Source organism: Gemmatimonadota bacterium (assembly GCA_026702745.1).
In the GTDB taxonomy this organism is placed as follows: domain Bacteria; phylum JAAXHH01; class JAAXHH01; order JAAXHH01; family JAAXHH01; genus JAAXHH01.
Genome location: JAPPBT010000078.1, coordinates 1 through 57671, shown reverse-complemented (window position 1 = coordinate 57671; position 57671 = coordinate 1). Strand labels below are relative to the sequence as shown.

43 protein-coding genes, 1 pseudogene and 1 riboswitch (1 of these 45 running past the window's edge) are annotated in these 57671 nt (G+C 63.6%); of the genes and pseudogenes, 14 read left to right on the top strand and 30 right to left on the bottom strand.

Going from position 1 to position 57671, the window contains the following annotated elements; all coding sequences use genetic code 11:
- The 9 genes from OXH56_13250 to OXH56_13210 form a co-directional block, all read right to left on the bottom strand.
- On the bottom strand, window positions 1-35 hold the beginning of the coding sequence (locus tag OXH56_13250; protein MCY3556274.1) for an ABC transporter substrate-binding protein. 565 nt of this gene lie to the left of the window's left edge; only the first 35 of its 600 coding nucleotides appear in the window; it begins with the start codon at window positions 33-35; its stop codon lies beyond the left edge, outside the window.
- Window positions 36-186: 151 nt separating this feature from the next.
- A complete protein-coding gene (locus tag OXH56_13245; GenBank protein ID MCY3556273.1) occupies window positions 187-1167 on the bottom strand; it encodes a DUF3047 domain-containing protein in 981 nt (326 codons plus the stop codon).
- 39 nt (window positions 1168-1206) lie between these two features.
- The gene (locus OXH56_13240) at window positions 1207-2652 is read right to left on the bottom strand and encodes a TolC family protein (GenBank protein ID MCY3556272.1); all 1446 of its coding nucleotides are present in this window, start codon (window positions 2650-2652) and stop codon (window positions 1207-1209) included.
- A gap of 216 nt (window positions 2653-2868) precedes the next feature.
- Window positions 2869-4203: a CDP-alcohol phosphatidyltransferase family protein gene (locus OXH56_13235; GenBank protein ID MCY3556271.1), complete on the bottom strand. Its 1335-nt coding sequence runs from the start codon at window positions 4201-4203 to the stop codon at window positions 2869-2871.
- Window positions 4200-5726 (bottom strand): polysaccharide biosynthesis C-terminal domain-containing protein, encoded by a 1527-nt coding sequence (locus OXH56_13230; protein MCY3556270.1) that lies wholly within the window; start codon window positions 5724-5726, stop codon window positions 4200-4202. Before OXH56_13230 ends, OXH56_13235 begins: the two co-directional genes overlap by 4 nt.
- Window positions 5727-5739: 13 nt before the next feature.
- Window positions 5740-6525 carry a methyltransferase domain-containing protein gene (locus OXH56_13225; GenBank protein ID MCY3556269.1) on the bottom strand — a complete coding sequence of 262 codons (786 nt, stop codon included), beginning with the start codon at window positions 6523-6525 and terminating at the stop codon, window positions 5740-5742.
- The gene (locus OXH56_13220; GenBank protein MCY3556268.1) at window positions 6522-7973 is read right to left on the bottom strand and encodes an NTP transferase domain-containing protein; all 1452 of its coding nucleotides are present in this window, start codon (window positions 7971-7973) and stop codon (window positions 6522-6524) included. The genes OXH56_13225 and OXH56_13220 overlap by 4 nt, the downstream gene beginning before the upstream one ends.
- A gap of 40 nt (window positions 7974-8013) precedes the next feature.
- Complete coding sequence (locus OXH56_13215) at window positions 8014-9900, bottom strand: M56 family metallopeptidase (GenBank protein ID MCY3556267.1); 1887 nt, start codon at window positions 9898-9900, stop codon at window positions 8014-8016.
- Window positions 9893-10363 carry a BlaI/MecI/CopY family transcriptional regulator gene (locus OXH56_13210; protein MCY3556266.1) on the bottom strand — a complete coding sequence of 157 codons (471 nt, stop codon included), beginning with the start codon at window positions 10361-10363 and terminating at the stop codon, window positions 9893-9895. The genes OXH56_13215 and OXH56_13210 overlap by 8 nt, the downstream gene beginning before the upstream one ends.
- A gap of 219 nt (window positions 10364-10582) precedes the next feature.
- Between OXH56_13210 and OXH56_13205 the strand changes: the two genes are divergently transcribed.
- Window positions 10583-11323, top strand: a complete 741-nt coding sequence (locus OXH56_13205; GenBank protein MCY3556265.1) for a UDP-2,3-diacylglucosamine diphosphatase — start codon at window positions 10583-10585, stop codon at window positions 11321-11323.
- Window positions 11324-11643: 320 nt separating this feature from the next.
- Here OXH56_13205 and OXH56_13200 read toward each other — a convergent pair whose 3' ends face one another.
- Window positions 11644-12645 carry a hypothetical protein gene (locus OXH56_13200; protein ID MCY3556264.1) on the bottom strand — a complete coding sequence of 334 codons (1002 nt, stop codon included), beginning with the start codon at window positions 12643-12645 and terminating at the stop codon, window positions 11644-11646.
- Window positions 12646-12657: 12 nt separating this feature from the next.
- Between OXH56_13200 and OXH56_13195 the strand changes: the two genes are divergently transcribed.
- Window positions 12658-12969, top strand: coding sequence for a hypothetical protein (locus OXH56_13195; protein ID MCY3556263.1), 312 nt, complete (start codon window positions 12658-12660; stop codon window positions 12967-12969).
- A 557-nt stretch (window positions 12970-13526) separates the two neighbouring features.
- On the opposite strand, the gene OXH56_13190 is transcribed toward OXH56_13195, so the two are convergent.
- From OXH56_13190 to OXH56_13175, 4 genes are all read right to left on the bottom strand, one after another.
- The gene (locus OXH56_13190) at window positions 13527-14540 is read right to left on the bottom strand and encodes a dipeptide epimerase (protein ID MCY3556262.1); all 1014 of its coding nucleotides are present in this window, start codon (window positions 14538-14540) and stop codon (window positions 13527-13529) included.
- A 10-nt stretch (window positions 14541-14550) separates the two neighbouring features.
- Window positions 14551-15198 carry a site-2 protease family protein gene (locus OXH56_13185; GenBank protein ID MCY3556261.1) on the bottom strand — a complete coding sequence of 216 codons (648 nt, stop codon included), beginning with the start codon at window positions 15196-15198 and terminating at the stop codon, window positions 14551-14553.
- 31 nt (window positions 15199-15229) lie between these two features.
- Window positions 15230-16513, bottom strand: coding sequence for a hypothetical protein (locus tag OXH56_13180; GenBank protein ID MCY3556260.1), 1284 nt, complete (start codon window positions 16511-16513; stop codon window positions 15230-15232).
- 107 nt (window positions 16514-16620) lie between these two features.
- On the bottom strand, window positions 16621-17304 hold the full coding sequence (locus OXH56_13175) for a methyltransferase domain-containing protein (protein ID MCY3556259.1): 684 nt from the start codon (window positions 17302-17304) through the stop codon (window positions 16621-16623).
- Window positions 17305-17504: 200 nt separating this feature from the next.
- Here OXH56_13175 and OXH56_13170 point away from each other — a divergent pair.
- Window positions 17505-17744 (top strand): annotated as a pseudogene (locus OXH56_13170) (ferredoxin family protein).
- Window positions 17745-17976: 232 nt separating this feature from the next.
- Window positions 17977-18834, top strand: a complete 858-nt coding sequence (purU, locus tag OXH56_13165; protein ID MCY3556258.1) for a formyltetrahydrofolate deformylase — start codon at window positions 17977-17979, stop codon at window positions 18832-18834.
- A gap of 110 nt (window positions 18835-18944) precedes the next feature.
- Here the strand turns inward: purU and OXH56_13160 are convergent, their stop codons facing one another.
- The 3 genes from OXH56_13160 to OXH56_13150 all read right to left on the bottom strand — a co-directional run bounded on the left by OXH56_13160 (window position 18945) and on the right by OXH56_13150 (window position 23836).
- Complete coding sequence (locus OXH56_13160) at window positions 18945-19919, bottom strand: 2-oxoacid:ferredoxin oxidoreductase subunit beta (protein ID MCY3556257.1); 975 nt, start codon at window positions 19917-19919, stop codon at window positions 18945-18947.
- Complete coding sequence (locus tag OXH56_13155) at window positions 19912-21648, bottom strand: 2-oxoacid:acceptor oxidoreductase subunit alpha (GenBank protein ID MCY3556256.1); 1737 nt, start codon at window positions 21646-21648, stop codon at window positions 19912-19914. Before OXH56_13155 ends, OXH56_13160 begins: the two co-directional genes overlap by 8 nt.
- A 247-nt stretch (window positions 21649-21895) precedes the next feature.
- Window positions 21896-23836, bottom strand: coding sequence for a hypothetical protein (locus OXH56_13150; GenBank protein MCY3556255.1), 1941 nt, complete (start codon window positions 23834-23836; stop codon window positions 21896-21898).
- Between the two features lie 195 nt (window positions 23837-24031).
- On the opposite strand from OXH56_13150, the gene OXH56_13145 reads away from it, so the two are divergent.
- From OXH56_13145 to OXH56_13130, 4 genes are all read left to right on the top strand, one after another.
- Window positions 24032-25174 carry a DUF6051 family protein gene (locus OXH56_13145; GenBank protein ID MCY3556254.1) on the top strand — a complete coding sequence of 381 codons (1143 nt, stop codon included), beginning with the start codon at window positions 24032-24034 and terminating at the stop codon, window positions 25172-25174.
- 176 nt (window positions 25175-25350) lie between these two features.
- Window positions 25351-27606: a bifunctional (p)ppGpp synthetase/guanosine-3',5'-bis(diphosphate) 3'-pyrophosphohydrolase gene (locus tag OXH56_13140; protein ID MCY3556253.1), complete on the top strand. Its 2256-nt coding sequence runs from the start codon at window positions 25351-25353 to the stop codon at window positions 27604-27606.
- Window positions 27603-28868 carry a histidinol-phosphate transaminase gene (locus OXH56_13135; protein ID MCY3556252.1) on the top strand — a complete coding sequence of 422 codons (1266 nt, stop codon included), beginning with the start codon at window positions 27603-27605 and terminating at the stop codon, window positions 28866-28868. Before OXH56_13140 ends, OXH56_13135 begins: the two co-directional genes overlap by 4 nt.
- Entirely contained in the window at window positions 28828-29748 is a 921-nt protein-coding gene (locus OXH56_13130; protein MCY3556251.1) for a TIGR04283 family arsenosugar biosynthesis glycosyltransferase, read from the top strand. Before OXH56_13135 ends, OXH56_13130 begins: the two co-directional genes overlap by 41 nt.
- 20 nt (window positions 29749-29768) lie before the next feature.
- Here OXH56_13130 and OXH56_13125 read toward each other — a convergent pair whose 3' ends face one another.
- Both OXH56_13125 and OXH56_13120 read right to left on the bottom strand, forming a co-directional pair.
- Window positions 29769-29957: a hypothetical protein gene (locus tag OXH56_13125; GenBank protein ID MCY3556250.1), complete on the bottom strand. Its 189-nt coding sequence runs from the start codon at window positions 29955-29957 to the stop codon at window positions 29769-29771.
- A 160-nt stretch (window positions 29958-30117) separates the two neighbouring features.
- Window positions 30118-30564: an Hsp20/alpha crystallin family protein gene (locus OXH56_13120; GenBank protein ID MCY3556249.1), complete on the bottom strand. Its 447-nt coding sequence runs from the start codon at window positions 30562-30564 to the stop codon at window positions 30118-30120.
- 271 nt (window positions 30565-30835) lie between these two features.
- On the opposite strand from OXH56_13120, the gene OXH56_13115 reads away from it, so the two are divergent.
- Window positions 30836-31828 carry a mechanosensitive ion channel family protein gene (locus OXH56_13115; protein ID MCY3556248.1) on the top strand — a complete coding sequence of 331 codons (993 nt, stop codon included), beginning with the start codon at window positions 30836-30838 and terminating at the stop codon, window positions 31826-31828.
- Window positions 31829-31858: 30 nt separating this feature from the next.
- Here the strand turns inward: OXH56_13115 and mgtE are convergent, their stop codons facing one another.
- The 10 genes from mgtE to OXH56_13065 form a co-directional block, all read right to left on the bottom strand.
- Window positions 31859-33181, bottom strand: coding sequence for a magnesium transporter (gene mgtE, locus OXH56_13110; protein MCY3556247.1), 1323 nt, complete (start codon window positions 33179-33181; stop codon window positions 31859-31861).
- Window positions 33174-34049 (bottom strand): hypothetical protein, encoded by an 876-nt coding sequence (locus tag OXH56_13105; GenBank protein ID MCY3556246.1) that lies wholly within the window; start codon window positions 34047-34049, stop codon window positions 33174-33176. The genes mgtE and OXH56_13105 overlap by 8 nt, the downstream gene beginning before the upstream one ends.
- Window positions 34042-34878 (bottom strand): mechanosensitive ion channel, encoded by an 837-nt coding sequence (locus tag OXH56_13100; GenBank protein MCY3556245.1) that lies wholly within the window; start codon window positions 34876-34878, stop codon window positions 34042-34044. The genes OXH56_13105 and OXH56_13100 overlap by 8 nt, the downstream gene beginning before the upstream one ends.
- A 282-nt stretch (window positions 34879-35160) precedes the next feature.
- Window positions 35161-36126 (bottom strand): adenosylcobinamide-phosphate synthase CbiB, encoded by a 966-nt coding sequence (gene cbiB, locus OXH56_13095; GenBank protein ID MCY3556244.1) that lies wholly within the window; start codon window positions 36124-36126, stop codon window positions 35161-35163.
- Entirely contained in the window at window positions 36117-37256 is a 1140-nt protein-coding gene (locus OXH56_13090; protein MCY3556243.1) for an adenosylcobinamide amidohydrolase, read from the bottom strand. Before OXH56_13090 ends, cbiB begins: the two co-directional genes overlap by 10 nt.
- A 1-nt stretch (window position 37257) precedes the next feature.
- Window positions 37258-37821, bottom strand: coding sequence for a cob(I)yrinic acid a,c-diamide adenosyltransferase (locus OXH56_13085; GenBank protein MCY3556242.1), 564 nt, complete (start codon window positions 37819-37821; stop codon window positions 37258-37260).
- Window positions 37822-37892: 71 nt separating this feature from the next.
- Complete coding sequence (locus tag OXH56_13080; GenBank protein MCY3556241.1) at window positions 37893-38909, bottom strand: iron chelate uptake ABC transporter family permease subunit; 1017 nt, start codon at window positions 38907-38909, stop codon at window positions 37893-37895.
- Between the two features lie 11 nt (window positions 38910-38920).
- Window positions 38921-39706 (bottom strand): heme ABC transporter ATP-binding protein, encoded by a 786-nt coding sequence (locus tag OXH56_13075; GenBank protein ID MCY3556240.1) that lies wholly within the window; start codon window positions 39704-39706, stop codon window positions 38921-38923.
- A gap of 108 nt (window positions 39707-39814) precedes the next feature.
- Window positions 39815-40018, bottom strand: a riboswitch (cobalamin riboswitch).
- Between the two features lie 198 nt (window positions 40019-40216).
- Window positions 40217-41059, bottom strand: a complete 843-nt coding sequence (locus OXH56_13070) for a hypothetical protein (protein MCY3556239.1) — start codon at window positions 41057-41059, stop codon at window positions 40217-40219.
- Window positions 41060-41108: 49 nt separating this feature from the next.
- On the bottom strand, window positions 41109-41894 hold the full coding sequence (locus OXH56_13065) for a phytanoyl-CoA dioxygenase family protein (GenBank protein ID MCY3556238.1): 786 nt from the start codon (window positions 41892-41894) through the stop codon (window positions 41109-41111).
- A gap of 141 nt (window positions 41895-42035) precedes the next feature.
- On the opposite strand from OXH56_13065, the gene OXH56_13060 reads away from it, so the two are divergent.
- From OXH56_13060 to OXH56_13045, 4 genes are read left to right on the top strand one after another with little or no spacing between them, the layout of a single operon-like run.
- On the top strand, window positions 42036-43022 hold the full coding sequence (locus OXH56_13060) for a thiamine pyrophosphate-dependent dehydrogenase E1 component subunit alpha (GenBank protein MCY3556237.1): 987 nt from the start codon (window positions 42036-42038) through the stop codon (window positions 43020-43022).
- Window positions 43019-43996 carry an alpha-ketoacid dehydrogenase subunit beta gene (locus OXH56_13055; GenBank protein MCY3556236.1) on the top strand — a complete coding sequence of 326 codons (978 nt, stop codon included), beginning with the start codon at window positions 43019-43021 and terminating at the stop codon, window positions 43994-43996. The genes OXH56_13060 and OXH56_13055 overlap by 4 nt, the downstream gene beginning before the upstream one ends.
- A gap of 9 nt (window positions 43997-44005) precedes the next feature.
- Entirely contained in the window at window positions 44006-45340 is a 1335-nt protein-coding gene (locus OXH56_13050) for a dihydrolipoamide acetyltransferase family protein (GenBank protein MCY3556235.1), read from the top strand.
- 50 nt (window positions 45341-45390) lie between these two features.
- Window positions 45391-56262 carry an SDR family NAD(P)-dependent oxidoreductase gene (locus tag OXH56_13045; protein MCY3556234.1) on the top strand — a complete coding sequence of 3624 codons (10872 nt, stop codon included), beginning with the start codon at window positions 45391-45393 and terminating at the stop codon, window positions 56260-56262.
- Between the two features lie 144 nt (window positions 56263-56406).
- Here the strand turns inward: OXH56_13045 and OXH56_13040 are convergent, their stop codons facing one another.
- Complete coding sequence (locus OXH56_13040; GenBank protein ID MCY3556233.1) at window positions 56407-56649, bottom strand: acyl carrier protein; 243 nt, start codon at window positions 56647-56649, stop codon at window positions 56407-56409.
- 144 nt (window positions 56650-56793) lie between these two features.
- Between OXH56_13040 and OXH56_13035 the strand changes: the two genes are divergently transcribed.
- The coding region (locus tag OXH56_13035) for a hypothetical protein (protein MCY3556232.1) at window positions 56794-57671 on the top strand (878 nt) is incomplete at its 3' end.

The window sequence follows — 57671 nt, the reverse complement described above, 5'->3', positions numbered from 1 at the left end:
CCCAGGCGGCGGACCGCACGGCGATTCACTTGCATTCCCCACCTCCATCCTTTCATGCTGCAGGACCGATTGCACGAATTGGCAGGGTCACACGACCCCACGGGATCGCCCGAACCGTCTCGATCACCCGGTCTGGCCCGATCACCCGGTCTGGCCCGATCACCCGGATTGGCCGGATTGGCCGGGTCAGGATCCGGTGTCCCGTCGATGAACCACGAAATCGTCGTAATCTCCCCTGGAGTCCGATCCCGTCGCGTTGCCATCCGTCAGAATGCCGATCCCTACGGCTTTCCGGGGCGGCTTCTTCCCAAAGATACGGACATAGTCCGCATGCACGTCGACCGACTCCTCGACCCACTGTCCGAGCTTCTCCTTCCCGCTCTCGAGCACGATCACGTGGGGGCGGCCGATGCCTTCGCGGCGGTAGTGGGTGCCGACCGGCGCGGTGGTGCTCCAGACATATTTCAGGGTCTTGGGCACGCCGATGAAGTTCTGGTCCAGGACCACGTATACGGCCACGGAACTGTCGTTTTTGGTACGGATGCGTTCATCGCCGCCTTCGGGCAGGACCGTCGCCCTCCACCGCCAGGACAGCACCGGGTATTTATTTGCATCCCATTCGCTGACTGGCTTGAGAATGATGATGGAGGTGCCGTCGTCGGCCGCGTGGAGATACCGGTTGCCCTTCTCCTCCCGGATCGTGTACAGACTGCGGGCCTGGTCGTCGTTGCCCCGCCAGGCTTTCCAGGTCAGGGGGAAGCCGCCCGGGGCCGAATCGTCGAAGGCTTCGATCGTGATGGACTTTCCTTGGTCATCGCCCCGCTGGGGAGGGAACGCATAGTCCGCATGGTCCGCCCACGCGACGCCCGGAACGAACGCGGCGGTCCGCGGCCAGGCCGTCCAGGCCGTCCAGGATGCCCCGACCATCCCGAACTCCCGGGGCGACAGCACCTGTGTTTCCGTGTCCGTGCGATAGACTGAAGGTGGATCGATGAACGCGGCGCAGATCAGCAGGACGGCGCCCGCCAGCAAACCGAAGGTCCGGCCGGCCGGCCAGCCCCGCGCTTTGCCCGCTGGAATTCCACCCTCCATGACCGTCAACGTTCCCCGCGCCCTGTCCGTCGGTAAACCACGCTCCATGCCCGTCCCCGCACGTCTATGGTTCATGCCCGTCCTCCGTTCCGTGCTTCATAGCCGTTCTGTACTTTAACGCCGTCCATTGTAAACCTCGTTGCCGGTCACATGATCGAGTTCGGCCAGCGAAACCCGGTACTGGTACAGCGACTGCCTGTGCGCATGTTGCATCTTCGCATGCGCGGTGAAAGCGTCCAGCAGTTCCGAACTGTCTCCGGTAACGTCGAAACCCAGTTGAGCCGATGTCAGCCATGCCCTGGCGGAGCGGAGCGCCCGGTCGCTGTTGACCACGTTGGTACGGGCCTCGATCACGTCGCGGTAGGTCTGCTCCACCTGCAGCGCGACCGCGCTCATCGCCTGGGATTCCTTGCTCTCCAGCGCTTCCAGTTCCACTTTCCGGGCAATATATTTGGCGCGTGTCAGGCCGAAATTGAAGTTCTGGCGCAAGGTAATCACGGCGCCGCCGCGAAGGAAATTGAACTCGTCCCGGAGAAAAGGATTGTCGAGCTCCGGCCTGTGCGGCGCGATACCCCACTGAAGTGATCCCGCCAGGGCAATCTGGGGGTAGAAGTCGCTCCTGGCCACCTTCAGCAGCGCCCGGCGGGCCAGCACTCCGGCCCTCAGTTGCCGGATGTCGTACCGCCGGTTCTTCGCCCTTTCTACATAAACGTCCAGTTCATCGAGGTCCGCCGTTTCGGTATCCGCGGCCGTATGGACGATATCGAAATCGATGGACCGATCTATTTCGAGCAAGGCCTTCAGCGCCGCCCTCCCCAGTTCGATCGACTTCTCGGCCCGCGCCCGGCTCTGCTGCACTTCGAATTCAAAGACATCGATTTTCAACAGGTCGTTCTGGCCGACGTCTTCCGAGTCTTCCTCGATCATCTCGTTTACGCGGTCCCGGGCCTCCTGTACCTTTTCTACGCTATCCAGGATGATGTCACTGAGTTCCCTGGCCAGTACGAGACCGTAGAATAACTTCCTCACCTGGAACGCCACGTCGAATTTCCGGGATTCCACGGCCGCCTCCCCCGCTTCGAGACCGTACCCGGCCGCCTTCTTCGCATTACTGAGCTTCCCGAAGGTGTACAGCGGCTGGACCAGCTCGATCTGCGTGCGTGAGAAAACGCCTAGGTCGCCCAGGTCACTCCGGATGGTCTCGATCTCTTCCGTATCGCCTTCTATACCCGGCGCGGGACCGAAGATATTGGTCCACTCCAACCGGGGTGTGATGCCCGCGAATCTCGCTTCGCTCAACCTGGCTTCAAGACCCTCGACGGTAAGGACCGCCTGTTCGATGTCCGGACTGACCCGCAACGCCCGGTCCACGCATTGATCCAGCGTCATCCGGACAGCCTGGACAGCCTGGACAGCCTGGACAGCCTGGACAGCCTGGTCATCAACCTGGTCGTCAGCCTGGTCAGCCCGGTCGGCCTGAACGAGTCCGCCCGGTCCCTGCGCCAATACAGGCCCCGAGATCAGCGATGCCGCCAGGATGTAGACCAGAATACGAATCACGTCACCTCCGCTAAACACAGGAACATTCTCACCGTTCAAATCGACCCACCGTAATCGGAAATGCACGCTTTCTCAAGTATATTAGACGCACCCGACCGCCTATTGATCCAACTAATAGCAAAGGCCGGTCCATGCTCGGCAGCGACAAACCGGGCGAGCTCACCCGGTTCTTCTCGTTCTCTAGACCGGTGGTACCCGTCCTGTCGACAGGCGGTATCAAGACCCATCGGCAGGCGACGGTTGCGACAGCAGCCAGATCGCCCGCGTCCAATGGAACGCCGCCGTGATCACCGTCCAGATCGCCACGCATGTGAACGCTTCCTCCAGCATGCCGACCGCCAAACCCGCGAGCAACACCAGGACATTCGTATTGCGCCGGGCGCCGATACGGCGAAAGAAGCGGTCCACGGGCGCGTAGTCAAACAGTTCGATACCCTGTCTGGACTTGAACATCCCCGTAGCCGCCTTGTCAAGCAGATAAAAGAACGTGATCACCGTGGCGAGCACAAAGGGACCGGCCGCCTCGCCGCCGCCGCTGAGCATCCACCCAAGGGCCCAGTACCAGGTCAGCTCCCAGACCACGTCCAGGATGTGTTCGAAACGGTCCCCGAACCGGGTGCATCGCACTGTCACACGGGCCAATTTGCCGTCGACACCGTCCAGCACCCCGACGATGAAAGCGATCACCAGTCCCGCGGCCAGGTACTCCGTACCCATCTGCCCCACGGCCAGAAGACCGGTAGTCAGAAAGGCGAGCAGTATTGAAAGGGTGGTCACCTGGTTCGGCGTCACGGTACTGGCCGAAATCCACTTCGTAAGCAGGTTTTCCAGGGGCGGATGGATAAACTCCGCGGGAAAATCCAGCGTACCCTTCTGTGCGGCGTCGATCAACAGGGCCTCCGCCCGGCGGATCTTCAGGTCCGAATCGACGACCAGCCACCAGGGGGGCAGGCTTCGGCGCAGATCCACGATATAGGGATCCAGTTCGCGCAGGTCGAAGACCGGGCAGGTCGATTCCTGCACCGAGTCCAGCGCGGACCACAGCGATTCGGAGCCGGTCCAGGACGCCGTAAGTTCTGTGAGGAGGTCCGCGTCCGCCACCAGCAGCCTGCAGGATTCCCTGACCGACGAGTCCACGGCGCTCCGGTTACGGCCGTCGTCGATCATGGCCCGTAGAACCCGATGGTCGTACAGGTGGCCGGCGTCCATGACCAGGGCCGTTTCGTCCTGTCCGGGCAGCCAGCGGGCCGGATTTTCGTCCGAACATACGCATTCGACGGCCCCCAGTTCCCGGTACCAGCGATCGTCGAATCCGTCGACCCGGACGTTCGATCCCCTGACGTCCGATCCCCTGACGTCCGATCCCCTGACGTCCGATCCCCTGACGTCCGATCCCGGCCCGGGTGATGGTCCGACAACCGTGACCCGCCGGGCCCCCAGTGAAGCGAAGACCCGGAGGTGCCGCTCCAGCAGTGAAATACCGTAAATCGACCGGCCGGCACCGGCCGCTGAGACTTCGGTATCCGCGAACAGGACTACGCTGAATTTCATGGTCCGCTCCGTCCGCGCAAGCGCCGGAGGGCGATCCGGTCCTCCTCTTCCAACCCCAGGAGACCCAGTACGCCCACGTAGCAGCCCAGGAAGATCGCGGGCAGCGCGGCCATGCGCAGCCACGGTATGTCCGGTGCGTAGACGCCCGCCACGTATGCGCACGCGAAGGCGGGCACTGCCGCGGCGCATGGCTTCAGAATGCGCCAGGACAGTGGAAGGATCCGGAACAGATGATACACTTCGGCCAGGCGGATCAGCGTCAACAGTCCGAAGGCCGCCAACGTTCCCAGGGCCGCGCCAAGAATGCCCAGGGCCGGTATCAACCACAGGTTCAGGACGAAATTGACCACCACGACCACGACCGTATTCACGAGATTCAGCCAGGGCCGGCCCGACATGATGAGCACCGTATCGCCCGATCCCATGGCGGCGTAGACGACCTGGCTCATGGCCAGGACGACCATCGCCATGAATCCCGCGACGAATTCGGGGCCGAAAAGTCCAAGCAGTTCATTACCGACCAGCGACACCACGCAGAGGAACGCCAGGCCGATGGTCAGCACCCACCGGGTGACCAGCTGCAGATTGAGCTCCAGCCGCCGCAGGTCGTTGCGGTGACTCAGTTCGGCGACGATGGGACTGAAAACGGGGTCGAACCACTGGCGGACCTTCTTGGTCGCCAGGGCGATTTCGACCGCGATCACGTAAACGCCCACCTGTGCGGCCGGCAGAAAGTAGCCGACCATGAGCACGTCCAGCCGGATCATGAACATGTAGACCAGCTCATAGCCCATGACCGGCAGCGAGAAGCGGGTCAGCGGAGTGACGACCCGCAGTGCCCGCAGGTGGACGAGACAGGACCGCCAGGAATAGAACCGGGTGAACACGTAAACGGCGTATAGCAGTCCGCAGGCCAGCGCGGCCAGGTGGGCCGCGGCGATGCCGTAGGTACGCCAGCCCGCGTAGAACAGGACACAGGCCGCCCCGAACAGCACCAGGGGCTCGACGGCGCCCCGGACCATGGCGTCGTGTTTCATGACCTTGTGCGCCCGGGTGACGCCCAGTATGATCTGGGTCAGGGCGATGAGCGGCAGGCCGACCGCCAGCAGCCGCAGCATGCCGGTGAGCCGGGGCTTGTCGAGCAGGCCATCCGCCAGTGGAGCCGCAGCGGCATAGAGCGCGGAGCCGATTCCCGCGCTCAGCAGGAGCCCCACGCCCAGGGCCTGCGCGATGGTCCGGTGGATGGCCTCCGTCTCCCCATCCTCTCGCAGGCGCGGGATGAAATTGACCAGCCCCTTGTCCAGCGAGAACTGGCCGACCTTGGATACGAGATCCACGATGGTCCATCCGAGCATGTACAGCCCGAAGATCTCAGCGCCGAACAGCCGCGTAAGGACGATGAACGACACGGACTTGATCAGCCGCGCTACCGTTCCGATGAAATTGACGGCGGCGCCCCGGGCGATCGTCGATGCGTCGGATCGGGACCGGACCAAAGCCGGTTGCTCCTGGGTATGCGTCATGATGGGAGATTCGCTAATTCGGGTCCGGGGCCGGGTTCGGGCTCGAGTCCGGGGGCACTCTGTCCGCTTCGATCAACAGGGTCCATCCCCGCTGGTTCCCGGTGAACAGGTTGATTACCGCGGATACCGCCCTGCCGGCCGAAACTAGTCCCAACCGGATCGCCGCTGCCGGGACCGCGTGCATGCGCTCCGTGGCGTAACTCAACCGGATCAACGCCAGGTCCAGCCGGGAACGGAGCAGGTACCGGTGTCTTGTCAGTCTGAATCCACAGGCTTCCAGCAACGAGCCGATCGACGAGTGGGTGTAGAACTGCAGGACGCTGTGACGCTTCCGGTGCTCGTCGCGCCATGACTCGCCGATCTCCTCGAGACTCAGGCTGTCCAGCGTCAGCAGGATGCGACCCCCGGGCCGCAACACGCGCCACATCTCACGTAGCGTCTGCCGGTCGTCCGGCAGGTGCTCGAAGACACACAGGCTCATGACCGTGTCGAACTGCTCGGAACGAAGGGGAAACGCGTCCGCATGGGCGCAGACGAATCCCGTGAAGGGCGTCTTGTGGTAGGCCTGGGCACGGCGCAACTGTTTCCGGTCCAGGTCGAAACCGAACACCCTGGCGCCTCGCAAGGCGATCCGGTAATCGTAGGTCCCTTCTCCGCAACCGATATCGAGAATACGCTCGTCCTTACGCGGCTTCAGCCAGCGTAACGCGGGGACCGTTTCCTGGGACCGGCGGAAGTTGAAATCCTTCCTGAGCCGGAGGGCGAAGAGTCCCCTTGCACGGTCCCGCAACCCGCTCATGAGCGCATTTCCCCGGCCACCGCCCGATCCCGCGACAGCAGCCTCCCCGTTGAAATGAATATGGCCAGTCCCATGGCCAGGCCGCCGGCCGTAACGGTCCAGAACATCCAGTTCAGCAGGTCGAGCGCGGCGAAACCCAGCAGCAGCATGGTAAAGAAATCTCTTTTGGCCATCATCCTGAACAGGTTGAGCAGCCTTGCGGCGAGGTGTCGCCGCCGCCCGACGGCGTGCTCTTCGAAGGCCCGGTTGAACCGGACCAGGCTGCCGCTCCCCCCGGTCTGCAGCAGATAGTAATACATCACGAGTATCGACGCGGCCACTACGACGACGGATCCCAGGCCGAGGGACCGGACGACCGAATCTCCGGAGCCGCCCGCGTAGGCCCAGACCACGGCCGCGAAGAACGCCAGGTAGGTCAGGTTGTCCGTGATCGTGTCGAGCCACGAGCCGTATTTCGATTCGCGAAAGGTAAGCACCGCCACTTCCCCGTCGCAGCCGTCGAGGATGGACGAAGCCTGGAACAGCAATGCGCCCAGCAGCACCGACCAGTAGGTGCTGTCCAGCACGAACCACGCCCCGGCCAGGCCGGTCAGAAACGTGATCAGGGTCACCATGTTCGGGGTGACCGGCGTCCGGACCAGCCACCGGCTGAGCCGGGTCGAAATCGGCCGGTTGATATGCCGGGACACCCAGCCGTCGGTGGGTTTTACGAGGCGTCCCACCAGCGTCCTTTCGCCATAAGCCAGCATCTCGGGCGTATCCACGTCCTGCCAGTAACCATCGCCCACGTCGAAGGCGCGCATCCGCCCTTCCGCGGCAAGCGACCGGACGCCGTCGCTCAACGCGCAACCCTCCGGTCCGTTCACGGTATCGAGGGCGTTGAACAGGGCCGGCGTACAAAGGAACATGCCGGTGTCCACCGCGTTGAAAGCCTTCAGTTCCTTGTCGATGCGCACCACTTTATCCCCTCGCACTTCGACCTTGGTCGCGTCGTCCACGTCGTACACGCGGTCGATTTTCCGGTCGACGGCGAGCAGGCACTCCCCATCGGCCACCGGTTCCTCGAGCAGACGCTCCAGGGTCTGTTGCTCGAAGAGGTGATCGGCCATGAGCAGTACGAACGGTTCCGTCATTCGGGTACGGGCGGCCAGGGCGGAAACCCCGTTGGGCAGATGCCACCGTTCGTTATGCACCCACTCGATTTCGAGAGCGTCCAGGCCGGGATCGTTGGAAAGGACCTCGTGAAACCGGTCCGCCTCGTACCCCGTTACGATAACGAAGCGTGATACCCCGGCCCGCGCCGCCGTCAATATGATCCGCTTGATCAACGGTACGCCGCATAACTTCAACAGGGGTTTGGGCACCGGGCCGGTGACCGGCTGAAGGCGCACGCCCGCGCCGCCGGCGATGATGAGCGCCGGGGCCGCTCTTCGGGGATGATGATCCATTTGCTAGAGATTCAGATGGCCATGTGGACGAAGGAAGAAGCTAGAAGATTGCGGAAAAGCCCAGCGTCATCTCCGGGTAAGGACGAGAGATGACATCCAGTTCCTTCCGGTAGGATGCCTGTACGACGACGGCGACATGCCGTTCCCAGAAGTAACGCAGTCCGACCCCGGCGTCGATCATAGTCATGTTCCGGTGCTGCGGCCTGATCTCCAGACCCGCGCCCCATCCGAAGAAAGGCGTGAAGGAATCGCCCGGAACGAGCAGATTGTACCGGTAGAATGCGCCGATCCGGGTGATCCGTTCGGCCTGCACTTCCTCTGAGGATTCAAGCGCCGTCTTCTGCGCCGACGAGGTCCCGAAACCGGCCAGTCTCCGGGCTCGTATGAGGGAACCGCCGTACGGTGCTCCGGAAGGCCGCCGGGAATCGTCAAAGGCTTCCGTATCGTTGGGCCGCCGAATGGAAAACACGCCGCCGAACTGGTGGGTCGGTGTAATGAAATAACCGGCGCTCAGGGAGACCGTGCCGGGATCGAACAGCTCGTTGCCGGTCCGGCCCACGCCCTGCACCTCGATACGTCCCTGCCTGGCCTGGTTACCCGTCGACAGGGTCTGAGCCGGGATGACCGGGGCGGCGGTCTGTCCGAGCACGGCGGGGTTGATCCGTTCGCGCTCCGTGGATTCGAGTATTACGTCTCGGGGATGGACGGACGGTTTTACCATCATGGCGGCCATGGACCCGCGCGGCACGGGCCGGCCGTCTACCATGATCCGACGATCGACTACCCGGACTGGCGGCAGGGGCGCGTCCGCCACCCGCGCGACCTGCGTCTCATGATCCGGTGCTTCGGGATGCTGCGTAACGGGCGCCGCACCGATCCGGACGGGAACCGCCGGTTCGCCGGGCATGCTCGTCCGCGACGATACGGGCGCGTCTCCGGGGGCCTCGACCGCTGGCCGCAACAGGGGCATGACCGCGATCAGCGAGCAGATACCGGCGGCCAGCAACGGGAAGAAGGCGCGGTCCTTCCCGTTCACCGTCGAACCAAGCACGTCCCGGATACGCTGGGCGGCCATGGAGGCCGACCGCGCCATTTCGAGGGCAGCCTGCCAGTGTGTCCGGATCCTGCCCGTGGCTACCTTCAACAGGGTGGACGCATAGCTTTCCGGCTGCATGGAAACACGAACGACGTCCGCGTCGCAGGCCCGTTCTGCCTCGATCCCGGCCCGGTACGCGGCGTACCATACCGCCGGGTGAAAGAAGAAGAAGAACCTGCTGAACTGGACCAGGAAGACCGTAAGGTGGTCCCGGCGGGCATAATGGGCCAGTTCATGAAGCAGGACCTGCCTGAGTTCCACGCTGGAAAGCTCCAGAATGCACCAGGAGGGGATCACGACGGTGGGGCGCCCGGCGGCGATCAGGGCAGGCACCTCGAACTCGTCGGAGACCCGCAGGGCCACGTTGCGTTTCAAGCCCGATTCGGCCAGGCACCGGTCGAATAGCGCGCTTACACGGGGGACGGCGACCGGGACGGACCGCCGCCTTCTTCGGGTCATGGTGATGACCGATGAACCGATGCGGTAGAGGCCGTAACCGGCGAAACCCATCCAGACCAGACCCGCGATGGCGAAGACTCCGGATGCCAGTGCGTTGTGACCGCCCGCGGCGGGCACGCCATGGCTTGCCATCGACGCCCACGGGATTTCGAACGGTCCATGCCAGGGCAGCACGAGGGTCAGCAGCGGTTTGGCCAGAACCAGCAACCAGAGGAAGTGCCGTATCCTGGCCGGGCATCCCGGGTTCACGAACAGCAGCACCCAGACCAGGACGCCCAGAAGCAACGCTTCAAGGCTCGGAAGCCACAACAGGTCCACGACCTGCCGGCCGAACCGTTCGAAGAGGCCTATGGCTTGGACGGAATCAATCATCCGAGGCCTCCGAGGCCTCCGAGGCCTCCGAATTCGACGCGTCCGACGCGTCCGACGCGTCCGGATTCGAGGCGTCCGACGACTCCGAGGCCATCCGGTCCAGCAGTTTGCGCAGACTTTCGGCTTCTTCCGCGGTCAAGGCGTCCGATTCGATCAGGTGCAGCACCAGGGACTGCGGAGATCCGGCGAACAGCTTGTCCACGACGGCACGGACGGTTTCCCGGCGCACGCCCTCGGGTTTCAGGATGGAGGTGTAGACATAGGCCCGGCCTTCGCGGGTATACCGGACGACACCCTTCTGCGTGAGTATGGACAGTACCGTCTGCACGGTGGTATACGCCAGGGGACGCTGGTTTCGAAGCGAATCGACGATCTGGCGCACCGTTGCCCGTCCCAACCGCCAGACGACGTTCATGATATCGATTTCCAGGTCCGTCAACGACGACAGCTTCTTTCTCGGCATCCGTTTCCTTCTCCGCGTTCACCACACCGACGCGTCCGGGCCGGAGTGTTCGCGCACTGCGATTGCGCACTGCGATTGCGACCAAAGATTTCGTTAGTTAAATATATGTCCTATTGTATTTTAATTAACGCGCACGCGGCGAAATGTCAATCCAAAGTTGTCCCCCTGGATCCCCGGGAAACCGGCGTATGCCGGCCTGTTTCGGTCCTGGTGCCTGATATGAGTATTAAACCCGTCTACTTCATTTCCGACGCCCACTTCGGAATCGACGATTACGGGGCGGAGGAAGAGAGAAAAGGCCGTTTGCTTGACTTCCTGCGAAGTCTCAGGGCCCGGGCCGGCCATCTGTATATCGTGGGCGATCTATTCGATTTCTGGTTCGAATATCGCACCGTAGTACCGCGCCAGCACTACACGGTGCTGCACGCGCTGAGCTCGCTGGTCGAGAGCGGCGTCCCGGTCACCTACCTCGCCGGAAACCACGACTTCTGGCTGGGGACCTTCCTGGACGAGCAGGTCGGGGTGGAAACGGCCGAAGGACCACTGACCGTTACCCATCACGGCCGGAAGATCTATATCGCCCACGGTCACGGGCTCATATCCAGGGATCTTGGATACCGCCTGCTCTCGAAGATCATGCACAGCGCCGTCAGCATCCGCCTGTTTCAACTGATTCACCCGGACTGCGGCTTCAGGATCGGCCGCCTGGCATCACGGCTGAGCAGGCGCCACGGCACACCCACGGCGTGGGACCCGCGGGAAGCTTACCGGGACCTGGCCTTTTCACTACTCGACCAGGGTTATGATGCGGTGGTCTTCGGGCACATCCACTGTCCGACACTGCAACATAAGGAGGACAAGGTCTACATCAACCTGGGCGACTGGCTGCAGCACGACACCTATGGCCTGCTGTGCGACGGAGTGATGACCCTGGAACGGTACGGGTCCCATGGGGAATAAGCGCGGAATATAGAACATCCTTCAATGACATAGCCCCGGCACGTACCCGCACCGGGGCTATGAATATCAGGCCGCTCGCCCCTTTCAGTGGCCGTAGCTCCTACTCAGGGCGAACGGGAAGGTGTTCCAGGATGCCTGATACAAATGCATGAGGCTTCCGCGAAGGCTGATCCTCGGAGGAGGATCCTAACCCCATTTTTGGATAATCCCAGGCGACACCCCAGAACTTTCGCGGTACTTCCAGGACTCTATCTGCACCCTGGCTACGGGCCCGGATTATCCCGAACCTGGTGAACGGTTATGCGACCAGTAACGACGGTTCAGGGCGCGTTGATGAAGATCGGAGCCAGGGGTAAGTCCTCTGCCCCGGGAATCGAAACCACCAGATACGCTGTACCATGACCTACGATCCACTCCTCGGCGGTTGGGATGGTAATTGTCCCTAAAGCATTAGCTATCACGGCCGGGTTCTGATTTTCGGGAATGGTGATCACGTCCGGGTTCTGGCTTCGGACGGTCGCGGTCAGGGAGTCGTCATTGTTCGAAGTCCTGCCGTCAGGGCCGACCTCGAGTACCTGGATTCGAAGCACGATATTCGTGACGGGGTCTACTGATCGCGCCACCGTTTCATTCACGTCGGTAGTGGCTGGATCGTCTTCGACGGCAAGCGTCAGGGTCCTGGTACGGTCGGCAGTACTGGACGGGTATGGATTCATCACGTACCTGATGACCCCGGTACCGCCGGCTACGGTGACCATGACCTTGGCCTTGGATGTAACCCCCTGACCCTGGGCCGTGATCTCGGCTTTGCCTCTGCCTTCCGCCGTGATCGTGTTCCCGTCCACGCTGACAACGTCGGTATCGGAACTTACCCAGTCAATCAGCGCTTCGGCGCCGTCGATAACTTCGCCTTCTTCTTCCTCATTGTAGGCGACAGGTGTCATCAAATCGATCGAACCGCCGACCGGCAGCACATAAGAGGTCGCCTGGCCTGATGCAAACTCGATCCGCTTGATCAGGTCGAGCACTTTGATGGTCAGGTCGATTTCCACACCTCGTCCCACCGCGGTGACCGTTACCGTCGCCTTGCCGGTCGAAGACACGGCGTCGATGGCGCCACCGTCGACCGTAACGGCGTCGGAATCGGAAGCCCAGTCGAACGTGATGGGCAGTGCCATACCGCTCTGGCTGGCGGCCTTTGCGGCGATCATGGTCATATCGCCCACGGCCATGATCAGATCCATGGTGTTTTCCGTACCTTCCCTGAGTGCGTAATCCGGCGCGTCAAACACGGCGATCTTCTTGTCGTTGCCATCCTGCATCAACTTGATGTGATGAATATCGGACAGTACGCCGCTACCGATGATCTGATCTGCGTCGATGCCCTCGCCCTGGGGTCCCTGGGGACCGGCGGGACCTTGCGGGCCAGCGGGGCCTTGAGGACCGTCGGGACCGGCGGGACCCGGATCACCCTGGTCGCCCTTGGGGCCTTGCGGACCTTCGGGGCCTTGCGGACCTTCGGGACCTTGCGGACCAACCGCGCCTTGATTGCCGGCAGGGCCGGCCACACCCTGCGGACCAGCCGCGCCCTGAGGACCGGTGGGGCCGGAGGGGCCTGTCTTGCCTTCGCATCCCATCATGGATAGCGCGAACGCAATCACGAGTACTATGAGGTAATGCATTGTCGTCTCCCGTTTATCGAATGTTACCCTTTGCTGTAAAATGGATGATGCTTAGCGGCACCGTTCTATATGTCCTCCTTTCCCGTCCAGTGCATTGCGCGTATTGGACAGTGTGGAAACTGTCGCAGATTGTGCGGATGTCAGCGTCGCCCGACGTGAATCACTCCTGATGCGGGCAGATATCATTAATTCAATCGAATCATAGCTAACTACTATTTCGCTTAATTTATACTTTGATTAATCTTAGTCAACACTTTTTTGTGTTTTTGTGATCGGATAAGCCGTTTCAGCCCGTAATTACGGGGCATCCTGGCCTGGAACGCCCTGAATACGGGCCAGCGAAATGCAGACCCGGGAACCGGATGGCTGGAACCGCGAAGGCATATTCGCATTCAATACGTTACATTTAGTTAATTTAAAGGTAATATGTGCATCGGAGTCGACGGGAATCCCTTCCGACGTGCGTCATGGGGCGGTTAAGAGCAGTGATTGGGCCTGCGGCCCTGGCGAGGGGAGCTTGCCTATGACCTGGGTACTATGCCGATTCCCGGTCCCTCCGGCAGAATCAAGCGTCCCTGCCGAACGGTTACCCCGGTGAAGGGATCGTTGGAAATCAACAGGTTGCCGTCCAGGTCGGCAAAATCGGCCAAAGGGGAGAGGTGGGCCGCGGCGGTAATGGCGACGGAGGTTTCGATCATGCAGCCGATCATGACGCGCATCCCGTGGGCCCGGGCGGTGTGGATGAGGCGGAGCGCTTCGCGGACCCCGCCGCACTTCATCAGTTTTATGTTGACGCCGTCCACAAGGCCGGCCATGGCGGGCACGTCCGGAGAGACCAGTACGCTTTCGTCGGCGAAGACCGGCATGGGCGCGGCTTCCCGCACCCTGCGCCAGTCCGCGGGCGAACCGGGGGGAAGGGGCTGCTCCACAAGTTCCACGCCGAACTCGGACAGGCGGCCGACCATTTCCACGGCCTGGTCCGCCGTCCATCCCGCGTTGGCGTCGACCCGGATGCGCGCATCCGTTTCATCCCGGATCGCGCGCATGATCTCGAGGTCCTTCTTCGAACCGAGCTTGATCTTCAACGCCGGGTATCCCGCGGCCTCGCGGACTTTGCGGCGGACGGCTGCCGGCTCGTCGATGCCGATAGTGAATGAAGTGACGGGCGTTTTCGCGGGATCGAGACCGAGCCACCGGTAAAGCGGTATGCCAAGCCGCTGGGCGGCCAGGTCATGCAGTGCGGTATCCACGGCCGCGCGCGCCGCGGGGTCGCCTGGAAGCGCGGACGCGAGGCGATCGGCCGTTCCCTCGAGTTCGAAGGGATCACCGCCGAGGAGCGGCGGCACTTTCTCCAGCGCCCGGATGACCGTATCGGCGTCTTCCCCGTAGTAGCGGGAAGGTGCGGCTTCGCCCGTGCCGGACAACTCGCCGTCGGAGATGCGCACGAGCACGTTGTGCTTGTGGTCGCTGACCTCGCGGGCAATGCGGAAGGGATGGATGAGGTCCAGGCGGACCGTCTCGACGCTTAGCCGCATGAAGACCTCGTTAGAAGCTACTGAAGATCTCGCTCATCAGGCGCAGGCTGATCTGGGCAGGCACGGCGATCCAGGTCCGGATGATACCCAGCCGGAGCATCTGGTCCGCGATGATCAGGCCGATCAGCAGCATGGGGCCGTACATCTCCAGCTGGCCGTAGCGCTGCGCCTGCGCCGGGGGCAGCAGTCCCTTCAGGACCCGCGACCCGTCCAGCGGGGGGATCGGCAGCATGTTGAAGAAGGCCAGCGCCAGGTTGATGATGATGCCGTACCGGACCATCTGGCGCAGCGTGTCGGTCAGGGCGCCTCCCGAGGGCATGTGGGTGAAGACGCCCACCAGGATGAAGGCCAGGATGATATTGGACACCGGCCCGGCCAGGGCGATCCAGAGCATGTCCTTGCGGGGATTGCGCAGGTAGCGGGGATCCACCGGCACGGGTTTCGCCCAGCCGATGCCGAATCCGCTCATGACGGTGATGATCAGCATTATGGTCCCGGCCGGGTCGAGATGCACCAGAGGGTTAAGCGAAAGCCGCCCCATGCTGCGCGCCGTGGGGTCGCCCAGTTTCCACGCCGCCCAGGCATGGGCGTACTCGTGAAAGGTCAGGGCGAAGAGGATCGCCGGCATGGCGACGAACAGGATCGTAAAGTCGGGCATGGATACTCCTTTGCTAGGCTAGCGGATCCATTCAGGGCTCGGGGGGGTGAAGGCGCGACCCGAGATCCCGCGCGGCGCTTCGTTCCTCCTCCGCGGTACCGATTTCACCGTTTATCTTCATCGAAAGCACACCCTCCAGAATCCGGCCGTAAGCCGGACCTTCCGCGATGCCCAGGTCCTTGAGCGTACTTCCGTCGATGGACAGGCGCATGTGCCGGTGCTGGTGGTAAAAGGTTTCGCAACGCTTCCGCATGCCGTCGTCCGGGTGGGTCAGGGTGACGAACAGCATGGTGTCCTCCGAAATCGTTCGCACCGCGCGGAAGAAGTCCGCCGGCGTTTCGATCTCCCCTGACTCGACGGCCCGCTCTACGGCAGACCACCGGGACATGTCTTCGATGGCTTTCCGAAGGCGCCGGTTGGGCTTCAGCCGGTCCACGACGCCCTGCAAAGTCTCGGCCCGGTGCGGACCGAACAGCGCCACCAGGTACAGGATCCACCAGCCGTCGCGGGCCGGAGACGCCAGGCCGCCGGACGCGCCGGAGGGGCTGATCTCCCGGACAAGCGTCTTCAGTCCTTCGTCGGATCCGAGGGCGGGGTGGATGGCCCTCAGGACCTCGAGTCCTTCCAGCCGGTTGAAGACCAGCCAGGGATCCGGTTCGAAGCAGACCAGTTTCAACTGCTCGAGCAACCGAGGACCCGAAAGGTTCCCGATCATGCCCCCGGCGACCGCTTCCCGGAACCTTCGTTCGGTCCCGTCCTCGAGCCTGAACCGAAGGCGCTCTTCGAACCGGACGGCCCGGAAGAGGCGGGTCGGATCGTCGATGAAGCTCCAGTCGTGGAGGATGCGGACCCGTTTCTTTCGCAGGTCGGCCCTGCCCTCGAACGGATCGACCAGTTCGCCGAAGCTTCGTCCGTTCAGCGAGACCGCCATGGCATTGATCGTGAAATCCCGCCGCGCCAGGTCCACGTCCATAGTCGCGGACGCCACCCTGGGCAGCGCACCCGGACGTTCGTAGGTCTCGCTGCGGGCCGTGGCCACGTCCAGGCTGTGGCCTCCGGGCATTTCCACGGTGGCTGTCAGGAACCGGGGATTCGGTGTGGAGCGGACTTCGAACGCCCGAGCCAGCCGGTCGGCGAACGCCATACCGTCTCCTTCCACTGCCAGGTCGATGTCCGTCCTGGTACGTCCCAGCAGCAGATCCCGCACGGTCCCGCCGACCAGGTACAGCGCCAGTCGCGATTCATCGGCCAGGCGGCCGGCGCGGCACAGTTGCTCTTGGATCCCCTCCGGCAGTTGGTCGATGGCTTCTTTCATGTCCCATCCAATCGGCAGCGGACTCAGTCAGCAAGATCAGGACAGCGGGCCCAGGGCGGCCAACCCAGGGGCGGCGGCCCAGGTTGAGCGGGCCCAGGGCAACGGGTTCAGTCTGCCTTGAGAAACCGGTGGACGATAACGCGGTTATCCTTGCTTTCGAATTTCACCTTGCGGGGCTGCGCGCTGTGGCGGTATCCCCGGGCGATCATGGATTCGACGAATGGGGCGGCCGCCCGGCGGTCGGGATCGCTCGCGAGGAACATGCCGCCCTTTTCCAGCGTTTCATGGAGCAGGCGCTGAATCGGGTCGTGATTCGGCCTTTCGTACAGGATGTCCGAACCGATTACAATGGCGTACTTGCGGTCGAGATCCGGGTTTCTCCAGTCCAGGAAGCGGAAGGATACGCGTCCATCCAGGGCGTTCAGCCGGGCGTTGTACCGGGCGAAGGCCAGGGCGTCTTCCTCGTAATCGCACGCGGTGACCGCCAGTCCGGCCGCGGCCGCGGCGATACCGGCCAGGCCGATGCCGCAGCCCAGCTCCAGGATCCGGGAACCGGCGGGCGCGGGGTACTCGAACAGGTGACGGCCGAGACCGATCGCCGAGGGCCAGATCTCCGCCCAGTAGGGCAGGCGTTCATCCTCATCGTAGAATTCCGGGTCGATTTCGTCGATGAGCACATCGGGATCACGTACCGCCAGCATGTCCAGGTTCACCCACTTGCCAATGGCTATGGACTTGAAACAGACGTCGTAACGGCGGGCCAGCTCGGTGGGTACGGCGAACGGTGGCATGGCCTTTGAACTTAAGGAAGAACAGGCGCGCGGTCAAACGAATTCAGGCTTGACAGGCCATGGCGCGCCGACTATTATACTACGGTATTTTGGCGGCGAAACCGTTGCCCGGTATGATTGTTTGTTCCCGACGATACCGGGTTCGACGCATCCTCATAGCCGGTTTGTTTCAAGAAAGCTTGTTTAGCGAGGAGACTCGGATGACCTACATTATCGCAGAGCCATGCATTGACGTAATGGACAAGGGCTGTGTCGATGTATGCCCGGTGGACTGCATTCACACCAAGGACGGCGAACGGATGCTGTACATCGATCCGGAAGAGTGCATAGACTGCGGCGCCTGCGAGCCCGAATGTCCGGTTGAGGCCATTTTCGCCGAAGAAGACACTCCGGACGAATGGCAGAACTACATCCAGATCAACGCGGACTTCTTCACGGACGACTGACGGCCTTGCGCCGGTCAGGCCAGGGCGGAGCGCCGCCAGTGCACGCCATTCGCACACCAGCGTCCGTCGATTCCGCCCGGTTCCGCCTGATCCCGCCCGCCGCTCCCCGGCAACCGGGCCCTGCGGCAGGGTCCGCCATCATGCCCTCTTCATCTTCGATCCTGCCCACCGAAGAGGACACGCGGTACGCAGCCAAACCACCCACCCACGGTAACGGTCTCCATTAATGAAGACACGCACCGTAAAGAACTTCCTGCTGGCCCTGTCCTGTCCCAAGCGCACGGGACTGATCTACACCGTGACCCGCTGGCTGGCGGAACAGGGCTGCCACGTCATCGAAAGCGACACGTACATCGATCCGTTCAGCGAGCGGTTCTTCATGCGGGTGCATTTCGGCGGTCCGGTAACGCTGGGGTCCCTGTGGCGGACCTTCGCACCCCTGGCGGATGAGCTCGAGATGCAGTGGGACCTCTCTTCCGACGACACCCGGCCGCGGGCGCTCATCATGGTGTCGCGGGAATTGCACTGCCTGCTGGACCTGCTGAACCGCACCCGCATGGACAAGCTCAGGCTGGATATTCCGCTGATCATCTCCAATCACCCGGACGCCGGACAACTGGCGACGGAATCGGGCATCGACTTCCTGCACCTGCCCATCACGCCGGAGAACAAGGAAGAGCAGGAGGAGCGGCTGATCGACGAGATCGAGGAAAACAACATCGATTTCGTCGTGCTGGCCCGGTACATGCGGATCATCGGCCCCGAGGTCTGCGAGCGGATGGCGGGCCGCATCATCAACATCCACCACTCCTTCCTGCCGGGTTTCAAGGGCGCCCGGCCCTACCACCAGGCCCATCGGCGCGGAGTGAAGCTGATCGGCGCCACCGCCCATTACGTGACGGCCGACCTCGACGAAGGTCCGATCATCGAGCAGGACGTGGAGACCGTGACCCATCGCATGTCTCCGGCGGAACTGACGGCCGTGGGGCACGACATCGAACGCATCGTGCTGGCGCGGGCCGTACTCTACCACATACAGCGGCGCGTATTGATCAACGGTCGCCGTACCGTGGTGTTCCGGTGATGTTCAGGTGAAGCTGCGGATTTAAGGGTGAGCCGATCCGGGGGAAGGGCGGACCGGGACTAAAGGCGGCCGGCTCGAAGCGCCGGATTGAGTGGAACGATGCCGCAGGCTCAGGCGTACTGGTCCATCAGGGCGTCGATGGTCGCCTGCTCGTCGCCGTAGGCCTTGGCGTACACATCCTGCAGCTTGTCGGTGTAGGTGCGGTACACGTCCTGGAAGAACACGCCGCTGTGGAAGACGCCGTCGCCCACCTCTTCCATGGCCATGTCGATCGCCTTGATCCGGTCGCCCGTGTCCCACTCGTCCGGCAACGGCATGAAAGACTCTTTCCAGGGGTCGTAGGTGTTGTAGAAGGTGGGGCAGGGACTCATCGCGTGGACGAAGGCGAACCCGGGGTGATCGAGCCCCCGGCCGATGGTTTTCGCCATTTCCGTCGCCTGGCTGGAGAACGTGCGCGCGACGAAACTGCAGCCGTACACGATCACCATGGCCAGGATGTTCAACTGGCCTTCCAGCACGCCTTCGTAGGGCGCCATCTTGGGCATGGAAACGCTGCGCCGCAACGCCTGCATCCCCGTGGGCGTGCTGGGTGACGGCTGGCCCTTGGTCAGACCGTACACCTGGTTGTCCATCACGATGTAGGTGATGTCCTGGTTGCGGCGTACGGCGTGGGGCACGTGGCCGCCGCCGATGGCGAAACCGTCGCCGTCGCCGCCGACGGCGATGACGGTCAGGTCGGGATTGGCCGCCTTGACGCCCTGGGCCGCGGGCAGCGCCCGTCCGTGCACCACGTGCAGGCCGTAAGCGTTGACGAATTCAGGCAGGCGGCCGGAACAGCCGATGCCCGAAACGATGACCACGTCCTTTGGATCCAGGTTGCGTTCGGCAAGCGCGCGCTGCAATGCGGCAAGCACGCCGAAATCCCCGCAACCGGGGCACCAGGTGGGCTTGACTTCGCTCCGGTAGTCCTTGAGCGTTCGTTTTGCAGCCGGCTTGGGCGGCTTGGCCGGCTCGGACTGACTGGCCTGACCGGCCCGCTCGGGCGCCGTGGTCTTGGCCGTGTCGGCCGTTCGGACTTCAGCCATACTGCAGCACTCCTTCGATATATTCCTCGATCTCGCCCGCCTTGAAGGGCAGTCCCGTTATGATGTTGAACCGTTGGAGAGAAACGGCCAGGCGGCCCTGCAGGTAGTTCGCGAACTGCCCGCTGGCGTTCAGTTCCACCACGGAAACCACCGGGATGGATTCGATGAAGGCGCGGGCTTCCTTCTCCGGCAGGGGATGGAGCATCTTGAATATCAGGGCGGCTACCTTGTACCCCTTCGCCAGGGTCCGGTCCAGCGCTTCCAGAATTGGACCTTCCGACGATCCCCAGCCGATCAGCCCGAGCTGGGCGTCCTCCGCGCCGTACCGCTGGACGAATCCGGGTTCGTTCACCGCGGATTCGATCTTCTGATGCCGCTTTTCGGTCATGCGGATATGGGCTTCGGGCGAGTAGTCGATGTGGGCGTGCTCGTCGTGTTCCAACCCCGTGGCCACGTAATGCTGGTCATGGCGACCCGGCAAGGGCATGGGGGAGACGTAGTCCTCCGTCATCTCGTACCGGTCGAATTCCCCGGGAGACTCGCTCCCGTTCAATTCGGGCTGCTTGCGCTCGACGATCTCGACGTGGCTCAGATCGGGGCGGGACATGACCTGGGCGCGCTGGGAGAGATGCTGGTCGCTGAGCAGGATGACCGGGGTCTGGTACTTCTCCGCGAGATTGAAGGCCTTGACCGCCGTGTAGAAACAGTCTTCGGTATTGGTCGCCGCGATCACGATGCGGGGCGCCTCGCCGTGGGCGCCGTGGATGGCCAGGTTCAGGTCCGACTGCTCCGTCTTGGTGGGCATGCCGGTACTCGGACCGCCACGCTGGACGTCGACGACCACGAGCGGGATCTCCTCCATGGTCGCCAGGCCGAGGGCCTCGACCATGAGGGAAAGGCCTGGCCCCGCCGTGGCGGTCATCACCTTCGCGCCCGTGAAGGAAGCGCCGATGGAAGCGGTAATGGCGGCGATCTCGTCTTCGGTCTGCATCAGGACGCCGCCTACCCTGGGCATCGCTTTCGCCAGCGTCTCCATGACGTCGCTGGCCGGCGTGATGGGATACCCGGCGTAGTACCGGCAACCGGCGGCCAGGGCGCCCATGCAGAGCGCGTCGTTCCCCGTCATGATCAGCTGGGCGTGTCCGTTCTTGCGTTCCACGGCGACCCGGAGGCCCAGGTCTATGCCGTTTTCGTCCACGTATACGTAGGCCTGCTTCAACGCGTTGATATTGGACTCGAGAAACTCCTTGCGCCGTCCCCACCGGCTCTCGGACACCATCTGCTTCGCCGAATCGAAGGGAATGCCGAGGCAGGCGGTCAGGATCCCGAAGGCCAGCACGTTCTTGGACTTCATCGTCTTGATGACGGTCTTCGTAATTGTCTGGAGCGGCACGCCGATCTGCGTCAGCGCCAGGCTCTCGTCCGCGTCACATTCGTCGGGATCGTAGATCACTACGCCGGTAGGCTTGACCTCGCCCACGTGAATGTCGTAGTTCTCCTGGTTCCAGACCATCAGGATGTCCAGGGCGTCGCCCGGCGAGCGCACGGGCGTGTCCTGCACCCGGACCTGGGTCATGGACGCGCCACCCTTGATTTCGGCGGGAAGGTTCTTGAAGGTATAGATGTGCAGTCCGGACCGGGCCAGCGCTTCGGCCAGCACGTCGCCGACGGTAAGCACGCCTTCGCCGTTCTCGCCGGCGATGCGTATAGTCAGGTCAAGCTGATCCATCAAGCAGCCCTCGTCGATCTCCAGTCGGGTTCAAATTCACAAAACCATTTGATTATATGGAGTTAGGCACCCGGATGTCAATTCTATTCGTCATGGAATCGCAACATTTCCCGCACCCTCGCAAGCCGGGTCTATCGGCGGCCCGGGACGCCTGTCGGCCGCGTGACCGGAGACCCTGAACGCCGTCGGACGCATGCCTTGCGGGTTCCGACCGCCTGCCAGCCGCGTGACCGGTTGTACGAAACGCCTACCAGCCGTGTATCCGGTGGCCCTGTCCCGGGAACCAGATGATGTCCACGAGGTTGGACAGGACGAGCCCCGTGCAGAACCCGACCAGCATCCCCATGATCAGCGGCTGGGCGCGGCGGAACAGGCTGATGCCACCGGACCGGAGCAGCAGGACCTTGACCGCCCAGGCGACGAAGAGGGTGAAGGCCCCGTTGTCGATCGCCACCCCGCGGGCGATGGTGAGTCCCACGGGATGGAGCGGCCAGCCCGGGAACTTGTACCGGAGGAAGATCAGCACCATCATGACCAGACCGCCGAGGAAAAACCAGGCGGTCTCCATGACCGACAACCGGGTCGGGTTCTGGATCCATACCTTGACGCTCTCGAAGAAGTGGATGTTCCCGGTGGTGAACGCCCACTGGTCGAACTGAGACGCGCCGACGGTCTCATATCCTGAATAGACGGTGTATGCGGCGCCGATCAGGAACGCCAGGGCGAAAGCCCCGCAGATCACGGCGAACATCAGCTTCTTGTCGGTCCAGACCCGGTCCCCGATCCGGGTGATGTGGGAGACGGAGACCATGGTAAAGGTCTTCCAGTTCCGCGCGAAGGCGTTGGTCAGGCCGAAGACCGTGAGGGACGAAGGATCTATGCCGGAGGAGCCCACCCCGCGGATGAGGAACTCGTGGGAGTTCATGGGCAGATCGAGGGCGACGAGGCCGGTTTCCGCCACGATCCGGGCCACGCCGACGTAGAAGATGAAGAGCAGAAACAGGAACGGCGCCATGATGACAGGACTCATGCCGGCCATGTGCAGGAAGGCCGCCATATAGGCCACGCCGAGCAACACGCCGAGGACGGCCGCCCGGTAGGAAAAGAACTCCTCGGAATCGTCCACTTCCGGCGCCCGGCCCAGGGCTTTCCGCGCCACGTCCCACAAGTGGCGCCGGGCGATCCAGAACCCCCACAGTACGAATACGATCAGGGCGCCGATCTCCTGCAGCCGCACCGCGGCGTCCGGAGAAGCCCCGGTTTCGAGCAGGCCCACGGCGTTCATGCCGCCGGACTCGAGGATGGCCAGCAGGTGAAAGACCCAGATGCTGAACAGGATGTCCACCGGGGAGAAGAGGGCGAAACAGAGGAGGTAGATGTTGATCTTGATCTTGATGGCGGGGAACAGGTGGCCGATGACGAGGTCCGTCGCGTAAGGCTGTCCGATGGGGATCACCCCGATCGGCGTGAAGTAGTCGACCATGTTCCAGCCGATCACGACGAGCGGCAGCGTGAACCCGATCCAGAAAAGCCTGCCACGCATAAAGGGCGGCAGGAACGAATGGCCGCCGGGTTCGTCGATGACCTGGGCGAGGACCTGGGCCAGCGGGAAGCTGAGTTTCTCGTGGACGATCCACTGTTTCCGCAGGATCACCACCAGGCAGGACCCCGCGAAGAACAGGGCGATGAAGAACGTGCCCCACCAGAAGAGCGGGACGATCCAGGGACGCCACGGGAGCCGGGCGTAGGCGGGCAGCCCCTCGTAGAACCAGCGGATGGTGTGGTCTTCGGGGTCGACCAGCAGCCAGGCCGGAAGGTACTGGAAGAAAACCTCTACCCACTGGTTTTCGGGCGATGCAAAATAGTACGGGGTGGTGATCACGCCGATGAAATAGCTCATGAAGGCGTGGGACGGCACGGTGGACGCGATCAGGCCGAAGGCGAGGATGACGAGGAGTTCCGACGTGGTGAACGTGGCCGTGAGGCGGTACTTTCGCAGCAGGCCGTTCACGACGATGACGAAGAACAGGAAGGGCGCCATCAGGGACGCCGAGACGTGCTCGAAGTCCATGAACGTCCCGCGCACGACCCAGACGTTGTAGGGGATCCACAGGCTGATGAAAACAGCCAGGACGATCCCGATCAGGATCGAGCGGAGGGTCACGCGGCGGGGGTCTTGTGGTTGCATATTCAAATAAGCGCGGTAGGTTCATCCGCCGCGAACCAGGCGCGTAGCACGAACCGGACGCGCAACCCGGATCGGACGCGCTAGAGGTCGCCAGATGCCCGAGCCGGACGCATAGCCTGAATCGGACGCGCAGACCGGATCGGACGCGTTTCGGGTCTTCGGTGTGCCGGACAGACCCCGGGGGGAACGGTCTTGATGTCTGGAAACGTATACGAGCCCGATGAGCTGAACCGGCTGTACCGGAAGGGCGGCGATCCGGTCGACGACGGACGCTTCCGGCTGCGCCGCCCGCGTTTCGAGTCCCGCTGGACTGGCCTGCTGCTGCCGGAGGACCGGGACATTGAGGAGAACCGCGGGTTCAGCTACCTCATGGTGGAACCGGTCGGTCTGCCCGCGGCGGGGGCCGGCGAGGCCCTGGTCATCTTCCACGGGCTGAACGAGGGCAGCTACGCCAGGATGCTGCCCTGGTCCGCCAGCTTCGCCCTGCGGCTCGGCATCCCCGTCATCCTCTTCCCCCTGTCCTTCCACGTGGGGAGACGATCGGATCTCTGGGGCGTTCAGGAGCAGACCCGGATCGCCTCCCGCCGCGCCGCCATGACCGGTAACGGCCGGACCAGCCCCTTCAACGGCCGGATCAGCGAAAGGCTGGACCGGGCGCCCGAACGGTACTGCCTGGGCGGGCTGCAGTCCTTCTTCGACGCCGCGGACCTGGTCGCGCACATCGAAGCAGGTGATCATGTATCCTGCAGGGCCGGCACGCGGGTGCGCTTCCTGGGATACTCGGCGGGTGGCTACCTGGCCCTGGTCCTGTTGTTGGCCGATCCCTTCGGCCGGTTCTCCAATGCACGGGTTGCCCTCTTCGCGTCCGGCGCACCCCTCGGCGGCATCCGCCCCGAAAGTCTGTTCATCATGGACTATTCGGCCGCGAAGGGGCTGTCCGCGTATCTTCGTAGCGGGTCATTCCCGGACGGGCTACCGTTGCGCTGGCTGAAGGAGGTGCTGTTTCACGGCGACGCCCTGGCAGCGCGCATGAAAGAACTCCAGGACCGGTTGCTGGTCGTCGTCAATCCCGCCGACCGGGTCATATCGGCCGATCAGGCCGAATGGAACCTGCTTCCAGCACCCGTCCTGCGCCTCGACCTGGGCGTGCACGAGTTCCCCTTCACCACGGGAGAACCCTTGCCGGACCGCTACGACCGGCGCGCAAAGGAGACCCGTACCATGATCAGGAACCTCCGGAACGCCCACCGCATCGGGCCGGAATACCGATCCGCCTTCGATCGATTCATCCACGAAGTGTCGGCTTTCCTGTTCCCGGGCCCGTCAAAACCGGCTTGACAACGGTCCCTTCCGCCCGTTATCTAACAGTATATAAGATAACCTATTGTAAATAAGAAACGTTACACACGCATTCCGCGTCGGTTGACCTATGGGGCAAGCAATAGTTTAAAATGTCCCGCAGCCCTGTCAAGCGCGTTCAGGCCCCCAGTCGGGCCGGCGAGGCGAATGTCCCGATGACTGCCACGGTTGAAAACGCCCTTACCCACTCCTCGATCGTTCCGGTCCAGGTACTGCTGGAGCAGTACGCCATTTCCCATCCGGAAATCGACTCCGACGAGGCGCTGGAAGCCCAGCTGGACCTCATCGAAAGGGCCTATCATTTCAGCACCCTGCACCACGCCGGCCAGGTCCGCAAGTCGGGCGAGCCCTTCATGGTGCACTGCACGCAGGTGGTGCTTACGCTGATCGGCCTGCAACTGGACGCCGTGACGATCGCGGCGGGGCTCCTGCACGACGTGGTGGAAGACGTGGAAGACGTGACCATCGAACAACTGGCCGCGGAATTCGGCGAGGAAGTGGCCGTCCTGGTGAACGGCGTCACCAAGATCACCGGGCTGTCCTTCAGAAGCCAGGAGGAACTCCAGGCCGAGTACTTCCGCAAGATGCTCGTGTCCATGGCGAAGGACGTGCGCATCATCCTCATCAAGCTCGCGGACCGGCTTCACAACATGAGGACGCTGTCCTTCCTGGAAGAAGAGAAGCAGCAGCGGATTTCCCTCGAAACCCGGGAGATCTACGCGCCGCTCGCCCACCGGTTCGGCATGGCCAAGATCAAGTCCGAACTGGAAGACCTCAGCCTGAAATACCTGTCTCCCGACGTCTACCGGGATCTCGCGAGCAAGCTGGACCAGAAGCGGGCGGAACGGGAGAAGCTGATCGACGAGATCCGCCAGCCCATCGTCAAGGCCCTGAAGGACGCGGGCATCGACGCCACGGTGAACGGCCGGGCCAAACATTTCTACAGCATCTTTACGAAGATGCAGCGTCGCAACCGGCCTTTCGAGGAGATCTACGACCTGCTGGCGCTGCGGGTTGTGACCGACACGGTGCCCAACTGCTACCACGCCCTCGGGATCATCCATACCCTTTACACCCCCATCTTCGATCGCTTCAAAGACTACGTTTCCCGGCCCAAGATGAACATGTACCAATCCCTTCACACCACGATCATCGCCTCCAACGGGGAAACGGCCGAGATCCAGATCCGCACGCGGGAAATGGACCGGATCGCGGAAGTGGGGATCGCCGCCCACTGGCTCTACAAGGAAGGCAGGGAGGAAGTCCAGGACGGTGAGGGCCGTGAAGACTGGCTCAGCCAGGCGCTGGACTGGCAGACCGACATGACCGACCCGAAAGAGTTCATGAGCTACCTCCGCATGGACCTGTACGACGACGCCATCTTCGTCTTCACCCCGCGCGGGGATCTCAAGGAACTGCCGCAGGGCGCCAGCGTGCTGGACTTCGCCTTCGCCATTCACACCGATATCGGACTCCACTGCAGCGGGGCGAAGGTGAACGGCAACATCGCGCCGCTGGCCGGGAAGCTGCAAAACGGCGACACGGTCACTATTTTCACTTCACCGCACCAGACGCCGAGTTCGTACTGGCTGGATATCGTCAAGACCACCAAGGCGTCTTCCAAGATCCGGTCGTGGTTCAGAAAGGCCACGCTGGAACAGAGCATCAGCCTCGGCGAAGACATGCTGGACCGGGAATTGAAACGGCTCAAGGTCAAGCGCAAGGTTGCCGACGAAATGGAGGCCCTCGCGAAAGAATACGGGTTGCCCGATGCGAATCGCCTCTATGCCGCGATCGGACGGGGAGAGTATTCCGCGGCCCAGGTCGCCCAGAAGCTGCTTCCGGAGGAGCCTTCCGAGGAAGAACCGCCCAGGGAGTCGGTGCTGACGCGGTTCGTGGATCGGGTGCGGAGATCCCGGGGCGGGGTCAAAGTCACGGGCATCGACAATCTCATGATCCGCTTCGCGCAGTGCTGCCAGCCTGTCCCGGGAGATCCCATCATCGGCTTCATCACCCGCGGGCGCGGCGTGACGGTGCATAACAAGGAATGCGCGAACATCGTGGACGACCTGGAGCGGCGCCTCGAGGTGCACTGGGACGTGGAGAAGGACCAGTTCTTCATCGTCGGCCTGCGTATCTTCGGTTCCGACCGGCCCGGCCTGCTCAACGAGATCTCCCGGACGATTACCGACGCCGGCATCAACATCACCCATGCCGCGATGGACACCACGGACGGGATGGCGGACGGTAATTTCGGCATCGAGGTGGAACATCTCAGCCAGCTGGACCGGCTGATCGTCCGCATAAAGAAGATCAAGGGCGTGGACCGGGTGGAACGGGAAACGGGCGTGAAGTACGGCAACGTGTCGGAGGACGTCTTCGACCACCTCGAGCAGGATCCCGGCAATTGACCTCTGACGAATACAACGGCGACGATCCCGTGTCGCGCAGAGACTTCCTCCGCGGCGGCCTGATGGGTGCGACCGGATTGGCGGCGGGCCTGGGCGGACCGGCGGGCGCGGACACGTTGGCGGCGGGACTTCATTCAAGGGAAGCGGTTGCGGCCCAGCTTGAGGGCCGTCGTCCAGCGGACGTAAGGAGCGTGGGGCTCGAGCCGGGCCAGGTGCGGCTGGCCTTCAACGAGAATCCCCTGGGCGCCTCCCCCGCGGCCATAGAAGCCGTGCTGAGGTACCAGGACTGGATGAACCGGTACGACTACACGACCACCCTGCAGCAGGCCATCATCCGGCACCACGGCCTGGACATCCCCCGCCCTTCGGGCTTCGATTTCAAGGCCACCGGCGACCGCCACGGCCTGATGCTGGGCGTGGGAACGACCGAGCTGCTCCAGATCCTGGCCCTGCAGGCCCTGATGAAACACGGCGAAGTCGTGGAAGCCCTCCCCTCCTATGGCCAGATCACGCGCGTCGGTGACGAACTCCGTGACGCAGGCCACGCGGTACAGGCGCGCAAGTCGCCCGTCCTGCCCGACGGAAACCACGATCTCGAAGGCATGGGCAGGCAGATCGGCGACCGCACGGGCCTGGTCATCATCTGCAACCCCCACAACCCCACCGGGGCGCTTTTGCCCCATGAACGGATCCTGGATTTCATCGACCGGGTGCCGCCCCACGTCCTCGTGGCCATCGACGAGGTCTATGTGCATTTCGTCCGTGACCCGGCATACCGGGATTTCATCGAGGTCGCGAAGGAACGGGAAAACGTGATCGTGCTTCGGACCTTCTCCAAGGCGTATGGTCTAGGGGGCATCCGCGTGGGCTACGCCGTTGCCCACCGAGACGTGATCTACCGGCTGGCGCCTTTCTCCATGGGCCTCCTGGGCCGGAACGTCCTGTCCGTCCACGCGGCCGCCGCGGCCCTGGGCGACGAGGAGCACGTCCGGCGGTCCCAACAGGCCGTATGGGACGGGAACGACTACCTGACCGCCGAGTTGGTGCGGCTCGGCGCCCGGGTCATGCCCAGCCACGCGTGTTTTCTCTGGGCCGACTTCGGCCGGGAGACGCAGCGCATCGTCCGCCAGCTATGGTCCCGGCGGGTCATGGTCCGCGCGGGCGCCGGCCAGTGGGCCTCACCGAACCACATCCGCGTTTCGACGGGTTCGAGGGAAGAAAATGAAGCCTTCATCTGGACATTGGAACGGACCCTCGGATAAGCCAGCCTCATCGAACCCGGCATCTCTGCCCGATCATAGCACGCCCGGGCATGGAGATGAGTATCGCGCCGGAATCCCCCGGATCAGCGTCATCATCCCCACACTCAATGAGGCATCGACGATCGAGGACTGCCTGGGCCAGTTCACCGGCGGTACGGTGCGTCCTGACGAGCCGGCCGGTCTGCCTGGGCCGGCCGGTCCGCCAGAGTCGTCTGGGTCGACAGGTCCGACAGGGCAGGATGGGCCGCCCGGGTCGCCGGGTCCGACCGATCCGTTCGCGCTGGAAATCATCGTCGTGGACGGCGGAAGCGACGACGGCACGCGGGAGATCGTCCGGTCGCGGCCGGGGGCGAGACTCATCGAATCCAGCATGCGGGGCCGGGCGATCCAGATGAACGCGGGCGCCGCGGCCTCGTCCGGGGACGTGCTGCTGTTTCTTCACGCCGATACCCGGCTACCGGTCCGCTGGCGTGAGCTCGTGGCCGAATCAATCCGCGGGCACGGCAAGGCCGGAGGACGGTTCCGTTTCGACATCGCCCATGGGAAGCGGATCTACCGGTGGATCGCGCGGGGCACCAATTTCCGATCGCGCGTCCTGGGCATTACCTACGGTGACCAGGCGATCTATACCACGCGGGAGGCCTTCGAGGCCGTGGGGGGATTTCCCGGGATTCCGGTCTTCGAGGACGCCCGGTTCGCCGACCGGCTGAAGAAGGCCGGCGGCCTGGACTGGATCGACGAAGCCGTGCTGACATCCGCGCGGCGCTGGGAACGCCGCGGGCCGGTGCGCACGCTGGTGCTGACCTGGCTGCTGCGCCTGCTCTATACCCTTTTCGTCCCGCCCAGGTTCCTGGCGCGTTTCTACGGGGTGGTCCGGTAGGTATCCTGGATTCCGGCCAATCAGTCCGTTTCGTGATCGGTTTCAGTTTCGGGTTCGAGCTCGGATTCGGGTTCGTCGCCCGCCCCCGTTGAAACTTTCTCCTTCGATCTCAGATACTCAACCAGGATCAGCACGGGAATAGTGATCACCAGGCCGGCTACGGCGGCGAGCAGTCCACCGGTCAAGAACGAACCTAAGCGGCATTTCATCGTTGTATTCTCCTTAGTGCATCTCCTCGTGCGTCTCTGGACTTTCCCGGTCATAGTGAGACAATAAAAAGGGGAAGTGCCCTGATTCTGCTTACGGGCGCTTCCCCGCGGGTCTTGCTTACAAGCCTTTCGGGTCCTGCTTCGCGGACCTTAAGGGCGCTTACGCGTGGACCTTCACCGAGATCTGCTTCGGCTTCGCCTCTTCCGCCTTGCCGATGGTGAGGGTGAGCACGCCGTCCTTGTACATGGCGTCGATCCTGGCGGTGTCCGCGTCCTGCGGCAGATCGAAGGACCGGGTGAACTTGCCGTACAGCCGTTCGATCCTGTGCACGTTATCTTTCCCGGTACGGTTCTCCGCTTTGCGTTCGCCCGAGATGGCCAACCGGCCGTTTGAAAAGGAAATGTCGAAATCCTCCTTGTTCATGCCGGGCAGGTCCGCCGAGATGACATAGCCGTTTTCAGTCTCGGCAATGTCGACAGACGGGGTCCAGATCGCGGAGTCAGTGCCCTCTCCGCCGTCGGACTGGTTCCACAGACTGTCGAACATGCGGTCCATGTTGCGTCTGAGACTGTACAGCTCGCCGGGTTTCCATCTGATGAGATTCATTTGAATCCTCCTTCTTGTAGTAAAAAGTGAAACACTTCTGTCGAATCGACCATCTTAAAGTGAATTCACCGTCGACTGGCCATATCTTATTGCAACTGCCGTGCCATTTTGAATAAACGGGCTGAACAAAGGATTGCGGACAACAAGGATATCTGTTTTTGTATATATGGCGTAGTGGAATATGCCAAATTGTCATATGGCTGCCATTTTGGCAGTTCTGCATCGCTTGTATCGCTTGCATCGCTTGCATCGCTGAGGAAAGGAAGACGCAATGAACGATTCGCTGGAAGTCGCACAGGATTCCCTCCAGGCCGCCGCTTCCCAGGCCGTATCGAATGGATTCCCGGAGCGGATCCAGGAAATGCTGGTCAGTGCCCTGGGAGAATCCATGACCGGAATCCTTTACGCCGTGATTACGATCCTGGCCCTTCTGGTGCTGTACAGGATTTCGAAGAACCTGGTCATACGGGCCATGAAGGAGAAGCACCGAAGCGACGCCCAGGTCCTGCAGTTCACTACCATGTGGAAATACGCCTTCCTCCTTACGGGCATCGTCTTCGTGATCGTGAGCATGTCCGGTTCGCTGGCGGCCATGGGGCTGACCGTGGCGTTCCTGGGCATGGTACTGGGTTGGTCGCTGCAGCGTCCGGTGACCGGCGTGGCGGCGTGGCTCATGGTCATGATCAAGCGGCCCTTCAAGATCGGCGACCGCATCATCATCATGGGCGTGCGCGGCGACGTCCTTGACATATCGCCGACCCATGTCCTGCTGGGAGAGGTCGGCGGGACGGTGGGCGGCGAGGAATCGTCCAACCGGGGCATCCTGATCCCGAACGCGGTGCTGTTCGACCAGATGGTGATCAACTACGCGGTATCGAAGGAAACGAAGTACATCCTGGACGAGGTGCCCGTGCGGGTGTCCTATGATTCGGACTATCAACTCGCGGAATCGACGCTCATTGCCTGTGCGCGGGAGTCGACGAAGGAGATCGTGGAAGAACTCGGGCGGGAGCCGGAGGTGAGGGCGGAATTCTTCGATTCCGGGGTCCTGATGCGGTTGCGCTACCAGTCCATCGCGGTGGAACGCCAGAAGATCTCCACGGCCATCGTCGCGAAGATCGTCAATGCGTTCTCAAACAGCGACAGGCTGGGTTTCGCCTATCCCCATTCGGCCGTGGAATACAAGATTTCGGAAGAAGCGTCGTTGCCGCCGGTGTTCAGGTACGTGCCCCTGGAACCCGGGAATCAGGGCGATTCCAAATAAACATGGCCACCCGACGGCCGGACGGCGAGGTCACGGCGTAGGCGTCAGCATTCCCATCATCAGCGTGGCAAGACCGAGAAAGCTCATGAAGCCCACCACATCGGTTACGGTGGTCAGTATGATGGACGAGGACTGCGCGGGGTCCTGGCCGACCGCGTTCAGCAGAAGGGGGATCAGCGCGCCAGCGACGCCGGCGACCAACATGGACGCGACCATGGATATGCCGATCACCAGCCCGAAGGCGGGTATCCCGGTCCACAGCCCCACGGCCAGACCGGTCGTCGCCGCGACGACCAACCCGTTGATAAACCCGATGGCCGCTTCTTTCCGCGTGACCCGCCACCAGTTGCCGGTCCGGACTTCGCGCAGGGCGAGGCCGCGCATGACGACCGCGAGCGCCTGACAGCCCGTGTTGCCGGACTGGCCGGCCACGATCGGCAGAAATACCGCCAAAGCGGTGATCTGGGCGATCGTGTCCTCGAAGAGGCTGACGACGAAGGAAGCGAGGAAGGCCGTCACGAGGTTCACCTCCAGCCAGGGCAGCCGCTTCCGGATCGAGAACGAGACCGGGGACCACGCGCGTTCCTCCCGGCCGGCGCCGAACATGGTCTGCAGGTCCTCCGTGATCTCCGCCTGGGCCGCCCTGAAGATCGTATCGTGGCGAATCACGCCCATCAGAAATCCATCCGCGTTTACGACCGGGATGGTGGTAATCTGGTATTTCTCCATCAGCGCGACGACTTCCTCCCGCTCCGCCATGTCGGGAATGTGGATGGACTCGCCGTCCACAAGTTCGGTGAGCCGGGTACCCAGATCGGCTTTGACCAGGCGGTGCAGGGGTACCATGCCGGTCAGCTGGTTCTCCCGGTCGACGACGCAGAGATCGAGCAGGTCGCGTCCCTTGACCGCTCGGAGCTGCACCAGCGCTTCTTCCACAGTGCTGTCCTCCCGGAACATGGTCACGCGCGAATCCATCAGGCTACCGGCGGACTCGGCGGGATAGGACATCAGCGACCGGTATTCTCTCACCAGGTGATGGGGCAGATGGGAAAACGCCCTGTCCTGGTCCTTCCTTTCCATTCGGACGAAGACGCTTACCCCGACGGCAGGCTCGACTCGGGTAAACACGGTCCGGATCATCTCGGGCTGCATGGCGGGGACGCACGCCGCGACGACATCGGGATCCATCCTTCTGACGGTTTCTGCGAGTTCCGGCGGCGAGACCAGGGCCAGGGCCGGCACGATCTCCTCCGGGGACATCCGCTCGATGTGTGAGGCTGCTTCCGCGGGGAACAGCCGGACATATTCATGGATCAGCGCATCGGCGCAGGATGGGGTGGTGGATTCACTCATGGCCTGATTCCTTTTCTGCGTTGCCTTCGTCTTCATGGCCTTCATCTTGGCCGCCTTCTATTTCCGGGTCTCCGTCGGCTTCCAGGTGAAGCCCGCCCGCGAACGCCGAGAATCCCAGGCGGAACAGCTCGCCCAGGGCTTTTTCCGATTCGTGGTCGTATCCCGAATCCCTGCCGCCCTGTCGCTGGATATCCACGAGTCCGATCGTACCGAGAAAAACGCCCTCGCCGTCGGCCACCGGCAACTCGCTGTTGTAACGCCAACCGGGCGCATCGCCCGCATCCTGCAGGGTCAGGTAGGGGGAAAGGGTGTGCCGGACGGGTTCCATGACGTCCCGGACAGACGATTCCGCGGGAGCGCCGAGTATCTGCCGCATTGGGGAGAGGCCCATCAGGACGCCTGCGCGGTCGACGACAAAGAGGACGTCCCTCACGCGGTCGGGGTAACGGCGCGCGGCACTGATCACGTCGCCCGATTTCATATCATCGGTCGCGGTCAACGCGCGCGGGTCCATGCAGGCGCCGACGGAGCGATCGGGGAAGCGGTCCACCAGGCGGAACCCGGAGACGACTTCGTCCGGCAGGCCGTCCAGCACGGCCTCCTTCGACTGCATCCGACGCAGCAGGATCGCCATGGCGCGGAAGGGCAACGCCGCCACGACCCGGGTGGCCGGCCCGGTTTCGAGCCGATCCATCAGGTCGGCCGCCGCATGGTCGTTCATTCGCTCGACCACCGAGGCAACGGTCCCGGGCTCCAGGTCCTCGAACAGCCGAAGCACATCGCTTCCCCGCTGCCGCTCCAGGACCCTGGCCGCCTCCGTGGGATGGGCCTTCAGGAAAGACTGGACGAGATCGTGCTTGCTATTCATCGGGGTTCTGCTTCTGGCCGCTTACGGTGATTTGCTCGTTGAAAACGCTCGCGGGGACGACCACGCGGCCCTCATCGGATTCGAGGATGACCGCGGTGGCGGTCATCTGGATGATGCGTCCCCTGTGGCCTTCGACCTTGACGTACTCGCCTTCGGAGAAGGACTTGCGAAGGTAGTGGCTCGCCAGGATGTTGCTCACGGAAGCGCGCGCGCCGAGACCGAAGGCCAGCGCGGCGCTGAGCAGGACGCCGCCCACGATGACCATGATCAGGCCGGATATGACCGAGACGTCGACCCCGAGCTGACCGGCGGCAAGGAGAAAGGCGACCGCCACGATCAGGAATCGCACGAATCGCAACAGGTTATCACCCAGGTCCAGGCCGATCGAACCGGCCGCCATCTCGATCACGTCGCGCAGGACGATGCTGCCGATGAACCCGACTACTACGATGGCGACGGCACCCATCACCCTGGGCAGGTAACCGGCGAGGGCCTCCAGCCAGCTGGACACCACGACCAGCCCCAGCGTGTCGGCCACTACGGCGAGGACTACGGCAATCACCGTCCAGTAGGCGATGCCACCGAGCAGGACGGGTACGCGATGCCGCTGGATGAAAGCTTTCACATAGGTCTTCATGCTCCCGTAAGGCACGATGCGGTCCGCCTTGTCCAGCAATCTGGAGACGAGTTTTCTGATCAGCCATGCGACGAACAGCCCTACGACCAGGTATAGCAACGCCTCCAGAAGGAGCGGCGCTACCTGCAGGACGGTGTCTCTCAGCCATACCGCGATCTGGATTCCACTATCTTTGAGTTGTTGTAAGGTCATATCACTACCCGATCAGGAGCGTGTGAAAGCAGGATGCCGAACGGTACTTGGCAGAACATCACGGAATGCACCATACCCATAAATTCATGCGTAACAAGGTGTGGACAAAGTCAAGCCAGCCACACGTAAATCGGATGTAACTTAAAACTAAAGACCGGTTTAACGATTGCGCAACAGGAAGATTCTTTGGTAGGAGTAGCAGGTGTTACCGTGTACTTCGCCTCATTTTACGGCGCGGGAAGCGACCGTTTGTTCGCGGTGAAACTACCATCGGTTACCTTTCTATTTTGCCGGCACGACCATGGCCAGAATCGAGAGAGCGGTAGCTACCAGGCACGTAACCACGACCAGGACGCACATGCGGCGCAGGTCGCCGGTCTGGCCGCCTTCCGGATCGCCTTCGTCGCCGATCCAGATCTCCGTAACCAGCTTACCGTCCTGCCGGACCGGTCCGACTAATCGCCGCTGCACGGCGCCGGCAGCTGCCGCTTCGCTCCAGCCGGAGTTCGGACCCGGAATGAGCGCATGCTGCCGCCATCCCACTGACAGGGCATTGCGGCCCGAATACCCGGGCAGGAGAAACGCGACCGCCGTCATCAGCAGCCAAGTTAGCCGGGCGGGCAGGAGATTGAAAAGGTCGTCCAGCCGCGCCCCGCACCAGCCGAAGCGCGCATACCGGGGCGTCCGGTACCCCACCATGGAATCCATCGTGCTGATCACCTTGTAGAGCACGATGCCCGGCAACCCCAGCAGGGCATACCAGCACAGCGGAGCGATGAAGCCGTCCACTGCGTTCTCGCTCAGGCTTTCCATGCCCGCCCTACGGCAGGCCGCGGCGTCCATGGCGGACGTATCCCGGCCGACCAGCATGGACACGGCACGTCGCGCGCCTTTCAGGTCCCCGGCGCGATCGATGGCCATACCATGGCGGCACAGGTCCCGGAGCGCCACCATGCTGTAAATCAAGAAAACCTGGTAGACCCCGTTCAGCACCGGATGCAGTCCGTTCAGCCACAGGGCCAACGCCGCGCTGACGCCTACCCAGAACGCAGAGAGCGCCAGGAACAGCACGCACCCGCCCGCATAACCGTCCAGTCCGGTCCGGCGGAGCACGCGCTCAACGCCCGTGAGCGTATGGCCCATCAGGCGTACCGGATGCCACCGGTAGACCGGATCCCCCAGGATGCCGTCCAGTACCACCGCGCAGAGGAGCAGAACGGGGTCCGGCGCGAGTACCGTCAGGTCCATTTCAGGCGCCATCCCAGGGCTATCGCGTCGTAGACGGCATCCAGCAGCGCGTCTTCATGGACGGCAAGCTGTTCGTAGCAGGCCGGCCAGGCCTCCGGTTTCGCCGCGACCGCGGAGGCCAGGACCGCGGCCTGCTGTCTCAGCAGCGGGGCGGCCAGCACCAGAGACAACGTCCCGTACCTCACGCGGTCCCAGACCGCCGCATAGGCGTACGCGGCGGCCGATACGCCCGGATCGTGGACGACCGACCGGATGTTCTTGTCCAGGAGCGCGTATTCGTCCGCGCCCAGGCGGCTTTCCATGGCGGGCGGAAACCGATCGGCTTTGAATCCGTAACGTTTGAGCGCGTGATAGAGGCTGCGCGTGCTGGAGGCTTCCAGTCCATTCTGCCACCTCAGCGCCTCCAGGGTCGCCCGGCGGACGGACGAACCGATCAATTCGCCCAGTTTCGCGTGGTGACCCGCCCTGGCCTTGGGCTGTTTCGTCCCGTCCAGGGGCGCGGCGATACAGTACTGGTCCGTGCCCGTACCGGTCGCCAGGTCCTGGGAGTACCGGCTTGAGACGGCCAGGTCCCGGAGGGCCGCCGACTTGCCCTCCGTCATGGTGACGACCGCGCGGGCCATGGCGCCGGGCGTAAGCGGCCAGTTGACGAGCAGCATCGTGTTGATCGTACCGTCGTGGGGATGTCTCTCGTGGGGATGTCTCTCCATCTGCCCGGATTCCGCTTCATGCCAGTCCGCGGGATCGCCGGCGCAGCCGGCGTTTCCCTCGACCCCGGCGGTCACGACGGCGCATACGCGCAGTTCCGCGAAGGTCTCCACGATCCTTGCGGCGTAGTTCATGTTCGCGGCCGTGCCCATCATCGCGACGGCTTCCGGTTCGAGCCCAAGCTCCTTACACACGTGGTGATGGTATCCGGTCTCGCCAAGTCCCAACATCCATTCGAATCGATCCAGGTGGCCCTGGCCCTCGACGCTCTGGTGGTTGACGAGAAAACGGACGCGGTCGGTCATTCCGCCGCTGCAGGCCGAGGTACTCAGCACCTGGTGGGGGGTGCGCAATGCGGTTACGAGGAACCGTCCGTCTCTCTTGAGCAGGTAATACTCTTGGCGGTCGAGGATTTCTTCCATCCTACAACCTGCTGTCCCAAAGCGGTTCCTCGACGCCCCGTTCCTTGTTTTCATATCGTGACATGACGAAGAGCAGGTCGGAGAGGCGGTTCAGGTAGGCCAGCACGTAGTCCCCGATCGCCTCATCGCGGGACAGGGCCGCCACTTCCCGTTCCGCGCGCCGGCAGACCGTCCGCGCCAGGTGCAGATACGCCGCTCCCGGAGAGCCGCCGGGAAGGATGAAGTTCTCGAGCCGGCCGACGATGGGATTCAACTCGTCGATGATCGCTTCGAGTTTCTCGACGTGCCGGGCTTCGATCAGCGGGATCTGGTACTTCACCTTGTCCTCTTCGGTGAAGCACAGGTCCGATCCAAGGTGGAAGAGTTCGTTCTGAATGACCGGCAGCGTTTCGGCCAGCCGGGGCGCCAGTCCGTGCGCCAGTGCGACACCGATGACGGAATCGAGCTCGTCCACGGTGCCGTAGCTCGCCACGCGGGGCGACTCCTTGGGTACGCGCTGACGGCTTCCGAGGGCGGTGGTCCCGTCGTCGCCTTTGCGGGTGTAGATCTTTGTAAGCCTGGGCATGCGATCTCCTTGATTCGGATACGGCGTTGTTGTTGAAGAGGGTGTTGCCGGTCCTATCCGGCACGCTCGTTTCAGACCCGCCGTTGCCGGTGAAGCAGGTACAGAAAGAACGGGGCACCGAGCAACGTGGTCAGGATGCCAATGGGCATTTCGGCGGGGGCCATGGCCGTCCGGGCGACCAGGTCGGCCAGCACCAGCAGAAGGGCGCCGGCCAGGGCGGCCATGGGCGTCAGGATGCGGTAGTCGGGTCCTACAATCAGCCGGACCATGTGCGGCGCCAGCAGGCCGACGAAACCGATGATGCCGCTCACCGATACCGCGGCCGCGGCGAGGCAGGCGGCCGCCGTCAGCAGGATCAGCTTGACCCGTTCGACGTGCACGCCCAGCTGGGACGCCTGCTCATCCCCCAGAAGCAGCACGTTCAGTTCCCGTGCGTAAACGAGCACGACGGCCAGACCCACCGCTGCATAGGGCAGAAGCATCCAGACGTGGTCCCATCTCCGGGCGGACAGGCTGCCCATGAGCCAGAAAAGCAACTGGCGCTGGTTCTCGCCGCCCATCACGAGCATGTAGGACGTGAAGGACGTCGCCATGGCGCCGATGGCTATGCCCGTCAGGAGCAGGGTGGTCGAAGCCACGCGGCCTCCCCGGCGGGAAAAGGCGTACACCACCATGGTCACGGCCAGGCCGCAGAGGAACGCCGCGATGGATACGGCGTTCAGCCCGAGCATCCAGAATTGCAGGTCCAGGGTGACCGCGACCGTAGCGCCCAGCGCGGCGCCGGCCGATATGCCCATGATATAGGGATCGGCCATGGGATTCTGGAAGAAACCCTGCATCACCCCGCCCGAACTGGCCAGGGCGGCCCCTACAAGCACCGCCAGGAGGGTTCTCGGCAGGCGGATCTCCCAGACGATCGTGTCCGTCGCCGTCCTCGCCGCCTCGAGTGTGCCGCCTGGCCACAGGTGATCCGCCAGCACCCGCAGCACGTCGCCGGCCGGTATATACACGGCGCCCACACCCATGGAGAAGACACAGGCGGCGAAGAGGATGACGGCCGTCAAGGCCAGTATGAGGGGCCGTTTCATCGTCAAGCCGGTCAGTCTCCCGGTTTCAGAATGATCTGCGGCGAACCCGAATAGGGGCTTTTTATCACGGTCACATCGGTCTCGAAGACCGCCTTGATGTGTCCCTGGGTAAGGATGTGCTCGGGCGGACCATCAGTGTAGATACGCCCTTCTTTCAGCATCATCAGCCTGTGGCAGTATTCCGACGAGAGATTGAGATCGTGGGACACGCACAGCACGGCGAGCCCGTCGCGGGCGCACACGTGGCGTAGCAGATCAAATATCTCGACCTGGTGGTTCAGGTCCAGGAAGGAGGTCGGTTCGTCCAGAAGAAGGATCGACGGCTGCTGCGCCAGCGCCCGGGCGATGATGACTCGCTGCCTTTCGCCGCCGGACAGCTCGTGTATGGGGCGGTCCCTGAAGGCGAGGCAGTCGGTCCGTCTCATGGCTTCGAGGGCGATGTCGTGGTCTTCGGGACCTTCTCTCCTGAAGCGCTTCAGGTGGGGCGTCCTGCCCATCATGACGACATCCAGCGAGGAGAAGGCGAAGGTAACCGGCGTCTGCTGGGGAATGACGGCGACCTCGCGCGCGATCTCACGGACCGTGTAGTCCTGAAGCGGCGTCCCGTAGAGCGCAATGCGTCCCCGGCTCAGCGGCAAGATCCGCGTAAGCGCGCGTATCAACGTGCTCTTCCCCGATCCGTTCGGCCCGATCACCCCCAGCATCTCGCCCTGGCGCAGGTCGAAGGACAGGCCCTCCAGCACCGGGCGACGATCGTAACCGCAGGAGAGGTCTTCTACGCGTATGGCGGTTTCCATGTTGCCCCGTCCCCATCGGGTAAAAAAAACCAGCCGCTCCGCAAGGGAAGGGCTGGGTCGGGACGGCAGGCATGCGCATCCGGGCTCGGCCTCTCTGCTCACGGAGAAGCGTTCGCACAGCGCGCAGGCAGGTCTCCTGACTGACGGATCGTCCTACTCCTCAAGTCTTCCCGCCGGTCCATGGACTCAGCCTGACCGGCAGTGACGAGTTTGAGTTTCGTCCCCGAACACAGTGGCGGGACCGTGATGGATTCGCACCATCTTCCCTTTTCAGCGTATGAGCTTACCGCCACCTGCGGCTGTATTCGATTGTTCTTTCAATTTACTGAATCCGACAGTTTGTGCAATACAAAAACGCTCTGGCATGTTAAATCGATACTGCTCGAACATTGATGATGATCGCGTCGAAGAATCTCCAGGCGGTACTGGATGTGGCGTGATGGACCCAATATGTTGTACAATTGTACAACTGCCCTGGCGTTAACGAACCGCTGACGTACCACTAACGCATCACGACCAGACGTAGACTTCCGGGTCGTCGGGGGAATAACCGATGAAGGTGGCCAGGACGATGCGCGGCTGGTCGCCCTCCACGGCGGGAACTTCGTGGATGAGGCGGGTGTTGAAGAAGTAGAGATCGCCCTGCTCCAGGTCGACGGTGTAGCTGCTGACGCCGTTGCGCCGGGCGTACTCGGGGAAGGTATCGGTGGCGATGGACTCCTGCACTTCGGGGGTCCACATGCACCGGTGCAGGATGGCCTGGGTGCTGCGTCCCTCGTGCAGGGCGTTCTGGAAGCAGAGGACTCCGGCAAACTGGTGGCCGAAACGGGTCACCTCGTAGTCGAACCGCTTTTCCCGGAGCGTGACGTGGTCGATGTGGGGCTTGTAGGTATGGCCCCCGTAGTGGATGCGGAAGATGGCCGGGCCGTACTTGCGGCCGTCCGGCTCCCGGGCGGTCATGACGCGCTTCTCTCCCGCGAGCGTGTCCAGCGCCCCGTACAGTAGCTTCACGGGATCCTCATACCCGTTGAACAGGGTCTCGTACAGGACGCGCGTTCCGACCGCGTGCATCAGGAAACCCTCCTTGTCCGAACCCCGGTTCGCCAGGCTCGTACCGATATCGATACGCAAGCGGCTGTCCTCTGCCGCAGCCTCCGGATCGGCTGGATCCCGCATCAGCCCGCGTTCGATAAACCGCTCGATCAGGGCCTGGCAATGGGCGGGCGAATAGGCCTTCCGGCATATGATCGCAGGAATCCGGCCCTCCGACAGGGCCAGGAGCGGATCGCTTTCGGCGGCCAAAATGGACTCCACGTCGGGACCGAGGGGCTCCCACTGTAGCGTTGTCGACATTTCAATCTCCCTGTGCGCGGGCTAACTATTACGCGCTGGACGTGCGGTCCTATACCCGCATCCGCAGCATGGGGTGGGCGAAGGAGACATCGATGTATGCCCCGTCCCGCATGCGCTTCGTGCCGGGTGTCATGTAGTGGATGGCGAAGGCCCTGCGCGGCCGGTCGGTGACGTTGGCCGGGGTGTGGTGCATGGTCTGGCAGTGATGGAACATGGCGCCGCCCGCGGGGAGGTCGACCACCGTCGCCTTCTCCGATTCGGCCTTTTCGCCCAGGTCGAGGAGGGCGCCGGTCTCGGCCGACCGCTCGTGGTTGACCAGGAGCCGGTGCGACCCGGGAATCAGGTGCATGGCCCCGTTGGACACGTCCACGTCGTCCAGCGTGAGCCAGCAGCTCACCAGATTGGCGGGGGTACACTGCCAGTAGCCGTTGTCCTGGTGCCAGAAGACGGGGCCGCCCTGCCGGGGCGGCTTGTAGAGGGCCTGGTCGTGGAACAACTGGATGTTGGGTCCAAGCAGGGACTCGACGATGTCCAGGATCGGCTCATGGTAGAGCAGTTTCCTGAACTCGATGCTGCGTTCGCACATCTGCATGATCTGCAGCATCTGCGACCGGGCATTGCGCTTGCGCGACTTGTCTTCCGTGTCATCGATGGAGAGGTTGCGGTAACGGCCGCTTTCGCGCGCGGTCTCGAACACGCGGTCGTACTCCGTCCGGAGCGCTTCCACGTGCTCGTCGTCCAGCAACTTGCCGGCCACCAGGAACCCCTGGTCGTGGAACGTGCCGACTTCTTCCACGGTCAGTCCGCGATGGGTTTCCGTTCGTGCCTCGGACATGGGCGATCTCTCTCTTTTGGATCCGCGTGGAAGAGCAAAATCAACCTTGCCACTGGTGAAGATCTGTCTGTATTATGGAATGTTCACGACCCAATGTAAAGGCGCCTGTGCAACGGGCAAGTTTTTTAGCCGGAGAGGGCCATGTCTGCCGACAGCGGGGATCGATTCGAACGCCATCGATGGCTGTACCGGACCATGTTCACGATCCGGACGGTGGAAGAACGGCTGGCGAGGTCCTTCATGTCCGGCTTGATCCACGGCGCCTGCCACACCTACGTCGGCGAGGAGGCCGTAGCCGCCGGAATCTGTGCCGGATTGACCGATGACGACGCGGTCTTCAGCACGCACCGGGGCCACGGGCACGCGCTGGCCAAGGGGGTGTCGCCGGCCGCGCTCATCGCCGAACTGTACGGCCGGGAGACGGGGATATCCCACGGCCGGGGCGGCAGCATGCACCTCTTCGCTCCGGAGATCGGTCTCATGGGTACGAGCGGAATCGTGGGTCCGTGCATCCTGCAGGCCGCCGGCGCCGGGTACAGCGCCAGGCTGCTGGGAAACGGCAGCGTCGGCGTGGCCTTCTTCGGCGACGGCGCCGTGGGGAACGGCGCCTTCCACGAGGGCCTGAATCTCGCCGCCATCTACGACCTGCCCGTCCTCTTCGTTTGCGAGAACAATCTGTACGCGACCGAGGTGGCCTTCTCCTACGCATCCCGGAACCCCGACGTGGCTTCGCGTGCGTCCAATTACGGCATGCCAGGCGTGGGCGTGGACGGCAACGACGTACTGGCCGTGCACGAGGCGGCCATCGAGGCGCTGGGGCGGGCGCGGGCGGGAGAGGGACCGACCCTTATCGAAGCGAAGACGTACCGCACCCGTCCCCATGCCGAGGGAATGGGCCTCACCGGCGTGTATCGCACCGAGGACGAAGTCGCCGAGTGGCGGGAGAAGGACCCCATCTCGAGGTTCCGGCGCCGTATCCTGTCCGAGGAAACGATGTCGGAGTCCGACCTGGACCGGATCGAAGCCGACGTCCGGGCGGAGGTCGAAGAAGCGGAAAGGGTAGCGGCTGCCAGTCCCTGGCCCGAAGGCGGCACGGCGGACCGCCACGTGTACCGGGAGACGGTATGACCGAGAAGACCTTCACCGAAGCCGCGCGGGAAGCCCTGTCCGACGCCATGGACGCGGACCCCGCCATATTCGTGGTCGGCGAAGGCGCGGGCGAACGCGGCGGAAACTTCGAGACCACGGCCGGCCTCTACGAGAAGCACGGTCCCTTGAGGCTCTGCGACACGCCCATCAGCGAACGGGGGTTCATCGGGATGTGCACGGGCGCGGCCATGACCGGCGCCCGGCCCGTCGTGGATTTCATGTTTATGGATTTCATCCTCGACGGCCTGGGCGAACTGATCAACCAGACCTCCAAGATGCAGTACATGAGCAACGGCCGGCTGAAGATGCCCATGGTGCTTCGGGGCTGCATCGGCATCGGCCACTCCGCGGCGACCCACCATTCGGGCAGCTACTATCCCTTCTTCGTCCATATCCCGGGGTTCCGCGTGGCGCTGCCCTCCAATCCCTCGGACGCGAAGGGCCTGTTCGCCACGGCGCTGCGCAGCGAGGACCCCGTTTTCTTCATGGAGCACCGGCATCTGCTGAACCTTAAAGGGCCCGTGCCCGATGGCGAGCACCGGGTGCCCTTCGGACAGGCCGCGGTCGTTCGCGAGGGGACCGACGCCACGGTCGTAGCGCTGACCGTCATGGTCCACCATGCCCTTCAGGTCGCGGAGGAACTGTCCGCCGAAGGGATTTCCCTGGAGATCATCGATCCCCGCACCGTGGCGCCCCTGGACGTGGATACCATCCTCGCGTCCGTGCGGAAGACGGGCAGGCTGCTCATCGTGGACGAGACCTTCATGCCGTGCGGGATCGGCGCGGAGATCTCCGCCCGCGTGACCGAACACGGATTCGACGAACTCGACGCGCCGATCAAGCGGCTCAATGGCGCCCACGTGCCCACGCCCTACAGCCCCACGCTTGAGGAGGCCGTCATTCCGGATCGTGCGGCGATCAAACGGGCCGTCCGCGACTTGCTCGCGGAATAGGAACGGGTCATGACCTACGAAATCGTCATGCCGCGGCTGGGATGGAACATGGAAGAAGGCACGCTGGTCGAATGGCTGAAACAGGACGGCGAGACCGTTCGCCAGGGCGAAATGGTATGCACGATCGAGGGCGACAAGGCCGCGGCGGAGGTCGAGTCTTTCGAGACCGGCACGCTGAAAATCCCGAATGCATCTCCTCCGCCTGGTCAGACCGTTCCCGTGGGGACGCTCCTGGGATTCGTCGTTGCCGAACACGAAATTGAGACCTTTGATCCAAACGCGGACCGGTCGGACGATGCCGGACGCGAGGGCGTGGCCGTCGGACCCGCGGAGGGAACGGCGTTCGCCGGGGGATCATTTCTCGAACCTGAGCCCGCACCCGGAACCGGGACCGTACTCGAACAAGCCACGCCGGTGACAACGGACCGCGAAAGCGGCACCCCCGCCATCAGTCCCCGGGCCCGCCGCGCGGCACATTCCGCGGGTATCGACTGGCGGTCGTTGAAAGGCACCGGACGATCGGGCCGGATCGTGGAAAGGGACGTGCTCGAAGCCGCCCGGCAGCACGACGACGCCCGGCGGCACGAAGCCGCACGGCAACACGAAGCCGGCCGTCGGCACGATCGCACAATGGACGGGACAGACGGAAGGGCCGGCACCGGCCAGGGCGACATGAGGCAGGTCATCGCCCGCCGGATGGCCGAATCCCATCAGTCCACGGCGCCGGTCACCCTGAACACCGAGGCGGACGTTACCGCGCTTTCGTCGTTGTTCGAAGGTGCCTGCCGCCCGTCCTGGTACGATCTGATGGTCAGGATCACCGCCGTCGCGCTGACCGAGCATCCCGTCATGAATGCCTCCTGGCGCGACGGCGTGGTACTGAACGAAGGCATCCACATCGGCATCGCGGTGGACACCACCGGCGGGGTGATCGCGCCCGTGATCAGAGATGTTCCGGGCAAATCGCTCCAGGAGGTCTCGGCAACAACGAAACGCCTGATTCAGGCCGCGCAGGACGGCGGCCTGACGCTCGACCAGATCGAGGGCGGAACCTTCACCCTGACCAACCTGGGCATGTATGATGTCGACGCCTTCACCCCGATCATACATTATCCCCAGTGTGCGATTCTCGGGCTCGGGCGAACGGTTTCGAAGGTGGTCGTTGTCGACGAATCGAGCGGGGAGTCCGGTGTGCGCCGCATGATGGCGCTCAGCCTGACCTTCGACCACAGGATCGTGGACGGCGCGCCGGCCGCCCGGTTCCTGCAGCGGATCAAGCAAATGGCGGAAGTACCGGAATCGGTATTCGACAAGGCGGATGGCATCCAGACCGGGCCCAGCTGACGAATGTGACTCAGTTGACGGTAAAGACCCAGTAGACGAAAGGGACGATCATGTCGATCGAAACACCACCACGGGCGAGCGAGAAAGCGGCAAATCGATCCGGGGAAAGGACGAAGGGAAACGCCGTGCACGAGCAGTCGATCGCGATCATCGGCATGGCCTGCCGGTTCCCCGGCGCACCGGACCTGGATTCATTCTGGCGCCTGCTTGAAGCGGGCGGGAACGCGGTGACCGAGGGCATCCCCGGATCGGGTACCGGACGCATCGGCACGCTCTTCCCGGAAGGCGCGGCGATCAGCGACGGTTGCCGGTACGGCGCCTTCGTAGACGACATCGACCAGTTCGACGAGTCCTTCTTCCGGATCTCGCCGGTCGAAGCGCAGTTGCTGGACCCGCAGCAGCGGATGACACTGGAGACGAGCTGGCAGGCGCTGGAAGACGCGGGGATCGACCCGGACAGCCTGAAAGGCAGCCGTACCGGGGTCTACACTGGGATCAGCAACGACGAGTATCGCATGCTGGTCCTGGAATCTACCCGGCCCTCCGACGCGGCCTCGTGTCTCTACGCGCTGAGCGGGACGAACCTGAACGGCACCTGCGGCAGGGTCGCCTTCGTGCTGGGGCTGATGGGCCCCGTCAAGGCGGTGGACGCCGCCTGCGCGTCGTCACTGGTGTCGATCCATGACGCGGTGTCGGACCTGCAGCACGGCAAGGCGGACCTGGCCCTCGCAGGCGGTGTCCAAGCGCTCCTGAATCCCCGTATCTACGAACTGCGCGCCGATTCCATGATGCTGTCGCCGGATGGACAGTGCAAGACCTTCGACGCGTCGGCGAACGGCTACGTACGGGGCGAAGGCTGCGGCGTGGTGGTCCTGAAACGGCTGAGCGAGGCGGAGGCCGACGGCGATCGGATCTGGGGCGTCATCCGCGGTTCGGCCATAAACCACGGCGGAGCCAGCACGGGCCTGACCGTCCCCCATACCCCCGCACTCATCCGGGTGATCGAAGACGCGCTGGACCAGGCGGGGGTATCACCTACGGACGTGGAATACCTGGAGGCGCACGGGACCGGTACGACCGTGGGCGATCCGATAGAGATTGACGCCGTGTCCGAAGTCTACTGCCGGGGTCGCGAGGCCGATCATCCGCTGCTGACGGGTTCCGTCAAAACCAATCTCGGCCACCTGGAGTCGGCCGCGGGCGTGGCCGGACTGATCAAGGCCGCCCTGGTGGTAAAACACGGGGTGATCCCGAAGCACCTCCACTTCCACGACCCGAACCCCGGTATCGATTGGGATAACCTTCCCATACGGGTTACCACGGAAATGACGGACTGGCCGTGCTCCACCGGGCGCACGCGCATGGCGGGCGTGAACTCCTTCGGCATTTCCGGAACCAACGCCCACATCGTGGTGGAGGAGTACCGCGCGCCGGATGAAGCAGGGGACAGCGGCCGCGAGGTCGCCGGATCGCCGGTGGCCGGATCGCCGGTCGCCGTGGCCGCTTCATTGCCCGAATCGATGGATGGCGCGCCTGTGCCGTCCGACGACTTGGAACCGCGCAAGGCCCGGTTGCTTCCGCTGTCGGGTAAATCGGAAAGCGCGTTGCGCGAACTGGCCGGCCGCTACCTGTCCTGGCTCGACCAGCAGGCTGAGCGGACCGGGCAGACCGGACAGACAGAGCGGGCCGATCCGGCCGGACTGGCCGAAGAATCGCACTCCGGCGACGTCGAAGGCGAGGCTGGACCGGAAGCGCTCCTGTCGGATATGGCGTGGACGTCAGGCGTGGGAAGAAGCCATTTCGATCACCGTGCAGGCATTGCCTTCCACGACACCGGTTCATTGCGGGAACGGCTCACCGAACTGACTGAAGCGGGCCCGATCGAGCACGCCCTGAAACCGACGAAGATCGCGTTCGTCTACACCGGGCAGGGAAGCCAGTGGGCCGGCATGGGCCAGGCGCTTTATGAACAGGAGCCCGTGGCCCGTGCGGTACTGGACCGTTGTGAAGCGGTGTTCCAGGAGGTCCGCGGGACCTCGCTGCTGGATGTAATGTTCGGCCGTAACGAAGCGGAAGGACCGCTGAACGACACGGCATGGGAGCAACCGGCGCTCTTCGCGCTGGAATGTGCGCTGACGGCCCTCTGGTCGAGCGTTGGCGTGCAGCCGGCCGTGGTCATGGGCCACAGCGTCGGCGAACTGGCCGCGGCGCACGCCGCGGGGGTATTCAGCCTGGAGGACGGGATGCGGTTCGCCGCCACGCGGGGCACCTTGCTGTCCGGTACCGACGAAGGCGCCATGGCCGCGGTTTTTGCGCCCGCGGAACGGGTCGCATCGGAACTGGAAGGGCTGAATGGGACGTCCGGCGGCAATGATGTGTCCGGAGGTATCAAAGCGTCAACCAGCACCGAGGTGTCCGGCGGTATCGGGTGCAATATCTCGGCGGACAACGGGTCGCACCAGGTGGTAAGTGGAACGGTTCCCGCCATCGAAGCCGTCATGAAGCATTTCGAGTCGGCGGGGATCCGCGCAAGACGGCTGAACACCACCAGGGCCTTCCACAGCGCGCTGGTGGAACCGGCCCTGGACGCGCTGGAAGCGTCACTCGATGGCGTGACCGTCAATGCTCCCTCGATTGCAGTCGTCAGCAATCTCACCGGGCAGGCGGTGGCGCCGGATCACGCATTCGACGGGGCCTACTGGAAACGGCACGCCCGGGAACCCGTGGCTTTCGCACAGAGTGTCGGCACACTGGCCGTACTCGGCGTGGACCTGGTCGTCGAGATCGGTCCTCATGCGATCCTGGCGCCCATGGCGGTATCGGCCTGGCCGGATTCGCCACAGACCCCGGCACCCGCGATCGTACCCAGTCTCAGCAGGCCCTCCGGCGATACCCCAGAGACGGATAAAGGCAGTCTCCTTCAGGCGGTAGCGTCGGTATACGAAGCCGGACAGCCGATACGCTTCGAGGGACTCTTCGCCGGGGAATCCAGACGGAGAATCTCCCTGCCGGGTTATCCTTTCCAGCGCCAGCGCCACTGGGTCGAATCGTCCAGGCAGCATCGGAGCACCGCCGGGCACCCCTTGCTCGGGGAACGCCGCGAGTCTGCCCGCGGAGAGATTACGTTCGAGACCGAAGTGTTCCCAACCGATCCTGTATGGCTGGACGACCACCGTGTGTTCAATCGCGTCCTGGCTCCGGGCGCCCTGTACGGATCCATGGCGAGTGCTGTGTCGATGCTCGAGCAGAGCGGACCGATCTCCTTGGAAGACATGCAGTTGCACAACGCCATGGTCTTCGAGGATGAAGAGACAGGAGAAAACGGCCGCAGCATACAGGTCGTACTTGATGCTGCCGAACCGGCCTCATCCAGAAACCTGCAGATATACAGCAAGGGGAACGAGGGCATCTGGACGATTCACGTGGAAGGACGTCTTGCGCAAGGCGTTCCGGATCAGGAAGCCGGTAAACAGGTCGACCTGGAATCGCTGAAAGACGGTCTCTCGCCCGTGGACGTCGCGGGCTACTACCGCCACCGGGCGAGTACGGGGGTCGATCTCGGTCCCAGCTTCCGTACGCTCGGCAACGCATGGTCCCGGCCGGGTGAGGCGGTTGCGGAGGTTGCTTTACCGGAATCCCACGACAGGGATGGGTTGGACGTGCATCCGCTCGTCCTCGACGGCTGCTTCCAGGTCATGGGCGTTGCGCGGAACGTGGCGGAGACCGAAGGCGGAGCGACCTATCTGCCCTTCGGCTGGGAGCGGATGTGGCTGGCGGGACCGCTGCCGGACCGGGTGGTCTGCCACGTGCTGCTGAGCGAATCCTCGCGCGGCGCCGAGACGAATCCGGATGAGACGCCGGAGGTCCTGAGCGGCGAGATGCGGATTTACGATCCGGACGGCGCCTTGGTCGGCCGCCTGAGCGGATACACGGTGAAACGGGCGACCCGGGCGGCCCTGCTGGCGGCGGTCGAGGGCGTGAATGACCTGCTGTACGAGGTCGTATGGCGCGAACGCCCCCTGGCCCCCGGCATCGAAGCGGCGGACTTCTTTCCGAGTCCTTCGGAGGTCGCGGGCAACGCCCAGTCGTTTACGGGCTACCTGACAGACGCCGGCGTGGATCCGGAGAACCGGAATGCCCTGCTGACGGACCTGGAGCGATGGTCGTGGTCCCGCGCACTCGCGTCGCTGGAGGAACTGGGATGGCAGCGTGAGAAAGGCGAGGTAGTGGATCCTGACGATCTCAGACAGGCGCTGGGCGTCCTGCCCGAACACACCCGCCTCTTTCGCCGGCTCTTTGAGATGCTCGCCAGGTCCGGCGTAATGGAGGAGATAGACGACGGGTTCCGCGTGGCCGTGGGTCCGGAGGATCCGCTCCCTGAACATATGCCCGCAGACCTCGAGGCGTTCGCCGGCTGGATGAAGGAAAGGTATGACCAGGGCCAGATCGAGATCGGGCTGTTCCTGCGGTCCGGCCTCGCCCTGGCGGAGGTGCTTCGCGGAGAAGAGGACCCCCTGACCCTCCTGTTCAGCAGCGGAGAACCGACGGCGGGCGATCTCTATCTGAAAGCACCCGTCGCGCGGGCCGCGAACAGGATGCTCACGGAAGCGGTGCAGGCCCTCGTGTCCACCCTGCCGGATGGGCGGCGCCTCAGGGTGATCGAAGTCGGTGCCGGCACGGGGTCCGCTACCGCGTCCGTGTTGCCCGAGCTTCCGGATGGCCGGTTCGCATACACCTACACGGATATCTCCGCGGGCTTCTTCTCCGAGGCGGAAGCCCGGTTCGGCGACCGTGGCGGAGCCATCGACTATCGTCCGCTGGATATCGAAAAGGACCCGTTCGAGCAGGGATTCGAACCCCATGGCTACGACCTGCTGATCGCGTCGAACGTACTGCACGCGACACGGTACCTGACGGAGACCCTCGGCCACTGCAGGGATCTGCTCGCGCCGTCGGGCCATCTGATCGCGCTCGAAAACCTCAGCGGACTGGGTTGGATGGACCTGACCTTCGGACAGCTCGACGGCTGGTGGCGGTTCGCCGACGATTACCGGCCCCACCACGCGCTGGCAGGCCCCGACGTATGGAAGCAGGCCCTCGGCGACGCAGGATTCGCGGAAGCGGAAGTGCTGGGACCCGACGGACCGGACGGAACAGGCGCACCAGGCGGACCGGACGGAACAGGCGCACCAGGCGGACCGAGCGGCCCGGATGCATCGGATACATCGAACGCGTCCACGATCCTGGACAAAGGCGTTATCGTAGCCCAGGGTCCGGCGAAGGTGTCCGAACCTGCCGGAACCTGGATCCTCACCGAGGACCGGGGCGGACGGGCGGTGGAACTCGCGTCCGCACTGGCGGCGCGGAACCAGGCGGTATACCTGGTGCGGGAGGGCGATGCGGCGGACGGGTTGCCCGCCGCCAACGGCACGGGAGTCGTCAGGACCACCGCGGAATGCGGGCAACGCGAGTCTTGGCGAACGCTGATCGAAAGCCTGCCAAAGGACGTACCGTTCAGCGGCGTCGTGCATCTGGCCGGCCTGGATGGCCCCGGTGCGCAGGCCACCACGGTTGAACTGGCCGCCGAAGTGCAGCGTGCCGGAGCCTGTGCCCTCGCACTCGTGCAGGGACTGATCGACACCGATTCGACCCCGTCCAGGGGCGTCTGGTTCATCACCCGCGGTTCCCAGGTGCTGGAACGGGAACTCGGCGGTGAACTGGCGGGCGCCGCCCTCTGGGGATTCGGCAAAGGAGTGGCCCGCGAAGCGCCCCATCTGCAACCACGGATGCTGGACCTGGATCCCGCGGAACTTGCGCCGGATCCGGATCTCGTCAATGAACTCATGTACCCGGACGACGAGAACCATATCGTCTTCCGGCGGGAATGCCGCATGGTGGCGCGGCTGGTTCGCATGGGAGAAGAATCCGGCCGCCTGGACTTTCCGGAAGACCCGGAGTGGGTGCTGGCGCCCGACCCGGCGGGCGTGTTCGACCAACCATTTGTACAACCACTCCCGCCGCGCCCGCTCGAACCCCGGGAAGTCCGGGTCGCCGTCGAGGCGGCTGGGCTCAATTTCTGGGATGTTTTCCGGTCCCTCGGTTTCATCGAAGAGGGTCTACTGGGCCGGGAGATGTGCGGCGTCATCACCGAGGTGGGCGACGAAGTATCGTCCGTCTCGGTGGGCGATCACGTGGTGGGACTGGGCTTCGGTGCCTTCGCGCCGCTCATGATTACCCATGGGGACCTCGTAGCGCCCGCGCCGGAGGGGTTCTCCGTTTCCGGGCTGGCTACGGTGCCCAGCGCCTTCGTTTCTGCCGCGCTTTCCTTCGAGTACTCGGGACTCGAGGCGGGAGAAAAAGTGCTCATTCACGCCGGTGCGGGCGGGGTGGGATTGGCGGCCATCCAACTGGTTCAGGCCGCGGGGGCCGAGGTCCATGCCACGGCAAGCGCCCCGAAACAGGCCTATCTCCGTTCGCTGGGCGTTGAGCACATTTACGACAGCCGCACGACGGAATTCGGACCGGAGATCCTCGAAGCCACCGATGGCGAAGGGGTGGACGTGGTCCTGAACAGCCTGACGGGCGAGGGGTTCATCGACGCCAGCCTGTCCTGCCTCAAGCCCGATGGACGTTTCGTGGAGATGGCCCGACGCGACATCCTGACCGGGGACGAAATGGCCGCGCTGCGTCCTGACGTGGCCTACGACATCCTGGAGCTGGATGTACTGAAAAAGACGGACCCCGCCTGGGTCGGCCGCGTCCTCAGAGGAATCATGGGGCGCCTGGTTTCGGGAGAACTCAAACCCATCATACACAGCCGCTGGCCGCTGGCCGAAGCGGGCGCCGCCCTGACCTTCATGCGGTCCGCCCGCCATCTCGGAAAGATCGTCGTGACGCCGCCGCCGCTGGTCACGGGCCGTCTGAAGCGGGATCGTACCTACCTTGTGACAGGGGGACTGGGCGGCATCGGTTGCGCGGTGGCCGGCTGGCTCGCGGACCGCGGCGCCGGCACGATCGTGCTGAACGGCCGCCGCCAACCGGATACGGAAGCCGAAGAAGCCATTCAGGAACTCCGGGAGCGGGGTGTATCGGTACAGGTGGAACTGGCGGACGTGACGGACCTGGACGCGGTAGACGCAATGCTCGAGCGCATGGATCGTGAACTTACTCCTCTGGGCGGAGTGATCCACAGCGTGGGTGTGCTGTCGGACGGTGCGCTGGGGAACCAGCGCTGGGAGAACTTCGAGACCGTGTTGCGGCCCAAGATCCTGGGCGCCTGGCACCTTCACCGGGCGACCCGGGATCGGGACCTGGATCTGTTCGTGCTCTTCTCGAGCCGGGTCGGCGTCATGGGCAATCCGGGCCAGGCGAACCACGCCATGGCCAACGCGTTCCTCGACCAGTTGGCCGGCCACCGGCGGGCGCTGGGGCTTCCGGGTCAGGCCATCGCCTGGGGCGCCTGGTCGGAGATCGGCGAAGCGGCGGAGCAGAAGGACCGGATCGAAAGCCAACGCGCGGCCCTCGGCGGCCGCTGGTTCACCCCGCAGCAGGGCCTGAGGGCGATGGACCGGCTGGTCCGGCAGGACGGGACTCATTCCGTGGTCATGGCGATGGACTGGGCCGTGTTCGAAGAAGCGGCGGAAAGCCGGCCGCCTTTGCTCGAGGACCTGCTTGCGGCAGCCCAGGAGGCGACGGAAGAGGCGACGGATTCCTCCTCGGATGACGTCCTGACCCGCCTGCGGAATACACCCTCCGCGGAGCGGGAGAACGTGCTGGTTTCCTTCCTGCAAGGGGAAGTGCAGTCGGTGCTTCGGCTGTCGTCCACGCCCGCGCCCACCGTGGGATTTTTCGATCTCGGCATGGATTCGCTGATGGCGGTCGAACTGAGGAATCGGTTGAACCGCGCCCTTGCGGGCAGCTACACGGCGCCCAACACCCTCGTCTTCGACTATCCGGATATCTCGTCACTCGCCACCCACCTGATCGACGAGATCGGCGATGCGGAATTGGAAAGCGATGGTCCTGATTCCAGTGGCGGTGCCGGCAGCGAAGCCGCGGATTCGGAGGTGCCCGCCGGTTCCGGCCGCTTTGCTATCGCCGCGCCGGAGACGCCCACCGGACAGGAGAGCGATGCCTCTGCCGCCCCGGAGGCGCCCACCGGGACCGAGAGCGGTATCTCTGCCGCCCCAGCAGCGCCCACCGGGCCCGCAGTTGGTACCGTGGCTCGGACCGACAACGAAGGCATTGCCATCATCGGCATGGCGTGCCGTTTCCCCGGCGCACCGGACTTGAATGCCTTCTGGAACTTGCTGGAAAAGGGTACGGATGCCGTCGCGGATGTACGACCCGACACCGGATCGGAGAGTGGATCGCCGGGAAGGACGGGCCAGGTAGGGCCGGACCAGGTAGGGCCGGACCAGGGAGGGCCGAGCCAGGGAGGGCCGAGCCAGGGAGGACCGGACTCAGGCGGCGAAGGTTGGCGCCGCGCGGGATTCATAGAAGGCATCGACCGTTTCGACGCGAGATTCTTCCGGGTATCGCCACTGGAGGCGCGCAGCATGGATCCCCAGCAACGCCTCCTGCTGGAGACGAGCTGGCACGCGATCGAAGACGCGGGAGTTAACCCTGACGGGCTTCGGGGTTCGCGTACGGGAGTATATACCGGGATCGCTTCCAGCGAGTACCGCGATTTGATGCAGAGCCGGGGAGGCGGGGTCAATTACCTGGGTACCGCCCGGAGCCTGGCCGTAAGCCGGATATCCTTCCTGTTGGGCCTGGAAGGTCCATCGGTACCCCTGGAGCTGAATTGCGCCTCTGCGCTGTTCGCCGTACACCAGGCCGTGGCCAGCCTCCGTCTCGGAGAAGTGGACCTGGCCCTCGCCGGTGGCGTGAATACGGTGCTGTCCCCCGATATCACGTCGGAAATGGCCTACCTGGGCATGCTTTCCAATCAAGGCCGCTGCTACGCCTTCGACGCCAGGGCGGACGGTTTCGTGCGCGGCGAAGGCTGCGGCGTGGTTGTGTTGAAACGACTGAGTGAAGCGCAGGCGGACGGTGACCGCATCTGGGGCGTAATCCGGGGTTCCGCGACCAATCAGAACGGCGCGACCGCGGGTCCCACGGTACCCAACGGTCCCGCGCAGGAACGCGTGATCCAGGACGCGCTGGCGCAGACGGACTTCGATCCCGCGGAAGTGGATTACCTGGAAGCTCACGGCGCCGGTTCGGCGCTGGGCGACCCGATCGAGGTGCAGGCGGCCGCCGCGGTTTACGGCAGGGGACGTGCGCCGAACCGGCCGCTTCTGGTCGGGTCGGTGAAGACCAATATCGGCCATCTCGAGTCTGCTGCCGGCCTCGCAGGACTGATCAAGGTGGTCATGGCGATTCGCCATGAGCGCATCCCGAAACAACTGCATTTCGAAAGTCCGAACCCGAACGTGGATTGGGATCGCCTTCCCGTACGGGTGGCCTCGGAAGCGGTAACCTGGCCGGCTCATCCCGAACGGCCGCATCGCGCGGCGGTCAGCGCTTTTGGCATATCCGGGGCGAACGCCCACGTGGTGGTCGAAGGTTATGGGGCGCGCGACGACGGCGCGCAATCGTCGGAAACGGAGATCGAAACGGCCGGAACACGACAGACCGTCGCAGTGAGACTTTCTCCGGGCGTCCCGGAACCGCAACGGGACAGCGCGCGTCCAGGGTCGCGTACGAGCCGCCTCCTGCCGCTGTCGGGCAAGAACCCGACGGCGCTCAGGGAACTCGCCGGCAGTTACCTGTCCTTGCTGGATCGGAATCTCCCAGCCGGTTCGGGCGAGGAATCGGAAGAGGAGTTCCTGGCGGACCTGGCCTGGACCGCGAGCATGGGAAGAAGCCATTTCAATTGCCGGAACAGCGTAATGTTCCGCAATGTCGCAACGCTTCGCGAAGGACTGGAGGCCATCGCGTCGAATGAAGCCCGTTCAGATGCCGTCGAGTCGAACGGGACCAACGTGACCGCGGCCACGCCGAAGGTGGCGTTCGTATATGATGGATGGGACGACGGATGGCGGGAATTCGGCAAGCGCCTGTACGATTCGGAACCCGTGGTGCAAGGCGTCCTTGATCACTGCGAAGCGCTGTTCCGCGGTGAAACGGGGACCTCCCTGCTCGATCCCCTTTTCGACGGGGAAGGTACTGCGCCTCCGATCGACGATCCGGACTGGACGGATCCGGCGGCCTATGCGCTTCAGTGTGCGATCACCGCCCTGTGGTCCAGCCTGGATGTTCGGCCCTCGGCAGTCTGCGGCCGCAATGGCGGGGAAATCGCCGCCGCACAGGCTGCCGGGGCGTTCACGCTCGACCAGGGACTCCGAATCGCACTGGCGCGCGGGGTGGCCCTCAAGGCCATGGAGGAAGCGTGCGATGCAAATGCAGCTGCATCGAAGACCAGGCTGGAAGGGATATCCGTATCGACGCCGTCACTGACGATCGTCAGCGGAGCCACGGGTAACAGGGTGGGGGCGGCGGAGATGGCGGACCTGGACCGCTGGCTCCAGGGGACGCTCGAGGACGAGGGTTCGAGTCTGGGCGAAGGATCGGGCCAGGGCGAGGGATCGCGCGCTCCCGCGCGTAGCCTGGCCGACCTGGCAGTGGATACGCTGATTGAAATTGGCTCGGTATCGAAGTTTGCGGCGGGCATAGCCGAAGCATGGCCGGAGAAGCCGTCGGACCAAGCCGCCGCGGCGCCCACCCTGTTCGGCAGCCTTGCTCATACTGCAGATGAAATCGACGGAGAGGAAGGAGACGGATTCCTGCAAGCCGTGAAGACGGCCTACGATATCGGATTGCCGGTATCACCGGGCGGACTGTTCGCGGGTGAATCCCGTCGAAGACGCGCCCTGCCCGGCTATCCGTTCCAGCGCAGGAGCTTCTGGATCCGCTAGGCGCTAACGGCCCGGCCGAACTGTGCCAACGGTCCGGCCGGGTGCGCCAAACGTACGAAACCCGCCTGCAAAAACTCGAACGCTCTCACAGGCGGGCTTGTATTTCGCGCGACCGTCGAAACACACGACAGTCGTATGGAATGCTCAGGCAGCAGCGTCCAGGCGGCTGACGAGTTCCTGCACCGTCTTGACGTCTACACAATCCTGAGGCGAGAATTCCATGTTGAATTCCTCGGCGACAATCTTGGCGAACGCAAGAATGTCCACGGAGGAAACTCCGGCCTCTGAAAGGCTGATGTTGAGATCATCCGGCAGTGCGATGGGCTGCCCGTCGACTTCCAGGTTGTCTTCGATGAGCTTCCTGATACGATCAGCGGTCGTAGCCATGGATGTATTCCTTTCCAATTGGGGGTAAATCAACCTGTTATTTGGATTGCTTGCTTAGTATAACATTCTGCCGTTACTAAATCAAATGAACTTTTTAGAAATCGTATAGAAAAATCACAGGCGGCAACCGGGAGAATCGTCCCTATGAGTTCTGGTGGACCCGTCATCCGTTCGGGCTTGCGGTTTCAACCGGATGAACCGCCCCCGAAGATGCTGGCACTCGGCCTGGGACTGCAACTGGCCTTGCTGAACATCGCTGCGGTGATGATCATCCCGATGATCGTCATGCGGGCCGCCGGACAGACGGAAGACTACGTTGCGTGGGCCGTATTCGCTTCGGTCGCGATCTGCGGTGCGACCACGATGTTGCAGGTCCTTCGTTTCGGCAGAATCGGTTCGGGCCATCTCCTTGTCATGGGCACGTCGGCGGCGTACATATCGATCTGCATCGAGGCGTTGACGGCCGGCGGTCCGGTCCTGCTCGCCGTGCTCGTCGTCGTGTCTTCCGTGGTTCCGATCGCCCTTTCGTGGCGGCTTTCGATATTCCAGCGTGTCCTCACCCCCACGGTTTCCGGCACCGTGATCATGTTGATACCCATTACGGTGATGCCCGTTATGGGTGATATGCTGTCGTCGACGACGGATGGCCAGTTGTCACTCGGCGCCGTCCTCAGCGCCGCGGCCACCGTGGCCGTCATTTCCGGCTTAACGCTCAAGGGTTCAGCGAAGTTACGTCTCTGGGCGCCGATCATCGGCGTAACCGCCGGTACCGTGGTCGGCAGTTACTTCGGACTGTTCGACGTGGATAGCATCGCGAAGGCGGACTGGATCAGCCTGCCCGCATTCCTCTGGCCGGGGTTCGACCTGGGTTTCGGGGGCGACTTCTGGGTGCTGATTCCCGGATTTCTGCTGGTGGCGGTGGTCGTCTCGCTCCGTACGATCAGCAGTTGTGTCGCCATTCAGCGTATATCATGGCGGCAGACCAGGGCGGTCGATTTCAGATCGATTCAGGGTGCCATGAC

Excerpts from the sequence above, each read along its gene's own strand:
- OXH56_13040 (MCY3556233.1), bottom strand. The coding sequence starts at position 56,649 with ATGGCTACGACCGCTGATCGTATCAGGAAGCTCATCGAAGACAACCTG.
- OXH56_13195 (MCY3556263.1), top strand. The coding sequence starts at position 12,658 with ATGAATATCGGACAGTACGCCGCTACCGATGATCTGATCTGCGTCGAT.
- OXH56_13060 (MCY3556237.1), top strand. The coding sequence starts at position 42,036 with ATGTCTGCCGACAGCGGGGATCGATTCGAACGCCATCGATGGCTGTAC.
- OXH56_13150 (MCY3556255.1), bottom strand. The coding sequence starts at position 23,836 with ATGCAACCACAAGACCCCCGCCGCGTGACCCTCCGCTCGATCCTGATC.
- OXH56_13045 (MCY3556234.1), top strand. The coding sequence starts at position 45,391 with ATGTCGATCGAAACACCACCACGGGCGAGCGAGAAAGCGGCAAATCGA.
- OXH56_13155 (MCY3556256.1), bottom strand. The coding sequence starts at position 21,648 with ATGGATCAGCTTGACCTGACTATACGCATCGCCGGCGAGAACGGCGAA.
- mgtE (MCY3556247.1), bottom strand. The coding sequence starts at position 33,181 with ATGAGTGAATCCACCACCCCATCCTGCGCCGATGCGCTGATCCATGAA.
- OXH56_13130 (MCY3556251.1), top strand. The coding sequence starts at position 28,828 with ATGAAGCCTTCATCTGGACATTGGAACGGACCCTCGGATAAGCCAGCC.
- OXH56_13065 (MCY3556238.1), bottom strand. The coding sequence starts at position 41,894 with ATGTCCGAGGCACGAACGGAAACCCATCGCGGACTGACCGTGGAAGAA.
- OXH56_13245 (MCY3556273.1), bottom strand. The coding sequence starts at position 1,167 with ATGAACCATAGACGTGCGGGGACGGGCATGGAGCGTGGTTTACCGACG.
- OXH56_13175 (MCY3556259.1), bottom strand. The coding sequence starts at position 17,304 with ATGCCACCGTTCGCCGTACCCACCGAGCTGGCCCGCCGTTACGACGTC.
- OXH56_13070 (MCY3556239.1), bottom strand. The coding sequence starts at position 41,059 with ATGTCGACAACGCTACAGTGGGAGCCCCTCGGTCCCGACGTGGAGTCC.
- OXH56_13230 (MCY3556270.1), bottom strand. The coding sequence starts at position 5,726 with ATGACGCATACCCAGGAGCAACCGGCTTTGGTCCGGTCCCGATCCGAC.
- OXH56_13220 (MCY3556268.1), bottom strand. The coding sequence starts at position 7,973 with ATGGATCATCATCCCCGAAGAGCGGCCCCGGCGCTCATCATCGCCGGC.
- OXH56_13205 (MCY3556265.1), top strand. The coding sequence starts at position 10,583 with ATGAGTATTAAACCCGTCTACTTCATTTCCGACGCCCACTTCGGAATC.
- OXH56_13125 (MCY3556250.1), bottom strand. The coding sequence starts at position 29,957 with ATGAAATGCCGCTTAGGTTCGTTCTTGACCGGTGGACTGCTCGCCGCC.
- OXH56_13180 (MCY3556260.1), bottom strand. The coding sequence starts at position 16,513 with ATGAAAGAAGCCATCGACCAACTGCCGGAGGGGATCCAAGAGCAACTG.
- OXH56_13185 (MCY3556261.1), bottom strand. The coding sequence starts at position 15,198 with ATGCCCGACTTTACGATCCTGTTCGTCGCCATGCCGGCGATCCTCTTC.
- OXH56_13120 (MCY3556249.1), bottom strand. The coding sequence starts at position 30,564 with ATGAATCTCATCAGATGGAAACCCGGCGAGCTGTACAGTCTCAGACGC.
- OXH56_13215 (MCY3556267.1), bottom strand. The coding sequence starts at position 9,900 with ATGATTGATTCCGTCCAAGCCATAGGCCTCTTCGAACGGTTCGGCCGG.
- OXH56_13210 (MCY3556266.1), bottom strand. The coding sequence starts at position 10,363 with ATGCCGAGAAAGAAGCTGTCGTCGTTGACGGACCTGGAAATCGATATC.
- OXH56_13160 (MCY3556257.1), bottom strand. The coding sequence starts at position 19,919 with ATGGCTGAAGTCCGAACGGCCGACACGGCCAAGACCACGGCGCCCGAG.
- OXH56_13140 (MCY3556253.1), top strand. The coding sequence starts at position 25,351 with ATGACTGCCACGGTTGAAAACGCCCTTACCCACTCCTCGATCGTTCCG.
- OXH56_13075 (MCY3556240.1), bottom strand. The coding sequence starts at position 39,706 with ATGGAAACCGCCATACGCGTAGAAGACCTCTCCTGCGGTTACGATCGT.
- OXH56_13105 (MCY3556246.1), bottom strand. The coding sequence starts at position 34,049 with ATGAATAGCAAGCACGATCTCGTCCAGTCTTTCCTGAAGGCCCATCCC.
- OXH56_13115 (MCY3556248.1), top strand. The coding sequence starts at position 30,836 with ATGAACGATTCGCTGGAAGTCGCACAGGATTCCCTCCAGGCCGCCGCT.
- OXH56_13050 (MCY3556235.1), top strand. The coding sequence starts at position 44,006 with ATGACCTACGAAATCGTCATGCCGCGGCTGGGATGGAACATGGAAGAA.
- OXH56_13085 (MCY3556242.1), bottom strand. The coding sequence starts at position 37,821 with ATGCCCAGGCTTACAAAGATCTACACCCGCAAAGGCGACGACGGGACC.
- OXH56_13225 (MCY3556269.1), bottom strand. The coding sequence starts at position 6,525 with ATGAGCGGGTTGCGGGACCGTGCAAGGGGACTCTTCGCCCTCCGGCTC.
- OXH56_13235 (MCY3556271.1), bottom strand. The coding sequence starts at position 4,203 with ATGAAATTCAGCGTAGTCCTGTTCGCGGATACCGAAGTCTCAGCGGCC.
- OXH56_13100 (MCY3556245.1), bottom strand. The coding sequence starts at position 34,878 with ATGACCTTACAACAACTCAAAGATAGTGGAATCCAGATCGCGGTATGG.
- OXH56_13090 (MCY3556243.1), bottom strand. The coding sequence starts at position 37,256 with ATGGAAGAAATCCTCGACCGCCAAGAGTATTACCTGCTCAAGAGAGAC.
- OXH56_13145 (MCY3556254.1), top strand. The coding sequence starts at position 24,032 with ATGTCTGGAAACGTATACGAGCCCGATGAGCTGAACCGGCTGTACCGG.
- cbiB (MCY3556244.1), bottom strand. The coding sequence starts at position 36,126 with ATGGACCTGACGGTACTCGCGCCGGACCCCGTTCTGCTCCTCTGCGCG.
- OXH56_13190 (MCY3556262.1), bottom strand. The coding sequence starts at position 14,540 with ATGCGGCTAAGCGTCGAGACGGTCCGCCTGGACCTCATCCATCCCTTC.
- OXH56_13080 (MCY3556241.1), bottom strand. The coding sequence starts at position 38,909 with ATGAAACGGCCCCTCATACTGGCCTTGACGGCCGTCATCCTCTTCGCC.
- OXH56_13200 (MCY3556264.1), bottom strand. The coding sequence starts at position 12,645 with ATGCAGGATGGCAACGACAAGAAGATCGCCGTGTTTGACGCGCCGGAT.
- purU (MCY3556258.1), top strand. The coding sequence starts at position 17,977 with ATGAAGACACGCACCGTAAAGAACTTCCTGCTGGCCCTGTCCTGTCCC.
- OXH56_13055 (MCY3556236.1), top strand. The coding sequence starts at position 43,019 with ATGACCGAGAAGACCTTCACCGAAGCCGCGCGGGAAGCCCTGTCCGAC.